The sequence below is a fragment of the Streptomyces sp. NPDC001194 genome (assembly GCF_042896985.1).
Classification (GTDB): domain Bacteria; phylum Actinomycetota; class Actinomycetes; order Streptomycetales; family Streptomycetaceae; genus Streptomyces.
This window is the reverse complement of the sequence record NZ_JBIAXU010000026.1, coordinates 1-54,941: the sequence shown is the minus strand read 5'-3', so window position 1 is coordinate 54,941 and position 54,941 is coordinate 1. Positions and strand designations below refer to the sequence as shown.

Below are 54,941 nucleotides of genomic sequence, written 5' to 3'. Positions count from 1 at the left end.
CACGCTCGCCGCGGAGGGGCTGATCGGCTCCCGCCAGGGTGCCCGCAGGATCGTCCTGCGCCACGAGCGGCGCCACAGCTTCGGCGAACTGAACAGCTTCGCCCAGTGGGCCGAGGGACTCGGCCAGGAGGTCACCAGCCGCTTCCTCTCCCGGGTCCGCCGGCCGGCCACCGCCGAGGAGGCGGAGCGGCTCGCGCTCGCGCCGGACACCGGGGTCCTGGCCGTGGTGAGGCTGCGGCTGCTCGACGGGGAGCCCACCATGGTGGAGCGGACCGCGTACGCCGACTGGGTCGCGGCCGCGGTCGAGGCGCTGCCGGACGACGTCCGCTCGGTGATGGACAGCCTCGCGAACGGCTCCGGGATCGTCGCCCACTACGGCGAGCACCTCATCGACGCCCTCGGGGCGGGCAGCGAGGACGCCCGGCTGCTGGGGATCCGGCGCGGGAGCCCGCTGCTGCGCCAGCGGCATGTCTCGGCCACCGCCACCGGTCGCCCGATCGAGTGGACCGACGACCGCTACCGCGCCGGCAGCGTCACGTTCAGTGTGAGCAACTCGGCGGTAACCACTCCCCTGGAGCGGCGTACGGGCGAGGGATGAGGGGCCGTACGCCGGCGATCGGGGACACGGGATCAGAGGGAGAGTCCTGCCGTTTCGTCGATCGCCTCCGGCAGCCAGTCCGCGACCCGCTGGAAGCGGTAACCGAGGCCTTCCGCACGGCTGTTGTCGAGGGCGTAGTCACGGTCGAAGGAGAACGGCGAGGCGGGGGCGCCCGGTTCGACGGTCCGCAGGCCGGCGGGGCGGCCGACCCGTTCGGCGATCAGCGCGCACAGTTCCAGCACGTCGAGCGACCCGTGCGAGGCGGCGTCGACCGCGCCCGTGAAGGACTGCCCGGCCGTCCACTGCAGGAACCGGGCGATCTCGTGGTGGTGGATGAACGAGGTGGCGTACGGGGCTTCGTGGACCTCCACCGGGGTTCCGGCGGCGATCCGCCCGGTGTAGTGCGCGAGGCGTCCGGTGAACTCCTCGCGGCCGCCGCCGAGTACGTGCGCGGTCCGCACGGCGGCGAAGGCGAAGGGGCCGCCGCCCCGCCCCGGCTCACGCAGGACGGCCTCGGCCCGTCGCTTGCCCTCGGCGTAGGCCCGGGCCTCGGCCGTGGGCGGCGCCGGGTCGTAGACCTCCATCGTCGAGGTCATCACGTAGCGCTCCGTCCGGCCGGCGAAGACCCGGCGGGCGACGGCGGCCTGGAGCGGTGTGTAGCAGACCTGGTCGACGACGGTGTCGAAGGTGCGGTCGCCCAGGGCCTCGCGCAGCAGCCCTTCGTCGTCGCGGTCGGCGACGACGCGGCCGACGCCGGGCGGCGGGGCCGCGGAGCCGCGGTTGAGGACGGTGACCTCGTCGCCCGCGTCGCGCAGGAGGGTGACCAGGTGCTTTCCGAAGTACCGGCTTCCGCCGATGACGAGAATCTTCTGCATGGGCTCGACTGTGCCGCTGTATCGTCCCCAGCGGAACCGATCACCCGCTGTACCGGTATGAAGGAAAACTGATGATCGACGTGCAGCGGTTGCGCATCCTGCGGGCCGTCGCCGAGCACGGCAGCTTCAACCGGGCGGCCGCCGCCCTGCTGCTGACCCCCTCCGCCGTCTCGCAGCACATCGCCTCGCTGGAGCGGAGCCTGGGCCACCCGGTCGCGGTGCGCAGCACGCGCGGGGTCACCCTGACCGAGCCCGGGCGGCTGCTGGTGGAGGCCGCGGAGACGATCTCCGCCGAGCTGGACCAGGTGCGCCACGAGATCGACCGGCTGACGGCGGACCGGCCCCGGCTGACGGTGGCCACCTTCACCAGCGGCGGCCGCAGGCTGCTGCCCGCGGCGCTGGCCCGGTTCGTGGCCGTCCACCCCGATGTGGAGCTGACCGTAAGGGAGGCCGAGCCGGAGGCCTCGGTACCGATGGTGCGGACGGGCTCCGCCGACCTCGCACTGGCCTACCACTTCGACGGACCGCTGCCCCTGCGGGCCGGGCTCGACTGGACGCCGCTGATGGACGATCCGCTGTGGCTGGCCCTGCCGCGCGAGCACCGGCTCGCCGGCCGGGACTCGCTCGGCCTGGCGGAACTGGCCGCCGAGCGCTGGGTGCTGGGCTGCCTCAAGACGGAGGCCTATCTGCGCCGGTACGCGGAGCGCGCGGGCTTCGACCTGCGGGTGGCCGCCTCCACCACCGACTACTTCTTCGCGCAGACCCTGGTCGCGGCGGGCGTCGGAGTCGCGCTGATCCCCCAGGTGTCCCTGGCCCCGGATGCCGCCGTGGCCCTGGTACGGACCGAATCCCCGCGCCCCGCCCGCCACCTCGGAGTGGTCACCCCGCGCCGGCGCCGCCCGCACCCGTACGCGGGGGCACTGGCGTCGGCGCTGGCCGAGGCGGCACAGCGGTGAGCGGGCACCCGCTGCCGGGCCCCGCCGCCGAACCCGCGCTGCCGGTCGGCGTGATGGCGGGCTGACGGGCGGTCCGTGACCGGGAGTCCGCCCGTCAGACGTCCGAGGTGCCCGAAGTGCCGGAGGTGTCGACGATGCGGCCGTCGCGCAGTTCCACCACGCGGTCCGCGAGTTCGATCAGGGCCGGGTCGTGGGTGGCCACCAGGGCGGTCACTCCCTCGCTGCGGACCACCGCGCGCAGCAACTGCATGATCGAGCGGCCCGTCTCGGAGTCGAGCTGGCCGGTGGGCTCGTCGGCGATGATCAGGGCCGGCTCGTTGGCCAGGGCGCGGGCCACGGCGACCCGCTGCTGCTGGCCGCCGGAGAGCTCGCCGGGCCGCTGCTCGGCGTGTTCGGCGAGGCCGACCAGGGCGAGCAGGGTGCGGGCGCGTTCCTCGCGCTGCTTCGCCGGGATCTTCCGCATCCGCATCGGGACGCCGACGTTCTCGACCGCGGTCAGCACGGGGATCAGCCCGAAGGACTGGAACACGAAGCCGATCCGGTCGCGGCGCAGCGCGAGCAGGCCTTCCTCGTCCAGTCCGGCGAGATCGGTGCCGTCGAGCACGACGCTGCCGCCGGTCGGGGAGTCGAGGCCGCCGACCAGGTTGAGCAGGGTCGTCTTGCCGGAGCCGGAGCGACCCTTGAGGGCGGTGAGCCGGCCGCGTTCGACCTCGAACGACACCCCGCGCAGGGCGTGCACCTCGCGCTCGCCGCTGCCGAAACTGCGCTGGACGCCGTGCGCCACGACCATGGGCGGCTGCGCCGTGTCGACCTGGTTCTGCGTCATGGTGTGGACTCCCCCTGGAATCTGCCGACGATCGCCGCGGCTGCCAACGCAACCGCCTCAATCGCCCTCAATCGCTTCGTTTCGAATTTGTTCATCCGCCCCACCCTTCGCGCAAGCCCCTTCCGTCGCGCGTTCGAATCTGACAGCATCGTCCGCTATCCGGTGCCAACGGTCCGGATGGGGGAGGAAAACGGCACATGCTCGGCTTCGTCGTGCGTCGGCTGCGCGGGCGAGTGCCGCTCGCGGCCGCCGTGCTGCTGACCGTACTGATCACCACGACCGTGCTGACCGCACTGTCCGCGTTCACCCGCGGCGTGGGCGAGGCCGGGCTGCGCCAGGCCCTGCAGGGTCCGGACCGGGCCCGGACCACCGTCCTGGTGACCGGCGAGCACGCCACGGCCGACCGCGGCAAGGACGACGAGGCCGTACGGGCCTTCGCCGGCGAGCTGTTCGGCCGGCTGCCCGTCTCCGTCGAGAGCGTGGCGCGCAGCCGTTCGTACGGGCTCCCCGGCGCGCGCACCCCCGGCCGGGACGCCGACCTCACCCTGCTCGCCGCGCTCGACCACAAGAACGTGAAGCTGCTCGACGGCCGGTGGCCGGAGGCCGTCGGCGCCCCGGGCGGCCGGATACCGGTGGCCGTCCCCCGGGCGGCGCTGACCCGGCTCGGGCTGAGCCCGCAGGCGCTGCCCGCCGAGGTACGGCTCGACGACCGGTACGGCGGCGCCCCGCTGACCGTGCTGGTCACCGGCGTCTACCGGGCGGCCGACCCCGAAGCGCCCTACTGGCGGCTCGACCCGCTGGGCGGCCGGGAACTCCAGGTCGGCAGTTTCACCACGTACGGCCCGCTGCTCGTGGACGACACGGCCTTCACCGCGGGCGGGCTGGTGCAGAACAACCGCGGCTCGCTCCTCACCCCGGACCTCGCCGGCACCGGCAGCTCCGAGGCGGAGGCGATCCGCGAGCGCACGGCCGCGGCCTCCGAAGCGCTCAAGCGCACCAAGTCCCTCCAGGCCAAGACCGAACTGCCCGAATTCCTCGGCGAACTGGCTTCCGCCCAGCTGGTCGCCCGCTCCACCCTGCTCATCGGCGCGCTGCAGCTGGCCGTCCTGGCCGGAGCCGCCCTGCTGCTCGTCGCGCACCTCCTGACGGAGCGCCAGGAGGGCGAGCGCGTACTACTCGCCGCCCGCGGCGCCTCCCGCCGCCGCCTCGGCGCGCTCAGCGCGGCCGAGGCGCTGCTGCTCGCCCTGCCCGCCGCCGTCCTCGCACCGCTGCTCACCCCGCCGCTGCTGCGCCTGCTCGGCGGGTTCGGCCCGCTCGCGCGGGTGCCGTTCGACACCTCCGGGAGCTGGCTGCTGTGGCCCGTCGCGGCCGGCTGCGCCCTGGCCTGCGTACTGCTGGCCGCGCTGCCCGCCGTACTGCGCGGGGTGGCGGCAGCGGCCCTGCGCCGCAGCGGACGCCGTCAGGCCCTGGTCGCCGGGGCCGCCCGCTCGGGCGCGGACCTGGCCCTGGTGGCCCTCGCCGCGCTCGCCTACCAGCAGCTGTCGCAGCACAGCGGCGACGGACTCACGGCCGGCCCGGCGGCCGACGGCGGACCGATCGGCGTGGACCCGGTGCTGGTGGCCGCGCCGACGCTGGCCCTGTGCGCGGGCACGCTGCTGGTGCTGCGGCTGCTGCCGTTCGCCGCGCGGCTGGGCGGGCGGATCGCCGCCCGGGGCCGCGGGCTCGGCCCGGCGCTCGTGGGCTGGCAGCTCGCCCGCCGGCCCGGGCGGGCCACGGGGCCCGTCCTGCTGCTCGTCCTCGCCGTCTCCAGCGGGGTCCTGGCCCTCGGCCAGCACACGGCCTGGTCCGCGTCCCAGCGCGACCAGGCCGAGTTCGCCACCGCCGGGGGGCTGCGGGTCTCCGGCAGCGACCTGCCCGCGATGGGCCAGGGCGGCCGGTACGCGGCGCTGCCCGGCGGCGAGGGAGTGATCCCGGTGATCCGGGGGCCCCAGGAGCTGCCGGGCGGGCGGGCCGCGCAGGTGCTCGCGGTGGACGCGGCGGCGATGGCCGAACGGGTGCCGCTGCGCGCCGACTTGCGTGACGGACGCGGGATGCGGGAGCTCTTCGCGCCCCTGTCGGCGGCGGCCGCCTCCGGCGCGGGCGGCATCGCCCTGCCCGGGAAGCCGCAGCGCATCGACCTCGACGTGGAGCTGCGGGTGTCCGGCCGTGGCAGCGGTCGTCCCGGGATCGGGCTGCTGGTGCGCGACCGGTTCGGGCTGACCTACCGGACCTCGATGGTCCAGCTGCCCGGGACCGGCGCCGCCACCGCCTCGGTGGACCTCGGCGCGCTGACCGGCGCCCCGCTCGGTTCCGCCGCGACTCCGCTGACCCTGGCCGGCATCGCGGTGTCGTACGGCTCGGGCGAGGAGGTCTCGGACTTCGGTTCGGGTGAATCCGGTCCCGGATCGGCGGAGTTGACCGTACGCCGGCTGGCCGCGTCCGACAGCTCGGCCGGCCGGGCCGAACCGGTGGCGGCCGCGGCCGGCTGGACGCTGTCCGCACCCGCGCTCACCGACGGCTCCCCCGCCGCGGAGCTGCTGCCGGGCCCGCAGGACGGCTCGGAGCTGATGAAACTGCGCTACCGGGGCGGCCACGAGGCCAAGGGCGGAATCCAGCTGGCGCTGACCCCGCCCGGTACGCGGGGCGCCGCCGAGGTGCCGGGGATCGCCACCCGCGCCTACCTCGCCGGGGTCGGCGCGACCGTCGGCGACCTGGTCCCCGTACCACTGGGCGGCGTCTCGGTGCCGGTGCGGATCACCGCCGCGATCGGCTCGCTGCCCGTGGCCGGGGACACCGCTCTCGCCGTCGATCTGGGCACCGTGGGGCGCCTGCTGGCGGCGGGCGGCGCACGGGAACTGCCCGCGCCCACCGAGTGGTGGCTGCCCGCGAGGTCCGCCGCCGACACCGCACCGGCCCGCGCCGCCGCCGAACTGCGGGCCGGCGCCGGGGTGCAGCAGGTACGGCTGCGCGAGGAGGTGGCCGCCGGGCTGCTGGACGACCCGCTGAGCGCCGGCCCGCAGAGCGCGCTGGCCGCCCTCGCCGCCGCCTGCGCGGTACTGGCGGCGATCGGCTTCGCCGCCTCCGCGGCGGCGGGCGCCCGCGAGCGGGCCCGCGAGTCGGCGGTCCTGCTGGCGCTCGGCTCCCCCGGGCGGACCCTGGCCCGGACCGCGGCCGCCGAGAGCTGCCTGCTGGTCGGGCTCGGCTGCGCCGTCGGGGTCGGGCTGGGCGCCGCGATCGTCCATCTGGTGGTGCCGCTGGTGGTGCTGACTCCCGCCGCGCGCCGACCGGTGCCGCAGGTGATCGTCGACCTGCCGAACGGCACGACGCTGCTGCTGACCGTCGCGATCGCTGCGGTGCCGCTGCTGTCGGCGGTGCTCGGCGGCCGCCGCGACCGCAACGTCTCGAACGCGGCCGCCCGGCTGCGGCACGTGGAGGAGCTGTGACCAGGCCCGCAGACACCCCGGACAGCGCGCGGCACGGCGCACCGGACGGCCCGCCGGGCCACGCTCCGGCGTCCGGTCCCGCCCGAGGGAGCGGTTCAGGGCCCGCGGCCCCGTCCACGGCACGGCCCGCGGCCCCGTCCGCCGTGCGGCCGGCGCCCTGGGTGCGGACCCGGCTGCGGACGGCGCCGTCGAGCGCCCTGCTCGCCGCGGCCCTCGCCTTCGTCGCCGTGCTGCTGGCGGCCTCCCTGCCGCGCGCCGTGGACCGGGGCGCCGATCAGGCCCTGCGCTCCTTCCTCCACGACCGCGGTCCCGTCGCGACGAGCCTGCTCGCCACCTCCACCGCCCGGTACGGGGCCGAGTCCCCCGAGAACCTGGACTCCGTACGGAACGCGCTGCTCGCCCGTACCGGCGCCGGCTTCGCCATCGCCCCCTCGGGGGTCGTCCACGGCACCCAGGCGTCCAAACAGCGCGGCCTCGCCAACCCTGGGCTGCCCAGCCCCGACGGCGTCCCGCCGCGGATGGACCTGCTGTACCTGCGGGAGGCCGCCGCACACACCGAGCTGGTGGAGGGGCGCTGGCCGAGCGGCGGCGTCCCGGGCGGGCCCGTGCCGATCGCACTGTCCCGGCAGGCCGCGCAGACCCTGGGCGTCCGGGTCGGCACGGTGCTGGAGTCCTTCGCCAACAACTCCGAACCGATGAGCGCCGAGATCGTCGGCCTCTACCGGGCCACCGACGAGGACGACGTCTTCTGGGCCGGGCTGCCCTGCCTCACCCGTGCCTGCCAGGCCAACACCCCCTCCGTTCCGCCGCAGCGGTACTGGCAGACCGCCGCCCTCGTCGGGCCCGACGGGCTCGACCGGCTCGCGCTGTGGGGCGAGGGCGCCGAGGACTTCTGGCGGCTCCCGGTGGACACCGGCCGGCTCCGCGCCGACCTGCTGCCCGGCATCGCCCGGGAGATCGCCGCGTACGTCGGCGGCCCGACCGCCTCCGCCCTGCGCAGCAGCACGCAGCGGAGCGACCTGCGGATCACCTCCCGGCTTCCGGAGCTGTTCAAGCAGGCCGAGGCCCGGCAGCAGGCGGTCGCGCCGCTCGCCGCGATCGGCCCGGCGGGGGTCGCCGGGGTGGCGGCCGTGGTGTTCTGCCTCGCCGCCGCGCTGACCGCTGACCGGCGGGAGTCGGAGCTGCGGCTGCTGCTGGCCCGCGGCGGCTCGCCCCGCGGGATCGTCGGCCGGCTGCTCGGCGAGGGCGCGGTGACCGTACTGCCCGCCGCCGCCCTGGCGACCGCCCTCGCGCTGTGGCTGCTGCCGACGGCGCGCGCCACCGCGTCCCTGCTCGCGGCCGCCGCCGTCACCCTGCTGGCGCTGCTGGCCTTCCCCGTACGGGCCGCCGTACTGCTGTCCGCGCGGCGGCGCGGGCCGGCCCCGCGGCGCCGGCTGGTGGCCGAGCTGCTGGTCGCCGCCGCCACCGCGGCGGCCGTGTTCGAGGTCCGCAGCCGCGGGGTCGCGCCCGCCGGCGAGGGCCTGGATCCGCTGCTGGTCGCCGCCCCGCTGCTGCTCGCGCTGTGCGGCGGCCTGGCACTGGCCCGGCTCCAGCCCGTCCTGGTCGGGGTACTGGCCCGGGCGGCCGGGCGGCGGCCCGGGCTGATCGGCTTCCTCGGCCTGGCCCGCGCCGCCCGGGGCACCGGCGGCCGGGCGCGCCCCTCGGTGCTGCCGCTGATCGCCCTGCTGCTGGCCGTCACCACGGGCGGGTTCGGGGCCACGGTGCTCGACGCGGTGGACACCGGCCGGCTTCGCGTGGCCCGCCTCGCCGTCGGCGCAGACGTGCAGGTCTCGGCGCCGTACGGGGGCGCCCTGCCCCCGGCGATGACCGAGGCCGCCGCCGCACTGCCCGGCGTACGGACGTCGGTCGGCGTGTGGACGGACGACAAGGCGTTCGTGTTCGGCACCGTCCAGGGCTCCACGCAGGTCACGGTGGTCGTCGCCGATCCGGTGGCGTACGCGGAAGTGGCCAAGACCATCGGACGCGGCCGGTTCGACCCCGCGCTGCTCGCGAAGGACCCGGGCGCCGGCGCCCCCGTGCCGGCGCTGTTCAGCAGCGAGCTGGCCAAGCTGGCGGAGGCCGGCACCTACCGGCTGTCGTTCGGCGACGGCGGCGAGCTGCAGATCGGCTCCGTCGGCGTGGTCGAGGGGACCCCGGTGCGGCCCGGGGCGGGCGGCGCCGTGGTCGTCCTGCCGGCCGGGCCGACCACCGCGCGCCTGCCCAAGACGGGGCGTGCGGACCGGTGGCTCGCCACCGGAGCCGTCGACGGGGACCGGCTGCGCGAGGCCGTCCGGGCGACCGCCCCGGCGGGGACCGCCGGGCAGTTCACGGTACGTACCAGCGAAGATACGGCCGCCGAGCTGGGCAACGACCCGCTCCAGCGGTCTGCGGGCCGGCTGTTCTGGGCGTCGGTGGCCGGGGCCGCGGGCTTCGCGCTGCTGGCCGTCCTGCTCACGCTGGTACGGGCGGCACCCGAACGCGCCGCGCTGCTGGCGCGGTTGCGCACGATGGGGCTGCGGCCCCGGGACGGCATCCGGCTGATCCTGACGGAGGCGCTGCCGCAGGCGCTGGCCGCCACCCTCGGCGGGGCACTGGTCGCGGCCGCGGCCGTCGCCCTGCTGGGCCCGGCCATGGATCTGTCCGCCCTCGTCGGCTCGACGGTCCCGACGGGGCTGCGCCTGACGGCGCCGCCCGTGCTGACCCAGGCACTGGGGCTGGCCTTCCTGGTCACCGTGGCCGTGCTCGCCGAGGCGGCGATATCCGGGCGGCGCCAGATCACCACCGAGTTGAGAGCGGGAGACCAGCGTTGAACAGCGACCAGCCGACCTACGAGGAGCTGCGCCGGCAGGCCCTTGCCGCCGCCGCGCCGCGCGCCGGGCGGGCCGACACCGCCATCGCCTGCGACCGCCTGGTCCGCATCTTCAGTGCCGACGGGGTCGAAGTGCAGGCGCTGCAGGGCCTGGAGCTGACCGTGCAGCGGGGCGACCTGGTCGCCCTGGTCGGCGCTTCGGGCAGCGGCAAGTCCACCCTGCTGAACATCCTGGCCGGGCTGGACGTCCCCACGGCCGGTTCGGCCACGGTCGAGGGGTTCGACCTGCTCGGAATGTCGGCGAAGGACCGGCTCCGCTACCGGCGCGAGGCGGTGGGCTTCGTCTGGCAGCAGACCGCCCGCAATCTGCTGCCCTTCCTGACGGCGGCTCAGAACATCGCCTTGCCGATGCAGTTGAAGGGACGGCGCGGTCGCGGCGGAGCGTCGGCCCGCCAGGCGGACCGGGTCGCCCGCCTCCTGGAGGCGCTGGAGATCGCCGACCTCGCCGGCCGGCGTCCCTCCGAGCTCTCCGGCGGCCAGCAGCAGCGGGTGGCCATCGCCGTGGCCATGGCCAACGACCCGGCGGTCCTGCTGGCCGACGAGCCCACCGGCGAGCTCGACTCCGAGACGGGAGCGGCGATCTTCGAGGCGTTCCGCACCGTCAACCGGGAGCTCGGCGCCACCGTGGTCATCGTGACGCACGACCCGCTCGTCGCGGGCGAGGTCCGCCGTACGGTGGCGATCCGCGACGGCCGCACCAGCAGCGAGGTGCTGCGCCGCACGGTCACGGACGAGCACGGCGCGGAGTCGGTGAGCGAGCGCGAGTACGTGATGCTGGACCGGACCGGCCGCGTGCAGCTCCCGCACAAGTTCCTGGAGGCCCTCGGCATGGAGCACCGCGTCGCGGTCGACCTGGCCGCGGACCACATCGAGGTCCGCCCCGACACCGCGGAGGACCCTGACGACCTGCGCGCCTGAGCCGCCGTACGGGTCACCGTGGTGACCCCCCGGCCCGGGGAGCCCCGGCCCGCGCGACGCCGCGACCGGTGAACGAACTGGTGGGCGTCACTTCCGTGGGGCGGGTGTCGTTAGGGCCTCGGGGTTGACTCTGGGGGCGAAGGGATGACGGAATGCGGCAGTTTCCTCTGGAGATGCACCGGATGGCACCGGGACGGGTCGTCGAGTGGCGGTTGCGGTCCACGGCCGGGCCGGCGCCGGACACCGGCGGCACGGGCGATGCGCCGCGGGGCGTGCCGGCCGATGCGGCGGGCAGGAGGGCTTCGTTCAACCAGGACAAGCACTTCACCGTCGCCGAGGAGAGCCGCGGCGCCGACGATCCGGTCGCGTCGTGGATCGCGGTCACCTTCGAGGTCAAGGGCGTGCTGGACGAGCGCGCCCTGACCCGCTCCCTGCTGGCCTTCGTGCGCCGGCACGAGGTGCTGCGGTGTGAATTCCGCCGTCTCGCCGGAGAGTTGGCGTGCGAGCCGATCGCCGCCGCCGAACTCGCCCTCGATGTGGTGCCCGTGGCCGACTTCGACTCGTCCGAGGCCCTGCGCGGCTTCCTCGTCGACCGGTTCAAGCGCAGCATCGACACGCTGTCCTGGCCGCTGTTCACCATGGGCGCCGTCCTGCGCGAGGACTCGACGACCGTATACCTGGCCTTCGACCACATCGTCTGCGACGGCCTGTCGATGCCGATCGTCGTGCACGAGGTGCAGAACGGGTACGAGGCGCTGTGCCGCGGCGAGGAGATCGATCTGCCGCCCGCGCCGAGCTACCTGGACTTCGCCGAGGAGCAGCGCCGCCGCTACCTCTCCATCGCCGCCGACGACGAACGCCTCGGCTACTGGAAGTCGTTCATGGCGCGCGGCGGCGGCGAGTTCTTCCCCCGCTTCCCGCTCGAGCTCGGCGTGGAGCCGGACCGGATGTACCCGATCGTCAACGAGGCCTCGCCGCTGCTGGACGCGGCCGAGGCCGAGGTGTTCGAGAAGGCCTGCCGCGTGGTGGACGGCAAGCCGTTCATGGGGGTCCTGGCGGCCGTCGCTGTCTGCCTGCGCGAGGCGGGCGGACCCGGCGTGTACCGCGGCTTCATGCCGGTCAGCGAGCGCGGCCGGGCCGGCTGGGCGAACTCGGTGGGCTGGTTCGTCAACACCATGCCCATCGAGTTCGACGCCTCGCCGGGGCGGGACTTCGCCCAGGTCATGGCGGCGGTGCGGGCCGGCTTCGGCGAGATGATGGAGCACATCGACGTGCCGTTCGTACGGGCCTGGCAGCTGCTGGCGCCCACCGAGTTCGCCGCCCGCTCCTGGCCCTACCCGGTGAACTTCTTCTCGTACATCGACACCCGCAAGTGTCCCGGCGCCGAGCGGCACCAGGACTGGCGGCCGACCTCGCACGTGTGGTCGGCGCGGGCCAACGGCGCCTGTTCCTGGTTCCAGCGGGACGCCGACGGTCTGCACATGAACTCGATCTACGTGGACACCGCCGCCGCGCGCCGCACCATGGACGACTTCCAGGAGGCGCTGCGCGCCACCGTCCGGGAGATCGCCCGGCACGGTTCCTTCCGGCGGCCCGTGGCCCTGACCGCGCCGCGCCGCCCGCTCGGCGCGTCCCGGAACGACGCGGCGCCGTACGCGCCGTCCACCGGCCGCTCCTGACGATGCCGGCCGCCCGTGGTCACGCGCGGGCGGCACGCCCCAGCAGCAGGGCCCGTTCCCGCGCGTTGTGCGTGAGCGAGGCGGCGCGTTCGAACTCCGCCCGGGCCTCCTCCCCGCGGCCCAGCCGCTCCAGCAGGTCGCCCCGTACGCTCGGCAGCAGGTGGTAGGCGCGCAGGGCCGGCTCGCCGGCCAGGGCGTCGACCAGCGGGAGCGCGGCTTCGGGGCCCTGCGCCATGGAGACGGCGACCGCCCGGTTGAGCTCCACGACCGGTGACGGGACCAGCTCGACGAGCCGTCCGTAGAGGGTGGCGATCGTCGCCCAGTCCGTGTCCTCGTAGCGGACCGCCTCCGCGTGGCAGCCGGCGATCGCGGCCTGGACGGAGTAGGGGCCGCTCCCCGCGTCCCGCATGGCCAGGGCGCCACGGCGGATCAGCATCCGGTTCCACTTCGACCGGTTCTGGTCGGCGAGCAGCACCGGCTCGCCGTCGGGGCCCGTGCGGGCGGAGATCCGGGAGGCCTGGAACTCCAGCAGCGCCGCCAGCCCGTGTACCTCGGGCTCCTCGGGCATCAGGCCGGCCAGGACCCGGGCCAGCCGCAGGGCGTCCTCGCACAGGGCGGGGCGGACGAGGTCGTCGCCGGCGGTCGCCGAGTAGCCCTCGTTGAAGATGAGGTAGATGACCTCCAGGACCGAGGCGAGCCGCTGGTCGCGGTCGGCTCCGTACGGGACTTCGAAGGGAACGCCCGCCTTGGCCAGGGCCCGCTTCGCCCGGACGATGCGCTGGGCGACGGTGGGCTCCGGGGCGAGGAAGGCCCGGGCGATCTCCTGGGTGGTCAGCCCGCCCATCAGGCGCAGGGTGAGCGCGATGCGGGCCTCGGTGGCCAGGACGGGATGGCAGGCGGTGAAGATCAGCCGCAGCAGGTCGTCGTCGATGTCGTCCGGGGCCGCCGGCTCGGCGGGCGGCGGTACGTCCTCCAGGGTCCGGCCGACCTCGGCGAGCTTGCGGGCGTACGTCTCCTTGCGGCGCACGAGGTCGATCGCGCGGTGTTTGGCGGTGGCCGTGAGCCAGGCGCCCGGCCTGTCCGGGACGCCCGACTCCGGCCACTGCTCCAGGGCGGCGACCAGCGCGTCCTGGGCGATCTCCTCGGCGATGCCGACGTCGCGCACGATGCGCGCGACGGCGGCGATGATCCGCGCCGACTCGATCCGGAACACCGTCTCGACCGCCTGGGTCGCACTCACTGCCGTCACGGCCACCCATCAGAGCAGCCGTGACGGGGCAGGGCAAACGCGGCACGGACCGCGGCGCCCCCGTGGCGCGGATCGCGGCGTGTTCAGCCCCCGTCGATCTGGCGCAGCTCGGCGCCGACCGTCCACTCCTCGGGGTGGATCTCCAGGAACCGCTTGGTCCACTCCAGCGCCTCGGCCTTGTCCTTGGCCTGGAGGATGGCGTAGCCGCCGACGACCTCCTTGGTCTCGGTGAAGGGCCCGTCGGTGTAGCTCAGCTTGCCTCCGGACCAGGTCACCCGGGTCCCCTCGGAGGTGGGGAGCAGTCCTGCGGTGTCGAGCATGACCCCGGCCTTGGTGATCTCCTCCATCAGCGCGCCCATGCGCTCCCCGAACTCCGGCGGGAACTCGGTGTTGGCGGGCAGGGCCTGCTCGTCGATACGGATCATGGAAAGGAAGCGCGGCATGGTGACTCCTCGGCCGGACGGGCGGGGGCTTTCCCCGCCTCTCACTGGTGCGTCGAACGGGCGGCGCCCGGATCGACGGCTCCCCGGAGATTTCTTCAAAAAAGAATCTTCCCGGCCGAAAAGCGCTACCGGCGAGTAGGATCGCGGGCTCCGGCCCCTCCGAGAGGACCTTCCGATGCCGCGCACTCCTTCTTCCCCCGTACTCCTCGCCGGCCTGCTGGCGACCGCGGGCGTCGCGCACGCGGTCGCGCCGAAGCAGTTCGACGCGATCGTCCCCGGCGCCCTGCCCGGCACCGCCCGGCAGTGGACGTACGCGAGCGGCGCCGCCGAGCTGGTGCTGGCCGCCGGGGTCGCCCATCCGCGGACCCGCCGGGTGGCGGCCCTGGCCGCGGCGGCGTTCTTCGTCGGCGTGTTCCCCGCGAACGTGAAGATGGCCGTCGACGCGACACGGCGCTCCCCCGCCGTGCGGGCGGTGACGCTCGCCCGGCTGCCCCTGCAGGTCCCGCTGGTCCTGTGGGCGCGGAACGTGAGCCGGGGCGCCGCCGGCTGACGGTGCGCACCGGCCCGGATCAGGGGCTGTCGCCCGACCAGTCCCAGTGCCCCGGATCGGCCGCGCGGCGCCGGTAGTGGGTGCGGCCGCCGGCTCCGTAGCGCCCTATCTCGGTGGGGAGGCGGGCCTCTTCGGCGAGTTGGCGCGGACTCCAGCCCGTGATGTCCAGGAGGAGCCCGTCCAGCGGGCCGCCCACGAGTTCACCGTAGAGGCGGCCGGGGCGCGGGCCGGGGTCGGGGTCGTCGTGGTCGGCGCCGTAGACCCGGCGCCTGAGCATCCTGTCGTCCATGGGCCCAGCTTCACAGCCACCACTGACAACGGGCCCGGGGCGCCGGTCGCGGGTGGTCCGCAAAGCCGCGGGGCCGGCGGGGCTTTGCGCACCTCCTCTTCAGCCTTCGAGCAGCCCCTGCCCCACGTACTCCCCCGGCGCGGTGCCGCCCGCCACGGCGAAGAGGGCGGAGGCCTCGTGCTCCGTGTACCGCGCGAGGGCGTCGCCCCGGGAGAGCCGCTGCTGGACGGGGACGAAGCCCGTACGGGGATCCGCCTGCCAGGCGACGAAGAGCAGCCCCGCGTCCGGAGTGCCGTCGGGGCGCAGGCCGTCGTAGTACGACCAGCCTCGCCTCAGCATCGTCGCGCCGGCGTTGCCGCTTGCCGCCCGGCGCGGCCAGCCGGATGTGGGCGTTGGTCGCGATGACCGGGATCCCGTCCGCCCGGGCGGCGTCCAGGTCCGCCGGGGTGCGCTCGGTGCCGCCGGTCAGCGGGGCCCCGTCGGCCACGCGCCGCCCCACGGCCTCCTCGCGGTGGTGGACGGGCAGCCCCTCCCAGGTGTCGAGGAGCATCCGGATCCGGCGCACGACCACGTACGAGCCCCCGGCCAGCCAGGGTGGCGCGTCCAGGCCGGTGACCAGGATCCGGGCCCGCTGGGCGGGGTCCTCGGCCGGGGCCGGGTTGGCGGTGCCGTCGAGCTGGCCCATCAGGTTCCGGTGGGTGCCGGACGCGGCCGCGGCGGAAGCCGGGGCTCCGGGCGGCCGGGTGAAGCCGGACATCACCCAGCGGGTCCGCGCCGCGCCCCGGGCCAGGCGCTGCAGGACGCGCAGCGCGTGCACCGCGACGAAGGGGTCGTCGGCGCCGATCTGTACGAACAGGTCCCCGCCGGAGCGGGCCGGATCGAGCCGGTCGTCCGTGAAGGCGGGCAGCGGGGCGAGGGCCGGCGGCCGGACCGCGGCGAGTCCGAGCCGGTCGAAGAGGCCCGCCCCGAAGCCGAAGGTGACGGTGAGCGAGGCGGGCCCGGCGTCGAGGGCGACGCCGGTGTCACCGTCGGCCGCGGACACCGCACCGGCACCCGCACTCGCGCTCTCCCCGACCCCGGCAGCCGCATCCGCGCCGGTCGCGGCCGGCGGTTCGCCTCGGCTCGTCCGGGCCGCCGCCTCGGTCCAGGCGCGCAGCAGGGCGGCCGCCCGGGCCCGGTCGGTGCCGGGCACGAGGTCCAGTGCGGCGAGGTGCGCGTACGGCTGGCGCCTGGTCAGGATCCCGGCCTGGTGCGGGCCGTGGAAGGGGATCACGGCGGGCGGCCGCCGCTCCCCGGTCCGGGCGCCGGCCCCGGACGTGGCCGGTACGGCGCCGCCCGCGGCCAGGGCGGCCAGGCCCCCGGCCCCGAGCAGGGCCCGGCGGGCGACCAGGGACCGGCCGCCGGACGGACCGCTCCCGCCCGGCTCATCGGCCGCCACCGTCACTTCGCCCCGTCGACCACCGGGTCGACGACCCCGACCCACAACTGGTTCAGCTCGGACACGTACCGGCCGCCCTTGGTGTCCTGCGGGACGACAAGCCGCGGTCCGGCCGCGTCGTCGAACGGCACGCCGTCCTCGGAGACCGCGAGCAGGATCCGGCTCTTGGCGAACTCGGGGTCGAGTTCGGCCCAGGCGAAGACGGCGCGGTAGTCGCCGCCCCCGGTCGCCGCGACCATCCCGCGCAGTCGGCCGTTCTTCTTGCTCCGGTCGAAGCGCGGCTCCGCCGTCTTCAGCACCTCGTACAGGGGAACGCCCGCGTACGTGTGCTCCTGGTCGCCCTTGGCGCTGGTGAACTTCACCGGCGCCGAGCTCTGGGGCAGCTTGCGCAGGTCGGCGAGGGTGAGGGTGTAGGGCTTGCCGACCTCGCCGCCGACCCGCACCTCGCCGGGCTTCAGCGGTGCGGCGGAGGCCTGCGCGGAGGCGCCGGCCGGAGCCGTGGCGGAAGTGGGAGCGGAGGCCGCCGCTCCCGTCCTCGCGTCCTTGTCGTCCTTGCCGTCGGCCGACGTCCCGCAGCCCGTGAGCACCAGCGCGCCCGCCGCGAGCGCGAGGCCCGCTCTGCGGAGATTCCCGTGACGTTCCATGGACGACCCCTCCCGACACGCCGATCAGCCACCTCGCAGATGCAAGGCGATCATCCCTCTTGCGGCGAAAATGCCGTGCGCAACATCCATGAAGTCCCGCATCTGCCCCACCCCGTGAAAACCGCCCTGGAGCATCGGCCGAAAGCCCCGTGCGCAATCCCCGGCAAACAGCCCGGCCCCTTGATGCAAACACCCGATCCGGACGGGAATTCGGGCGCGGCGGACGCGGCGGCGATGATGGGGGCCCGCCCACGCATCACCCGTCACACGGAGCAGGAGCACCGCCCATGGCACGCCGGGTACACCAGCCGCTGGAGAACCAGGAGTTCGACTTCATCCTCGGCATGACCGAGGGGCCGGTTCTCGCCTACTTCATCGGGACCTGGCCCAAGGCCCTCGAGGCCTGCCGGGCGATGGACGCGCTCGTGTCCGAAGTGGCCGAGGAGTACGGCGCGCGCCTGACGGCCGTCCGCGCCGACATGACCCGCTGCCCCGATCCGACCAGGCGTTTCGCCGTGACCGGCGCCCCCACGGTCGTCCTCCTCAAGGGCGGGGAGGCCGTGGCGAGCCACGGCGGGGCGATGAGCCGCGCCGAGCTCCGGGCCTTCCTGGACGCCCACCTCTGAGCGTTCCGGCGGCCGCGGGGCCGGACGGGCCAAAGTGGGCTATCTGGCCGAAAGTGGCATAGGTCAGATAGGTGCCTTGGGCATGTAATGGATTCCGGCGAGACGGACCCACGGAACCATGCCTACGAGGTGCTGCATGTCAGAGACCGTTGCCTTTCCCCAGGACCGAACCTGCCCCTACCACCCGCCGGCCGCATACGACCCCCTGCGCCAGAGCCGGCCGCTCTCGCGCGTCACCCTCTTCGACGGCCGCTCGGTCTGGGTGGTCACCGGGCACGCCGAGGCGCGCGCCCTGCTCTCCGACGGGCGGCTCTCCGCCGACCGGAACAATGCGGCCTTCCCCTCTCCCACGAAGCGGTTCAAGGGGCTCACGAACCGCCGTACGGCCCTGCTCGGCGTCGACGACCCCGAGCACAACGTCCAGCGCCGCATGCTCATCCCGAGCTTCACCCTGAAACGGACCGCGGCCCTGCGGCCCGCCATCCAGGAGACGGTGGACCGGCTGATCGACGAGATGGTCGCCAGGGGCCCGTCGGCCGAACTCGTCAGCGACTTCGCCCTGCCGGTCCCCTCGATGGTCATCTGCGCCCTGCTCGGAGTCCCCTACGAGGACCACGAGTTCTTCGAGGGGGCGTCCCGACGTCTCCTGCGCGGCCCCGAACTCGCCGATGTGGAGGCCGCGCGGGACCAGATCAACGGCTACCTCGCCGATCTGATCGAGCGCAAGCGGACCGAGCCGGGCGACGGGCTGCTCGACGAGCTCGTCGCGACCCGCCTGGAGACCGGCGAGACCGATGTCGAGGAGCTGGTCTCCCTGGCGGCGATCCTGCTGATCGCGGGCCACGAGACCACGGCGAACATGATCTCGCTCGGTACGTTCACCCTGCTGAACCACCCCGAGCAGCTGGCCGAGCTGCGCGAGGACCCGGCACTCGTCTCGGTGGCCGTCGAGGAGCTGATGCGCTTCCTGTCCATCGCCGACGGAATGCTGCGGGTGGCCGTCGAGGACATCGAGATCGGCGGGGTGACGATCCGTCCGGACGACGGGGTGATCTTCTCCACCTCGGTCATCAACCGGGACGCGGCCGTGTTCGAGCAGCCGGACGCGCTGGACTGGCACCGCTCGGCCCGGCACCACGTCGCGTTCGGCTTCGGCGTCCACCAGTGCCTCGGGCAGAACCTGGCGCGCGCCGAGATGGAGATCGCCCTGGGGACGCTGTTCGCGCGGCTGCCCGGGCTCCGGCTGGCGGCCGAGCCGGACCGGATCCCGTTCCGACCCGGCGACACCATTCAGGGCATGGTCGAACTCCCCGTGGCATGGTGAGGAACATGTCGCCACAGCGCATCGACATCAAGACGGACATCTGCATCGGCGCCGGACAGTGCGCCCTGACCGCGCCGGACGTGTTCACCCAGGACGACGACGGCTTCAGCCAGGTGCTCCCGGGCCGGGAGGACGGCAACGGCAGCCCGCTGCTCCGCGAGGCCGCCCGCGCCTGCCCGGTCGCCGCCATCAGCATCAGGGAGGAGTGAGCGCGCCACCGGGAGCAGCGGGTCGACGGGAGCCCGTACGGCTCAGAGCAGGGCCACGGCCCGGCGCTCCAGCTCCAGCGAGCGGTCCACGAGTTCGGCGCACGCGTCGAACAGGGCCCGCCGCGCGGCGGCGTCGGAGTCCGGCTCGGCCGTACGGGCCAGGTCCGCCAGCCGCGACCAGTGCCCGGCGGAATCCCGCAGGAGCGCGGCCGCCTCCGGCCGTCCGGCGAGGTCGAGGAAGTCGGCGTACAGCGGCCGGGTGGCGCCGGGAGCGGTCCACTCCTCCTCGAGGCAGGCGTACAGCCGCCCGGTGCCCGCCCGGAAGGCCTCCGGGCCGGCGAACCGCCGCTCCCAGCCCGTCTTCGTGGTCCGGTCGCGCAGCTGCGCGGCCAGCTTCTCCATGCCGGAGAAGCCGAAGTTGACGTCGAACTGGTTGCCGAGCACCGGCCCGGTGAGGCGCGTGACGGTCGCGGCGACGGCCCCCTCGACGTCCGGCTCGCCCTCGGCCGGCCCGGTGGGCACGATGAGCTGGTGGCGGCCCTTGCGGTGCGCGGTCCAGGCCGCGCCGAACTCCTCGCGGTCGATCCGGTAGGGGGTCTCGGCCCCGTCCTCGATCAGCAGGTCGTCGCCGTCGTATCCGGCGATGACGACGGTGTACGGGTCGGCGCCGATCATCTCGGCGTCGGGGTCGGCCTCGTGCCAGGGCAGCGACGACCGGTCGACGACGCAGAAGGCGGGCTGGCCGCCGTCGAGCGCGGCGCGCACCCGGCCCCAGCGGGGTTTGGTGGAGCGCGTGGCGTCGTAGGGGATGTGCAGGCGCCGCAGCGCGACCTGCACCCAGGGCTCGGGGTGGGCCTGCGCGACGATCGTCGCGATGGGCGGCCGGCCGGCGTACTCGAACACGAAGTACATGAAGCCGATCCCGCCGGCCAGGCCCGCGATCAGCTCCTCGTCGTGGGCGCTGCCCAGGGCGTGGCGGATCAGGGAGGCCTCGCGATGGCGTCCGGTTCCGAAGTCTTCGTACACGAGCACAGTCATGCGGTCAGCCTAGCCGCGCGCCACCTGTGGACCGGACGGCTACTTCCTGTACAGTTGTCCAGGAAGTAGCCCCCTCGACGCTGCCCCGGCAGCCCGCGAAACGGAGGTGGCCGTGCACACGGTCGCTCAGATCCTCATAGGCGTCGTCGCCGCGCTGCACGCGTACTTCCTGGTCCTGGAGATGTTCCTGTGGCAGCGGACGCCCGGCCGGGCCCTGTCGGGCTTCGACGAGGACCTCGCCCGCCGCACCGCGCCGCTCGCCGCCAACCAGGGCCTCTACAACGGCTTCCTGGCCGCCGGCCTGATCTGGTCGCTGGTCATCGACTCGCTCGCCACGCAGGTCTTCTTCCTCGTCTGCGTGATCGTCGCCGGACTGTACGGGGGCGTGACCGCCAACCGCCGCATCCTCGCCGCCCAGGCCCTGCCCGGCGCCCTCGCCCTGGGCGCGGCGCTGCTGGCCGCGTGAGCCGGGCGCCCGCGGGTCCGGGACCCGGCGGGCCCGCGGACCGCGCGGGTCCGGGCGCGAGGACCGCATAAGCTCAGGGGCCGATGAGCCTGGAGAACGCATGAGCCCCGAGGACCCGCGCACCGCCCGCACCAAGGCCCGGCTGCGCGAGGGCCTCCTCGCCGAGTGCGCGGACCGGCCGCTCGGGGAGGTCAGCGTCTCGGCGGTGGTCCGCCGGGCAGGGGTGGGCCGCGCCACGTTCTACCTGCACTACGAGGACCTCCCGGCGCTGGCCGTCGACGCCTGCGCCGACGTGGTGCACGCGGCGGTCGACGCCCTGCACGCCTGGCAGACGGAGCCCGGGGCGCGGGCCCCGGCCCGGCCCCCGGCCGCGCTGGCCGGCTTCCTCACCGACGCCGCCGCGCACGGGGCCCTGTACCGCACCCTGCTCCTGCCGGGCGGCGGCGGCCCGCTCGGCGAGCGGCTCCACCGCGAGCTGCGCGCCCGGGCCCGCGACGAGCGCACGGCGGCCGGCGCCCCGCACGCCGACCTGGTCGCCTCGGCGGTGGCCGCCACCTTCACCGGGATCCTCGCCGACTGGCTGCACGACAGCGTCCCGGGCTCCCCGGCCGAGCTGGCGGACCACCTCTGGCCGCTGCTGCTGGCCCTGCACCGCGCGGGCTCCCCGCCTCCCGCCCCCGCGTCCGCCCCGTGACGGCCATGAGCCCCGCCGGACCGACCGGCGGGGCTCATGTCACGGGCTGGGCTCGTGAAGTGGCGTCACAGCGGCTTCACCGAAGAGGGACCACGTTTTCCGCCTGCGGACCCTTGGGCCCCTGAGTGACGTCGAACTCGACCGACGCGCCTTCCGCCAGCTCCTTGAAGCCGGTGGTCTGGATGGCGGAGAAGTGCACGAACACGTCGGGGCCGCCGTCGTCCTGCTGGATGAAGCCGAACCCCTTCTCCGAGTTGAACCACTTCACGGTGCCTGTTGCCATCAGTACTGATCCTTCTCAACGTTCCACGCGGGCCGCACGTGTGGTGCAGCCGGTTCCATCCTGCCCACACGTCACACCGAGCACACCTCAGGCGCGGCCGATCGGGGCGGCTTCGAACTCCTGACCGGCCAATTCGGCGGGCCGGGGCCGGCGCGCCGCCGCGGCCCGGCGCGGCCCGCCGGCCCGGCAGCCCAGGCAGTTCGCGTGCCCGGTCCGCGCGGCGGTGTCCCGGGTGCGCCAGTCCCACTCGGCGCGGGGGCGGGGGCCGCCGGGCTTGCCCCAGCCGGCGAGGTGCAGGGCCCAGGTGACGACTCCGGCCACCACGACGAGGCCGAGGCCGAGCCAGATGCCCGGGGTCCAGGCGGCGCACAGGGCCGCTCCGGCTCCGGTACAGCCCAGCAGGGCCAAGACGGTGCCGGTCCAGCCGGCGACCGTGTGACCCATGTCGACGTCTCCGTGCGCGCTCATGATTCTCCCCAGACGGACGGGCGGCAGTAGGCTCGAAAGGCGAGATGCCTTAGTGAACAAGATAAGCATCTCACGAGCTAAGTTACTTAGACACTAAGGAGTATCTGCGTGCAGGGCAAGTCCCGCCCCGCGGCCACGGCCCAGGAGGCGCTGTCGCGCATGGACCGGTACGTCGCGCTGGGCCTCATCGGCCAGCAGGAAATCGCGCAGCTGCTGGGGCTGAACGTCACCGACCTGACCTGCCTGGGCCACATCCTGGGCGCCGGGGACTCCCCGCTGGGCGCCGGGGACCTCGCGGAGCTCACGAACCTGACCACCGGGGCCGTGACCGGGGTGCTCAACCGCCTCGAGCGGGCCGGATACGCCCGCCGGCAGCCGGATCCCGCGGACCGGCGCCGGGTGCGCGTGGTGGCCGACCCGGCGGCCGCCGCGCGCGTCTTCGCCGTGTACGAGCCCTTCTACGCCCGGCTCGGCGCGGTGTTCGCGCAGTACTCCCCCGACGAGACCGCCGTCATCGCCGACTGGTTCGCGCGGGCGACGGTCGAGATGACCGCCCATCTCGCCGAGGTACGGAGCGGACGGCTCGGCCCGGCGGCGCCGTAGCGCCCCCGGCGCTGCGGGGCCCCGGCACCGCAAGGCCCGTGGCACCGCAGCGGCCCCGTGGCGCCGCCGCCCCGATGGTAAAATTCGACTTTTCACGTCTCACGGAAGGTTCTGCATGAAGAACCCGTCGGTTCACGGGCGCTTCGGCATCAAGGCCGGAGCCAAGGCAGGCCCCAAGGGCGGTGCGAAGTCGGGCGGCAAGACCCCCCGGACGGCCCCGCTGCGGGGCGAGTTCGCGATGCCGAAGACGGTCGAGCCGGCACTGCCGCCGGTGGAGGCCTTCTCCGAGCTCGACCTGCCCCGTGAGCTGGTGAAGACGATGACCGACCTGGGGGTGACGCAGCCGTTCCCGATCCAGGCGGCGACGCTCCCCAACTCCCTGGCCGGCCGGGACATCCTCGGCCGCGGCCGGACGGGCTCCGGCAAGACCCTGGCCTTCGGCCTGGCCCTGCTGGCGCGCACCGCCGGCCTCAAGGCCGACCCCAAGCGCCCGCTCGCCCTGGTCCTCGTACCGACGCGCGAGCTGGCGCAGCAGGTGACCGAGGCGCTGACGCCGTACGCCCAGGCCCTGGACCTGCGGATGGCCACCGTGGTCGGCGGGCTGTCGATCGGCAGGCAGGTGAGCTCGCTGCGCACCGGCGCCGAGGTCGTCGTGGCCACTCCCGGGCGCCTGAGCGACCTGATCGGGCGGCGCGACGTCCACCTGGAGCGGGTGAAGATCACCGTCCTCGACGAGGCCGACCAGATGTGCGACATGGGCTTCATGCCGCAGGTCACCGAGATCCTGGACCAGGTGCACCACGCCGGTCAGCGGATGCTGTTCTCGGCCACCCTGGACCGCAATGTGGACCAGCTCGTGCGCAGCTACCTGAAGGACCCGGTCTCCCACACCGTGGACCCGTCGGCGGCCTCGGTGAGCACGATGGACCACCACGTGCTGCACATCCACGCGGCGGACAAGTACTCGGCCGCCACCGAGATCGCGGCGCGCGAGGGCCGGGTGCTGATGTTCCTGGACACCAAGCACGGCGTGGACCAGTTCGTGAAGCACCTGCGGGCCATGGGCGTACGGGCGGAAGGGCTGCACAGCGGCAAGTCGCAGCCGCAGCGCACGCGCACGCTCGCACAGTTCAAGACGGGGGCCGTGGCGGTCCTCGTCGCGACGAACGTCGCCGCGCGCGGCATCCACATCGACGACCTGGACCTCGTCGTGAACGTGGACCCGCCGGCCGACCACAAGGACTACCTGCACCGGGGCGGCCGCACCGCCCGCGCGGGCGAGTCCGGCAAGGTCGTCACCCTGGTCACCCCGAACCAGCGCCGGGACATGGTCCGGCTGATGGCCGAGGCCAAGATCCGGCCGACCATCACCCAGGTCCGCTCCGGCGAGGCCGCGCTGAGCCGGATCACCGGCGCCAAGGCCCCGTCCGGGGTGCCGCTGGCGGGCGCCGAGCCGACGGACGCGAAGGGCCGCCCCTCGGGCACGGACCTCGGCTTCCGCGGGATCGGCACGCGTCCGGGCCGCCCGGGGGCGGGCAAGGAGTCCCGCAAGACCTCGGAGGCGCGCAAGCTGGCCGAGGCGCGGCGCGCGGCCCGGGTGCGCAAGGGCGGCTGACGCTCGCGGTCCGATGCCGCCCCGACGTGAACGGTGCCGGCCCCCGATGCGGGGACCGGCACCGTACGCGTGTCCGCGGGCGGGCCGCGTCGCGGTCAGCCGCGGCGGCGGCGCCGCCAGGCCACGATCGCGCGGGTGAGCACGGGCGGGAGCAGGTCCTTGGCCAGCCTGCGCCAGGTGGTGCCGGCCCGCGGGCGGGGTCCGGGCTGGTGCCCCGGCGGCGGCACGGGCGCCGCGACGGGCTCGGGCGCCGGACGCAGCGGCTTCGGCGGCGCCGGCGGGACGGCCCCCTCGTCACCGATGCGGACCAGGGACTGGCCCGACACCAGGTCGACCCCGTGCCACAGGTCCGCGCGGCCCTCCAGCCAGGTGAGCAGATCCGCCTGGTAGGGCGCCGCGTCGTCCCAGGTCGCGTACAGCTTCGAGCCGGAGACGCAGATGAGGTGCAGCTCGCCGGTGGCGACCGCCGCCCAGACCGCGGCGGCGACGCCGGGGCAGTGCTCGGAGCGGTAGTCGTCGAAGACGACGACCGCCCCCGGGGCCGCCACGACGCGCGAGGAGGCTATGTCCTGGACGACGTGCTCGTAGAGGTGCGAGGCGTCGATGTGGATGAACCGGCAGCTGGCCGGGCGCACCCGGTCGGCGACGACGAAGGTCGGCGCCTGGATGATCGTGGGGAGCTCCTCGCGGAAGGCCAGGTAGTTCGTCTCGAAGCCGCGGCGGGTGAGCGTGGGGTACGAGTCCTGCATCTCGGCGAGATTGGAGTCGTCCGGCGCGGGCGAGTCGAACAGGTCACAGACCGTGAACTCCTCGCCCTCCCCCAGGTATCCCCCGAGGAAGATCGCGCTCTTCCCCATGAACGCACCGAGCTCGAGAAGATCGCCCGGCTTCTCCTCCGCGCCGCTGCGGCGGGTCAGGAACCAGTCGAAGAGCACCTGGTCATAGCCCGAGAACCAACCGTTGACCTGCTCGTACGCGGTGGGTGCGGGCGGGGCCGGCTCGCCGTCGGGGGTGGTGACGGGAGCTTGGGAAACGTGCGACACGGAGAGCAGCCTCCAGTGGAACGGCATCGGAATCAACGCTGATACCCGGCCAGGTAGGCCGACTTTAAACCCCCGAACGGCCGTGTGACGAGACTCTGTGCGAAGCGGATAGAACCGCGGTCGCCGATCTTCCGTCTTACTGGGGATTGACCCTTTGTTCCCGGCGGGCTTCCTGCCGGGAAGCCCGCCGTGGCCCCTCGGCGCTTACGCCGCGCTCACATCCGGACTCAGCCCGTGGCGTTCCGCCGGCGCAGGCGCGCGGCGGCGGCGCTGCGCACGCGGTGGGTGCGGGCCGTGGCGGCGAGCTGGTCGAGAGCCTCGTCGGAGCTCAGCGACTGGGCGGCGGTGCGCTGGCACCAGTCGGAGGCGGCGGTGAGCTCGGCCGCGGACCACGGCTCCCCGTCGGCGATGGCCTTGAGCAGGGTCCATTCGCGCAGCCTGCGGGCCGGGAAGGCGCGGGCGCCGATCGCGGTGCCCATGGCGCGGGCCCAGCCGGGGAAGGCTGCGTCGGCCAGCAGTTGGGCGGCGCGGCGGTCGAGGTGGGTGACCACCGCGCTCTCGGCCATCACCGGGTCGCGATCGCGCAGTACGGCGGCCACGGCCTCCGCCTCGCCCGCCCCGAGGGCCGCGGCGGCAAGGGCCTCGAGGTGGCGGGCGTAGCGCCAGTGCTCGGGCGCGGTGGCCGTGGCCTCGGCCCGTATGTGGTTCTCGCTTCTCCCCATGTACCCATTCCACACGACCCCGGTGAACCCCCGGCGCCCAGGGGTGCCTCAGCCCGGGGGCGCCAGCAGCAGGGCCTCCGAGCCGACCGGGCGGAACCCGGCGGCCTGGAACGCCCGGATGCTGCGGGCGTTGCCCGCGGCCTGCTGGGACCAGACCGGCTCCCCGTCGGGGACGAGGTGGCGGGCGGCTCGGGCCAGATCCCGGCCCAGACCCCGGTGGCGGACCCCCTCTTCCACCTCGATCGCCGTCTCCCAGCGGCCCGCGACACCGCGGCCGAGTACGAGCACTCCGCCGTCGGCGGCCCAGACCCGTACGCCGTCCCGGCGGCGCAGGGCCCGGCGCACCCGGGGGTGGCCGGGGTCGTCGACCTCGCGCAGCTCCAGCGGCGGGTCGCCGGGCAGCGGGCCGGCGACGGTGAGCAGGTCGACGGTGTCGGTGGTGCGGCCGGTGCGGTCCAGCAGGGCGGCGAGGAACCGGGGGTGCATGGTCGCGGCCAGCGCGTCGCATGCGAGGCCGGCGAGGACGGAGCGCACCCACCGCGGGTCCTCGTCGGTGAAGACGACCGAGTGCGCGGTGAAGGCGATGACGCCCGCATCCCGCGGACCCGGCTGGGGCACCACCGTCGTCCCGCCGTCGGCCGGCGGATACCGCCCGGCGGCCGCCGCGGCCAGGATCTCCCCGAGTGCGTCGGGCGTGCGTCCCATGCCCGTCAGACCTGCTCGAAGTGGAAGGACTTGATGAAGCAGTCCCGGGGCTGGCCGACGGCGAAGAAGATGCACTCCACCAGCGACTGTGCGGTCAGCGGGTCCTTCGCCGTGCGCGGGGCGCCCTCCCATTCCGGGGACAGCGGGTCGTGGTTGTCGAAGTCCGGCGGGTACAGGGAGATGACGCGGACACCGTGTTCGCGCAGCCGGCGCGAGAGGATCCCGGTGAATCCGGCCTGGGCGGATTTGGCGGCGTAGAAGGCGTCGTGCGCATCGGAGCGGTGGTTGCCGCTCTCGCCGCAGCCGGAGACCATCGTCACGATGTCGGGCTTGTCGGAGTTCAGGAGCAGCGGGAGGAAGGCCTTGGTGACGAGGACGGTACCGGTGGCGCCGGAGGCCAGGGTGTCGGCCACGTCCTCGTCGGAGGCGGAGAGCAGGTCCGGGCCGTGCTGGTAGCGGGAGCCGTTGTTGAGGAGCACGTCGACGCGGTCGGTGCGGGCCGCCACCGCGGCCGCGAACTCCCTTACGGAGGCGGGGTCCGCGAGGTCGCACGCGTACGCGTGGACCCGGTCGGCCCCGTGGCCCTGCGCGAGGATCTCGTCGCGGACGCGTGCGGCCGCTTCGAGGGTCCGCGCGCAGAGGTGGACCTCCGCGCCCCGGGCGGCGAAGCGAAGGGCGAGGGTCCGCCCGAAGTCCCGCCCGCCGGCGGTGATGACGACGCGGTGATGTTCAAGCCCCATGGCTACGCTCCGGATTCCGTGGTCGGCACACGCACATGATCGCAGCCGAGCCGTACCTCCGTTCGGCGGGGCGGCGTGCCCGACACGGGCACGGCCCGGCCGCGGCGCGGTCAGCCGCCGGGGCCCGCCTCGGGGAGCTCGGTGAGGGGCGTGCGCGGCGGGGGCGGGATGCGCAGGCGGGTGCGGGCCTCGTGGACCGCGGCGAGTTCGCAGTGGCCGGCCGGGCCCCAGTCCGCGAGCTCGCGGACCTGCTCCGGGGTGGCCAGCAGGCGCGCGTACGCCGGGTCCGCGGCCGGGGCCGGTGCGGTCAGGCGGGCCGCCGTCCGGGGATGGGCCGCCCCGTCGGCGTGGCGGTAGCCGAGCGGGGCGGAGTCCGCCGTCGGGGGCGGCAGGCGTACGGCGCCGGTGGCGCGGCAGGCCAGGAGCAGGACCCGGCCGTCGGGTGCGAACAGCCAGGCCGCGGGGTCCCGTACGGGCAGGCCCGCCGGTACCGGGCCGGGGTGCCAGGTGCCGTGGAGCGGGGTGCGGCGGGCGCGCAGGACTCCGAGCCGGTCCAGGGCGGTCGGCAGGGTGGGGTGGCCGTCCTCCAGCAGGGCCGGGCCGCCGCCGTTGATGCGGGCGCACAGCGCCGACAGGGCGCGACGGGCGTCGCCGGGGTCCATCAGGGCGGGCAGGTCGGCCGGTTCGGCGAAGTGGATGCCGGTGATCTCCTGCGCCGGGAGGCGGATCCCGGCGATCCGGTCCGGGGTCCACGTGCCGCCGTCGTACACGTGCAGGATCTCCCCCGGAAAGCCCATCTCGGGCGGGATGCCGGGGGTGTCGGCCGGGATCCAGTCCACCGCGAGTCCGCGCGGGTAGCGGCCGTCCACGCCGAGTTCCTCCCGCACTTCCCGGGCCGCGGCGGCGGCCGGGGCCTCGCCCGCGTCCACGGCGCCGCCGGGCAGCAGCCGGTCGGGGCGGTAGTCGACGCTCTGCACCAGGACCCGGCCCTCGGTGTCGGTGACCAGGACGACGGCCCCGGTCCAGAGCGCGGCCCGCGAAGCCCCGTACTCCTGCGGGGTCATCCACGTCCCCGGCCCGTCGCCCTCGTCTTCGGTCAAGGCCTCGTCGGTCAGCTGCGGCATCGGCACTCCGTTCACCGTGGGGGACGCTCGGCCTGTGCAACAGCCCTGACGGTCCGGGGGTTACGCCGTCGCGGCACTCCGACCACTGACCGCCGCTTTGCCATCCCTATACCTCCTTATTACCTTGTTACTTCCTCGTTGATACGTTCGCCTCGCGGACTGGCGGCATGAAAACCGCCGGTCCGACCACGTCACCGGGCATGCCCCGGACCTCCCCCGGACCCACCCCAAACCCTGCCGGACCATCGAGGAGAGACAGAGGGATGCGACGAGCCCCCCGTACGGACGCGGGCGCCGGCGGGTCCGACTTGGCCGCCCCCCGCGACAGCGTCACGTGCGGATGACGGGGGCGCCCGCTGCGGGAACGGGCACCGGGGCGGGCGGCGGTGGGCGGCTCGCCGCCGTCGACGCCGTCCGCGGGCTGGCGGTCCTCGGCATGTTCGCCGTGCACGTCGGCCCGGGCCCGCGACCCGAGGGCGCCGGGTTCCTGATCGTCGCGGCCGACGGACGGGCACCGGCGCTGTTCACCCTCCTCGCCGGGTTCTCGCTGGCCCTCGCGCAGCGCGGGCGCTCCCCCGACCAGCAGCCGGCCGGCTGGGCACGGCGCTACCGCCCGCTGGTGATCCGCTGCGCGATCCTGGCGGGGCTGGGCCTGGTGCTGGCCTCCCTCTGGCCGGGGATCCTGGTCATCCTGGCCTTCTTCGCCGTCTACTTCCTCGCCGCCGAGCCCTTCACCCGGCTGTCCGCGCCGGTGCTCACCGCCGTCGCCGGGGGCTCCGTGGCGGCGGGCCCGCTGCTCTCCTTCCTGCTCGGCCCGGTGTTCGGATACGAGGACTCCGGGCGCGGCGCGGTCCCCGAACTCGGCGCCCTGGCAGGCTGGGAGGGGCTGAGCCGGACGCTCTGCGAGCTGCTGCTCACCGGCGCGTATCCGCTGGCCACCTACTTCCCGTACGTCTTGGTCGGTTTGGCCCTCGGCCGGCTGTGCGACCTGCGCGAAGGCCGGGTGGCCCGGCGGATGGCGGCCTGGGGCGCGGCCGCGGCCGCCTCGGGGTACGGCGCCGCCTGGGCGGCCACCCATGTGCTCGGCGGCCGGGAACGGCTGCTCGACGTGATCGCGGCCCGCCATCCGGAGGCCCTGGGGGCGGCCGATCCCGTACGGGAGGTCCTGCGGGGGCAGTTCGGCGCCGTGCCGAGCACCTCGTGGGACTGGCTGCTGGTGGCGGACCCGTACAGCCAGACACCGCTGGAGACGGTCGGCAACGCGGGGGTGGGCTGCGCCCTCATCGGGCTCTTCGCGCTCGCCGCGCGCGAGCGGGCCGGGGCGCGGTTGCTGCGGCCGCTGACCGCGCTCGGGGCGATGGCCCTCAGCGCGTACGTCCTGCACGCCCTGGTCCTGGCCGGACCGGCCCACGGCGCAGCGTCCTGGGGTGCGCTGGCCGGCTTCGCGGGTGTGGCGCCGGCGGCGGCCTGGGCCTGGCAGCGCCACTGGGCGGACAGCCCGCTGCACCGTGGCCCCTTGGAACACCTCCTCCGCCTGGCCACCCGGGGCCGCCGGGCCGCGTAGCCCTCGTGCGTGACGGGCCGTCACCCGTGTGTGTGACGGTGCGTAGCCGGAAGCGGCCGGCGTACGGCAGGGTGGGCGGATGCAGTTGCGCCGGGTGGTTCTGCCCCTGCCCCTGATCCTCGCCGCGGTGGCGCTGACCTCCGGGTGCGTGACCGTACGGCCGGACCGGCCCGCGGCGGCGGCCCGTACGACTCCGGCCGCGGACCGGACCGCCAGCCCGGAAGCGGTGGCCGAAGCCCTGCCGTTGGGGCGGCTGCCGGCGTCGGAGACCCCGTCGGCCCCTGCGCCGGAGCCGCCCGCGCAGGCCGCGGCACAGCCCGCGCAGGACCGGCCGCCGCTGCCCCGGGCCGGCGATCGCGCGCCGGCCCGGCCGCTGCGGCCCGTACGCCCCGCCCCGGCGCCCAAACCCCGCAAGCGCCCGCCCGCACCGTCGAAACCCCGGCCCGGGCCGGGGCGCACGTACGACATGACCGCCCTGTGCGAGGCGGCCAAAGGGACGGTCTCCCCGTCCATCGTCGCCCTGTGCCGCTAGGTCGTGTCGATCGGGACGGATCAGGCGGATCATCCGTGTGGACTCGGCCCGGCTGCCGGGTGGTGGGGGGCCGGTTCGCTTGGATGGGGCGCGGGTCCGACCTGAGACCCGTACCTCCTCCACCCCCCAGGGAGTCGCCATGGCGAAGATCGCCCTGTTCGGCGCGACCGGCACCATCGGAGCCCGCGTGCTGCGCGAAGCGCTCGACCGCGGCCACCAGGTCACCGCGGTGGTCCGCGACCCCGCGAAGCTCGAGGATTCCGGCGCCGAGGTGGTGCGCGGCGACGTCCTCGACCCGCATTCCGTCGCCGAGGCGGCCGCCGGCCGGGACGTGGTCGTCAGCGCCGTCGGCCCGGGCTCCGGGGACCCTGGCGTCCTCGTGACCGCCGCCAAGTCCCTGATCGGCGGCGTCTGTACGCTCGGCCCGGACGAGCCCCGCCCCCGGGTGATCGTCGTGGGCGGGGCGGGCTCGCTGCGCACCCCCGACGGGCCGCTGGTCTGGGACGGTGCGGGCGTCCCCGAGCCGGTCCGCGCGCTCATGCACGCCCACGGGGAGGCGCTGGACTTCCTGCGCACCGTACCCGTCGAGGAGGTGCGCTGGAGCTGCCTGAGCCCCGCCGCGCAGATCGCGCCGGGCGAGCGCACGGGCACGTACCGGCTGGCCCTCGACGACCTGGTCGTCGACGAGGCCGACGGCGGCAGCCACATCTCGGCCGAGGACTACGCCGTGGCCCTCGTCGACGAGATCGAGCGCGACGCGCACGCGGGCAGGCGGTTCACCATCGGCTACTGAGCGGGCGGCGCGTCCGGTGCATCCGGTACGTCCGGTGCGTGCGGTGCGTGCGGTGTGCCCGCCGACTCCCCCGTCTCCCCCGCTTCCCCCGCGTAGGTCGCCGTGAGTTCGGCGCCGAGCCGGGCCAGCCACTGCCGTACCTCCGGCGGCTCCAGGACCTCGACCCCCGCCCCCAGCCCGGCCAGGTGGCCGGCCAGGGCCTTGGCGGCCGGGCCGTCGACCCACACCTCGGTCCAGCCGTCGGGCAGCGGCCCGCCGACGCGGACCCGGCCGGCGAGAAAGCGCTGGAGCAGGGCCAGCGTGCCGGGGTGGACGCGGGCCCGCGCGGTCACCGCGTACATGCCGTCCTGGAAGGCTCCGGCCAGGGTCCGCCAGGCCGCGGCGAGGTCGAAGCCGGGCGGCCGGACGACGGGTTCGCCGGTCGGCTCGACGGAGGTGACCCGGCTCAGCCGGAAGGTGCGCAGGCCCTTGTCGGTACCGGCGACCAGGTAGTCCACTCCCGCTTTGGCGACGAGTCCGAGCGGGTCGACCGTACGCTCGCCGGCCGGTTTGCCGACGCCCGCGTACCCGAGGCGCACCCGGATCCCGTCGACGACGGCGCCCTGGAGCGCCGAGCGGTGGGCGGCATCGGCCGTGACGGCGTTGCGGGACCAGTCGGTGGCGTCGACGACTTTGGCCCGGGTGGCGGCCTCGGCCTCCGCACGCAGGGTGGGCGGCAGGGCGCGGACCAGCTTGCGCAGGGTGGTGCGCAGTTCGGGGGTGGCCGCCAGCGGCCCGGTGACGAGGAAGAGCGCCCGGATCTCGTCGGCGGTCAGGCCGGTGAGGTTCGTACGGGCCCCGCCGACGAGGGACCAGCCCCCGCCGCGGCCGCGCTGCGAGTAGACGGGGATGCCGGACGCGGCCAGGGCCTCCAGATCACGGCGCGCGGTGCGCTCGGACACCTCCAGTTCGGCGGCCACTTCGGGGACGGTGACGCGGCCCCGCTCCTGGAGGAACAGCAGGGTCGCCACCAGCCGGTCGGCTCTCATGTGCCTCTTTCCTGCCGCGTCGCCGTCGGCGCCTTCGTCTTCGTCGCCGTTCCGTTTCATTCTCCTCGGAAAACTGGCCACAAGGTGGCCACTTTTCCTTCCAGGATGAACACATGAACGAGACCAAGCAGCTCATCGAGACCGGCTCCACCGACACCACCGACACCACCGACGCCCCCTTCGACCCGCGGCTCGACCTCGCCGCGGCCGTCGACCTGGCGGGCCGTACGCTCGCCGCCGTCCGGCCCGAGCAGTACGACGCCCCCACGCCCTGCGAGGAGTTCGACGTACGGCGGCTGTCCAGCCACCTCGTCGGCGTCGTCCGCCGGATCTCGGTGATCGGGCAGGGCGAGGACCCGTTCAGCGTCCCGTCCTTCGCCGACGAGCTCGCCGACGGTGCCTGGGCGGCGGCCTGGGAGCCGGGGGCGCGCGAGCTCGCGCATGTGTGGGCGGACCCGGGCGTCCTCGGCCGGCGGCTGCGCCTTCCGATGGGCGAAATGCCGGGTGCGGCCGCCGCGGCGGTCTACACCCACGAACTCACCGTGCACACCTGGGACCTGGCGCGGGCGACCGGCCAGCACCCGGACTGGGACCCGGCCATGATCGAGCGGGTGATCGGCGTCGTACGCCGTGCGCTTCCGGCCGAGACCCGCGGCGGGCGGATCCCGTTCGCCGAGGTCGTGACCGTGGACCCCGACGCCCCGGCCATCGACCGGCTGGTGGCCTGGGCCGGCCGTCGGCCCTGACTCCCGAGGGCCCGCTTATTGATTGGATGACCCGGCTGCGGATACCTAGAGTGACGACGAACCCCGTCGTCATCGCAGGAGCCGGTCATGCGCACGCACTACCCCCGCACCCCGCACCTGCCCTGGTCCCCCGGGGCCGCGGCGGACGATGTGCGCGCCGCCGGGTTCGGAGGGCCGGCCGGGTGCGAGGTCGTGGTCACCGAGAAGCTCGACGGGGAGAACACCACCCTGTACGCGGACGGCCTCCACGCCCGCTCGCTCGACTCCGGCCACCACCCCTCGCGCGCCTGGGTCAAGGGCCTCCAGAGCAGGATCGGCGCCGGCATACCGGCGGGGTGGCGGGTGTGCGGGGAGAACCTGTACGCGCGCCACTCGCTCCTGTACGAGGACCTCGACAGCTGGTTCTACGGGTTCTCGGTCTGGGACGGCGAGCAGTGCCTGGACTGGGACCGCACGGTGGGCTTCCTGCACGGCCTCGGGGTGCCCACCCCGCGCGTGCTCTGGCGGGGCGTCTTCGACGAGCGCGCGCTGCGCAGGCTGCGGATCGACACCACGCGGCAGGAGGGGTACGTCGTACGGCCGGTGGCCTCCTTCGCGCGGGCGGACTTCGGGCGGTACGTAGCCAAGTGGGTGCGCGGCGGCCACGTACAGACCGACACGCACTGGATGTACGCGCAGGTCGTGCCGAACGGGCTCGGTCCGCGGGCCCCCCTGTGGGCGGTGCGCTCGGGTTCCGAGCCCGATGCGGCGCAGCTGGCGGCCGCGCTCGGACCGCAACCCGCGCCGGGCGCCGGAGCCGGGACGGTCGTCACGGGGGACGGCCCGACATTCGCGGGGGGCGAGGCCCGGCTGGCCGGCGTACTGGCCGCCCTGCTGCACCGCGCACCGCGGTCCCTGATCGGGGCGCGGCTGGCGGCGGGGCCGGTCGGGATGCCGCTCGCGCGGCGGGTGGCCGATCTGGTCGGGCTCCACCCGTACCTGCAGCGGCCGTTCCCGGACGAGGGGCGGCGGGCCGGTCTGGTCCGGATGGCCCTCGCCGCCGATCTCGGGGTGCTGCACGCGCTGGCGGGGGCGACGGCCGCGGTCGATCCGGAGGCGCGCGAGTGCGTCGAGTGGTCCGCGCTCTACGCGGAGGAGGCGGGGCTCCTCGGCCCCGATCCACTGGGTCCGCTGCGCACCGGGCTGCGCGAGGCCCTCGGGGAGCTCGGCGCCGATGCGGCGGACCGCTGCTGGGCACAGGCCCGGGAGGCGTTCGGCCGGGGCGGGGTCTCCACCGCCGAGGAGGCGGTGGCCGCGACCTGGCGGTGGCGGGACGGGCGCTTCCCCCGGCTGGTGCAGCTGTGCGGCCCCTCGGGCAGCGGGAAGAGCACGTACGCCCGGAGCCTGCCGGGCGTGGCCGCGTACATCGGTCTGGACGATCTGCGCGCCGCCCGGGGTTCCCGCGCGGACCAGCGGGCCAACGCGGACGTGCTGCGCGAGGGCCTGGACCGGCTGGACGCCGCGCTGGCCGCCGCCACGGACACCGGGGGCACGGTGGTGTGGGACGCGACCTCCCTCACCGAGCAGCAACGCGGCCTGGCCGGTGCGGTCGCGCGGCGCCGCGACGCGCTCGTCACCCAGGCCGTGGTGCTGGTCGAGGAGGCGGAGCTGGTCCGGCGCAATGCCGTACGGCCCCATCCCGTACCGGCGGATGTACTGGCCACCCAGCTGCACCGGTTCAGCCCGCCGTACCCGGGGGCGGGGACCGCCCACCGCATCCGGTACATCGGGGCGGGCGGGACGGTGGAGGACACGGCGGGGAGCATCCGGTCGGCGACACGGACGGCGCCGGCGGGTGCGGCAGTGGCCGTGGAAGTGGCAGTGGCAGCGGGCGAGGACGGCTGATGCGTACGAGTGAGGAGCTGTACCACCAGGTCCGCTGGGACCCCCGCTTCGATCCCGCGCGCTTCGTGTTCGGGCTGCACCAGCGCGGGGCCCCGCCGAAGCGGGTCCCGCTGCCGTCCTTCGTGCCGGGCGGCGACATTCCCTGGCACCGGGTGCTGTTCGTCGAGGCCGACGGCGAGCTCGTCTGGGACCGGGCGGGCGGCGTCGACCGGATCGACGCCACCGAGGCCGGCCGGATCAGTGAACCGCGGCTGCTGCGCGCCCCGTTCTTCACCGCCCGGACCCCGCACGCGTGGGATCCGGCGGACGGCGGCGCCTGGCGTCCGGCCGGGACCGGACCCGTGACACCGGGCCGCGGCCCCGGGTCAGGGCCGGGGCCGGGCCGCGTACGACTGCTGACCTGGAACACCCTGTGGGACCGGTACGACGCCCCGCGCATCGAGACCGCACGGCGCAGGCCGATGCTGCTGGCCGACCTGGCGGCCGCCGACGCCGACGTGATCGCCCTCCAAGAGGTCGAACCGGCCCTGCTCGAGATGCTGTTGGCGCAGCCTTGGGTGCGCGCCGCGTACACGGTGGGCACCGATCCGCGCGGCAAGGACATCGCCGCGAGCGGACTGCTGGTGCTGAGCCGGCTGCCCGTGCGGGAGGCGGGGCTGCACCTGCTGGGGCCGCACAAGGCGGTCGCGGCCGTGACGGTGGACACCGCGAGCGGCCCGCTCGTCGTGGCCTCGGTCCACCTGACGAGCGATCACACGGAGCACGGCGCCGACCGTCGCAGTGTCGAACTGGCCCGCATCGCCGAGGGGTTGAGCGGCATCGAGGCGGACGCCGCGCTGCTCGGCGACTTCAACGACGGCCGCTCCGGGCCGCAGGGTCCGGCTGCGGCGCTGGGCATGCGGGACGCCTGGAGCGAAGTGCACGGGACGCGGGACACCACGCCCACCTTCGATCCGGTGGCCAATCCGCTGGCCGCGGTCGGTTCCCTCTCGGGGCGGGCCGGCCGGCTGGACCGGGTCCTGCTGCGCTCGGCGGGGGCGCGGGTCCGGGAGGCCGGTCTGCGCGGGGACACCCCCGGTCCGGAGGGGTTGTTCATCTCCGACCACTTCGGGGTGGAGGCGGTGCTGGACTTCGACGATCGGAGTGACGGGCCCGCGACCCTGGACGTACGGGCGACCGCGCGGACGGCGGTGGCCTGGCTGCCTCCGCACGACCCGGCGGTCGAAGAGCTGCGCCGCGCCCACGACCCGGCGGCCCGCCGCTGGCCGGCGCACGTGAACCTGCTGTTCGGCTTCGTGCCGGAGTCCTCGTTCGAGGCGGCCCTGCCACTGCTGGCCGACGTGGCGGCGCAGGCGGCGCCGTTCACGGCCCGGCTGGCCGGGGTGCACAGCTTCGGGCACCGGGAGGACGCCACGCTGTGGCTGGACCCGGCCGCCGCCGGTGAAGAGCCGTGGCAGCGGCTGCGGCGGGGGCTCGCGGAGCGGTTCCCGGGATGCCGGGGGCGCGAGGGCTTCACCCCGCACCTGACGCTGGGCCGCAGCCGGGACCCGCAGCGGGCGCGGGCGGAGTTCGCCGCGCGACTCGACAGGGCCGGGACCGGGGCAGGGGCAGGCGCCGGGACCTCGGCCCGGGTCGGGCAGCTCGCCGTGCTGTCCCGGCGGGGGGACGGGCCGATGCGGGTCCGGGCGACGGTGGACCTCGGCACGGGCACCTGGCGCTGGGCACCGGAGCCGGAGCCGGATGCGGAGCCGGAGGCCCGGCCGGCGGCGCCGACGCGGGAGGCCGAGGCCCTCACCGCCCGGATCGGGCGGGCGCTGGGCGACGGCGCGGTGCACCTCGCCGGGTCCCGCCGCATGGGCTGCGCCCTGCCCGGGGCGGACCTCGACCTGGTCGCGGCCCTGCCGGGCACGGCCGCGATCGCGGAGGTACGGGCCCGGGTCGCGGCGGCGCTTCCGGAGGCCGAGCGGCTGCGGGAGGTCGTCGGCGCGCGCGTGCCGGGGCTGCGGCTGCGCACGGCTTCCGGAGCGGACGTGGACCTGGTGGTGGTCGCCACGGGCACCATCGATCCCGCGCGGGCGGTGGAGCGCCGGGCGGAGCTCGGCGAGGCCGCCGCGATCGCGCTGAGCGCGGTGAGCGACGCCGCCGCGGTACGGGACTTCGTCGGCGCCGAGCGGCATGCGCGGTTCGCGCGGCTGGCCCGGGAGGTCAAGGCGTGGGCCCGCGCCCGGGGACTGGACTCGGCCCCGTTCGGCGGACTGCCGGGGCTGGCCTGGACGGTGCTGGCGGCACGCACGGTCCGCGAGGCCGTGGACCCGTCCCCCGCGGCCCTGCTCCGGGAGTTCTTCGGGACCTGGGCCGCCTGGGACTGGCGTGACCCGATCGCCCTGCACGGCCCGTCTGCGTCTCCGTCCCCGCGCCCCGGTCCGAGCCCGCGCCCGGATCCGTACGACCCGGTCACGGTCCTGACCCCCTCCGAGCCGGTGCGCAGCTGTACGCCGCAGGTCGGCCCCGCACTGCGCGACCTGCTCGGGCGGGAGCTGTACGAGGCGTGGGAGTCCCCGCAGGCCGGCCCGCCGCCGCTGCACCGCCGGCACGCGGCGTGGGCGGTGGTCACCGTACGGGGCGCCACTCCCCCGGAGTTCGAGGAGGCCCTGGGCCGGATGCGCGGACGGATGCGCGCCCTGCTCGGCGCCCTGGAGGCCGGAGGCGTCGGGGGCGCGCACGCCTGGCCCCGCCCGTTCGAGCGCGGCGGCACGGTGGCCCGGTACGCGATCGGTCTCGGCGCCGTGCCGCCCGACGCGGCCCGGCTCGCCGCGCTGTGCGCCCCGTGGGCGGCGGCCCTCCCGGGCGCAGAGGTCACCTGGGCGGAGTGCGGGGCGGTCCCGTCCCTCTCCTGAACCGGCGCTCCCGGTCGACAAGTACCGAACGCACGGCAGCACGCGCCCTCGCGGACGAGGTCATTCCCCGAACGTCGCCGTACGTCCCCGACCGCTCCGTCCCGCCCGGCGGCCCCGGTGGGCGCGGCGGGACGGAGCGGTCAGGAGCCTCAGTAGAGCCCTGCCACTTTTTTTCGTCAACACTTTTCACAAGGATTGAAGAAACCCCAAGTTCACAGCACTGAAAGCCAGTTGACACACCCCGCGGCCTTCACTTCATGAACGCTGAACCCCTTGACGGTCCTCGCGGCGGCGCAGTTCACTCACGCTTCGATCCCCCGGATCCAAGACGTCAGGAGTGCCCCCCATGCCCCGCCTCTCCGACCACCCACCACGCCTCACCGCGACCGTGCTCACCACCGCCCTGATCGCGGCCCTCCTCGCGCTGCTCCCCGGCGGCGCCGCCCAGGCCGCACCCGTCCTCCTCTCCCAGGGCAGGCCCGTCACCGCCTCCAGCCAGGAGAACGCCGGCACACCCGCCTCGGCCGCCGTGGACGGCGACAACGCCACCCGATGGTCCAGCCAGTTCGCCGACCCGCAGTGGATCCAGGTCGACCTGGGCGCCCCCGCCCAGCTCAGCCAGGTCGTACTGCGCTGGGAGACCGCGTACGCGAGGGCCTACCGGATCGAGCTGTCCACCGACGGCGCCGCCTGGAGCACCGCCTACTCCACGACCACGGCCACCGGCGCCGTCGCCACCCACGACGTCACCGGCACCGCCCGCTACGTCCGCGTGTACGGCACCCAGCGCGCCACCCAGTGGGGCTACTCGCTGTACGAGTTCCAGGTCTTCGGCACTTCCGGGAGCGGCCCCACCCTCCCCGGCGGCGGCGATCTCGGCCCCAACGTGATCGTCTTCGACCCCTCGACGCCGAACGTCCAGGGCAGGCTGGACGAGGTGTTCCGGCAGCAGGAGTCGGCCCAGTTCGGCGCCGGCCGCTACCAGTTCCTGTTCAAGCCGGGCACGTACAACGGCCTCAACGCCCAGATCGGCTTCTACACCGCCGTCTCGGGTCTGGGCCTCAGCCCCGACGACACCACCATCAACGGAGACGTCACCGTCGACGCGGGCTGGTTCGGCGGCAACGCCACCCAGAACTTCTGGCGTTCGGCCGAGAACCTCGCGCTCAACCCCGTCAACGGCACCGACCGGTGGGCCGTGTCCCAGGCCGCTCCCTTCCGACGGATGCACATCAAGGGCGGTCTCAACCTCGCTCCGGACGGCTTCGGTTGGGCATCCGGCGGCTACATCGCCGACTCGAAGATCGACGGACAGGTCGGCAACTACTCGCAGCAGCAGTGGTACACGCGCGACAGCTCGATCGGCAGCTGGGGCAACGGAGTCTGGAACCAGGTCTTCTCCGGGGTCCAGGGCGCACCCGCCCAGTCCTTCCCCAACCCGCCGTACACCACGCTCGACACCACGCCCGTCTCCCGGGAGAAGCCCTTCCTCCACCTCGACGGATCCGAGTACAAGGTCTTCGTCCCGGCCAAGCGCGAGAACGCGCGCGGCACCTCCTGGGGCAACGGCGCGCCGCAGGGCACCTCGCTCCCGCTCAGCCGCTTCTACGTGGTGAAGCCGGGCACGACCGCCGCGACGATGAACCAGGCGCTGGCCCAGGGCCTGCACCTGCTCTTCACCCCCGGCGTCTACCACCTCGACCAGACCCTCCGGGTGAACCGCGCGGACACGGTCGTGCTGGGCCTCGGCCTGGCCACGCTCGTCCCCGACAACGGGGTGACCGCGATGAAGGTCGCCGATGTGGACGGGGTGCGGCTCGCCGGTTTCCTGATCGACGCGGGGCCGGTCGCCTCGCCCAGCCTGCTGGAGGTCGGCCCGGCCGGCGCGGCCACGGACCACGCCGCCAACCCGACGACCGTGCAAGACGTGTTCATCCGGGTCGGCGGCGCCGGCCCCGGCAGGGCGGACGTCGGCATGGTGGTCAACAGCCACGACACGATCGTCGACCACACCTGGATCTGGCGGGCCGACCACGGAGACGGGGTGGGCTGGGAGACCAACCGCGCCGACTACGGGTTCCGCGTGAACGGTGACGACGTACTGGCCACCGGGCTGTTCGTCGAACACTTCAACAAGTACGACGTCCAGTGGAACGGCGAGCGCGGCCGCACGGTCTTCTACCAGAACGAGAAGGCGTACGACGCACCCGACCAGGCGGCGGTCCAGAACGGTTCCACCAAGGGCTACGCGGCCTACAAGGTGGCCGACTCGGTGACCGTCCACGAGGGCTGGGGCCTGGGCAGCTACTGCTACTACAACGTGGACCCGACCATCCGTCAGGACCACGGATTCCAGGCACCCGTGAAGCCGGGCGTGAAGTTCCACGACCTGCTCGTCGTCTCGCTCGGCGGCAAGGGCCAGTACGAGCACGTCATCAACACCACCGGCGCCCCGACCTCGGGAACCTCGACGACCCCGTCCACGGTCGTCTCCTTCCCCTGACCGCGCCGCCATCGGCTCCGGGAGGCCCGGTCTCCCGGAGCCGATGGCCGACGGAGGGTCGAAGGGGCGTCAGACCTCCACGACGATCTTTCCGGCGGTGCGGCCCGTCTGGCTGAGTTCGAAGGCCTCCGCGAGCTGCGCGAGCGGGAAGGTCTTGGCGACCGTGACCTTGAGCCGGCCGCCGTCGGCGAGCCGGGCCAGCTCGGCCAGGCCCTCGGCGTCCGGCCGGACCCACATCCACTGGCCGCCCGCGCCGAGCACCGTGGGGTCGGCGATGGAGGCGTGCCGGCCGCCCTTCGCGAGGACCGCCTGGGTGACGTCGAGGACACCGCCGACGAAGTCCGCGACGACGGTGACCCCGTCGGGGGCGAGCGCGCGCACCCGGTCGACCAGGCCCTCGCCGTACTCCACGGGCTCGCAGCCCAGTTCGCGCAGCCGGTCGTGGTTGCGCGGGGAGGCGGTGCCGATGACCCGGGCGCCGAGCGCGCGGGCGATTTGCACGCCGAAGGAGCCAACGCCGCCCGCGGCCCCGTGGATGAGGACGACGTCGTCCTTGCCGGTGGCGAGCCGGGTGAGCAGCTGGTACGCGGTGAGTCCGGCCAGCGGCAGGCCGGCCGCCTCCTGCCAGGACAGCGAGGCGGGCTTGGCGGCGGCGGCCCGTACGGGCACGCTCACGTACTCGGCGAAGGTCCCGCCGTGCACGTAGTCCTTGCGGGCGTACGCCATGACCTCGTCGCCGACCGCGAACTCGGGTGTGTCGATGCCGACCCGCTCGACCGTGCCGGCGACGTCCCATCCGGGGACGACCGGGTACACGACGTCCATCAGGGGGTCGAGCCCGCCCGCCATGATCTTCCAGTCGACGGGGTTGACCGAGGCGCACTTGACCCGGACGAGGAGCTCGCCGGGGGCCAGCTTGGGCATCGGCAGCTCGGTCTCGGTGAGCACCTCCGTTCCGCCGTACGTCTCGTACGCCATCGCCCGCATGGTGTCCTGGGACATCTACCCGACCTCTCCGTGTGCCATGAGCCGTGAGCTGGTGGAAGCAGCGATGTCCCATCCCATCACGAAAGGCCGTGCCCGCCCCGAGAAGCGGGGCGGGCACGGCGCGGCGCGGCGCGGGCAGTCGTCGGGAGTCGCGGGGAGACGCGCCCTCACAGGGCCCGGTGCGCGGCGATCACCTCGGCGTAGCGGCGGCCGCTGGTCTTGATCGTGCGGCGCTGGGTGGCGTAGTCGACGCGGACGAGGCCGAAGCGCTTGTCGTAGCCGTAGGCCCACTCGAAGTTGTCCAGGAGGGACCAGGCGTAGTACCCGGCCAGCGGTGCGCCGCGTCGGGCGGCGCGGGCGCAGGCCGCGAGGTGCCCGGTCAGGTAGCGGGCGCGCTCGGGGTCGTGGACGCCGCCGTCGGGGGCGACGGTGTCCTCGTACGAGGAGCCGTTCTCGGTGACGTGGATGCTCCGGGCCCCGTACTCCTCGGTCAGGCGCATGAGCAGGGTCTCCAGGCCGTTCGCGTCGACCTCCCAGTCCATGCCGGTGCGCGGGACGCCGGGCCGGTCGATCTGGCGGGCGTACGGGGCGGGGCCGGCCGGGTCGGCGGTGACGGTCTGCGGGAAGTAGTAGTTCAGGCCGGTCCAGTCGAGCGGGGCGCCGATGGCGGCCGGGTCGCCGGGGCGTTCGGGGAGGTCGACGCCGTAGACCTCGCGCATGTCGGCGGGGAAGCCGCGGCCGTGGACGGGGTCGAGCCACCAGCGGTTGACGTGGCCGTCCATGCGCAGGGCCGCCGCGCGGTCGGCTTCGCCGTCGGTGGCGGGCTCGATGGTGGAGAGGTTGTTGACGATGCCGATCCGCGCGCCGGGGGCGGCGGCCCGTACGGCCTGGGTGGCGAGCCCGTGGCCGAGCAGCAGGTGGTAGGAGGAGCGGACGGCGGCGGTCAGGTCGGTCCAGCCCGGGGCCATCCTGCCCTCCAGGTGACCGATCCACGCCGAGCACAGGGGCTCGTTCAGGGTGGCCCACTGGGTGACCCGGTCGCCGAGGCGGGCGGCGACGATCCCGGCGTACGCGGCGAAGTGCTCGGCGGTCGCCCGCTCGGGCCAGCCCCCGCGGTCCTGGAGGGCCTGGGGCAGGTCCCAGTGGTAGAGGGTGACGGAGGGGGTGATCCCGGCGTCGAGGAGTCCGTCGACGAGCCGGTCGTAGAAGGCCAGGCCCTTGGCGTTGGCGGGGCCGTCCCCGCCGGGGACCACGCGCGGCCAGGCGACGGACATCCGGTAGGCGTTGGTGCCGAGCTCCCGCATCAGGGCGATGTCCTCGCGCCAGCGGTGGTAGTGGTCGCAGGCGGTGTCGCCGGTGTGGCCGCCGTCCACGGCGCCGGGGGTGTGGGAGAAGGTGTCCCAGATGGAGGGGGCCCGGCCGTCCTCGGCGACGGCGCCCTCGATCTGGTAGGCGGAGGTGGCCGTGCCCCAGGCGAACTCGGGGGGCAGGGCGGCGAGATCGATGGCGCGGAGTTCGCCGCCGGTGTCGGGACGGGTTTCGGAAAGGGTCATGCGACGGCTCCTGCCGAAGGGTTCATTTGACGGCTCCCGCCGTGAGGCCGGCCACCAAGTACTTCTGGAGCAGCAGGAATCCGGCGACGACGGGGATGCTGACGACGAGCGAGGCGGCCATGATCTGGTTCCAGTAGACGTCGGTCTGCGTGGAGTAGCCCTGCAGTCCGACGGCGAGGGTGCGGGTGGTGTCGTTCGTCATGACGGAGGCGAAGAGCACCTCGCCCCAGGCGGTCATGAAGGCGTACACGGCGACGGCGACGATGCCCGGGACGGCCGCCGGGACCACGACGCGCAGCAGCGCGCCGAGCGGTCCGCAGCCGTCGACGGTGGCCGCTTCGTCGAGATCGCGGGGCACCGAGTCGAAGTAGCCGATGAGCATCCAGATGGAGAAGGGGAGGGAGAAGGTCAGGTACGTGAGGATCAGCGCGCCGCGGGAGCCGTAGAGGGCGATGCCGGTGGCGTTGCCGATGTTCACGAAGATCAGGAACAGCGGGAGGAGGAAGAGGATCCCGGGGAACATCTGCGTGGAGAGCACGGTGACGGTGAACAGGCGCTTGCCGCGGAAGCGGTGGCGGCTGACCGCGTAGGCGGCGAAGACGGCGATGACGACGGAGGCCGCGGTGGCGGCGCCCGCCACGATCAGGGAGTTCACGAAGTACCGGCCGAGCGGGACGGTGTGCCAGATGTCGATGTAGGGGCGGACGGTGAGACCGCCGGGGATCCAGCGGAAGCGGCCCGCGACGTCCTGGAGCGGTTTGAGGGAGCTGGTGACCATGACGTACACGGGCAGCAGCACGAAGCCGCAGAGCAGGGTGAGGAACACCGCGCGGATCACGCGGAAGGTGAGGGGCGGGGCCTGCGGGGACGAGGGGCGGCCGCGGTGGTCAGCCATGTCCGTTCCTCCGTCCGCGCGTCGTGACGAGCAGGTATCCGGCGGTGACCAGCAGCAGGAAGAGCAGCAGCAGGACGGACATGGCCGATCCGGTTCCGAAGTTCCAGGTGACGAAGCTCGATTGGTAGATGTGGAGGGAGATCAGGTCGGCGGCCTCGGGGGCCGACTTGCCGAAGAGCACGAACGGCGTGTTGAAGTCGTTGAAGGTCCACAGGAACAGCACCAGGACCAGGACCTGGTTGACCGCGCCGACCGCGGGAAGGGTGATGCGGCGGATCTGCTGCCAGATGCCGGCGCCGTCCAGCGCGGCGGCTTCGTACAGCTCGCCGGGGATGTTCTGGAGGGCGGCGGTCACGATGAGGAAGGCGAACGGCCAGCCCTTCCAGACGGAGACGGTCAGCAGGGCCCAGAAGCTGTTGTCGCCCAGCAGCCAGAAGGTGTGCTCGGCGCCGCCCAGGCCCAGTTGGTCGTGGAGGACGTGGTTCACCAGGCCGTTGTCCCGCTGGAACATGAACGCCCAGGTGATGACGGCCGCGTACACGGGCAGGGCGTACGGGACGAGGAACAGGGCCCGCAGGAGGCCGCGGCCGCGGAAACCCTCCTGCGTGAACACCGCCGCCGCGGTGCCCAGCAGCCAGCACAGGCCGACGGAGAGCAGGGTGAAGAGGCAGGTGGTGAGGAAGGATCGCAAGAGGGCTTCGCCGACGGGCCGGTTGACGTCGAGGACGAGCTCGTAGTTGGCCCAGCCCGTCCAGGGGGCACGGGACCAGTCGCGGATGAAGAACTGGGTCAGCCCGCGGAAGCTCATCAGCATGCCCATCACCATCGGGACGAGGTGGATGAGCAGTTCGAGGAGCAGGGCGGGAAGGAGGAGCAGGTAGGGGACGGAACTGCGGGGCAGTCGTGCGGACTTGAGCCCGGTACGGCTCCTCGTCCGGCTCTCGGGGTTCGTGGCGCTCATCGGGTCGGGCTCAGCTCGCCATCTGCTGCCGGGCCTTGGTCAGTTTGGCCTTGACCGACTCGGTGGTGACGGGGCGGCCCGCCGCGGCGTCTGCGAAGAGCTCCTTGACGGCGGTGCCGACGGCGGTCTCGAACTGGGACTCCTGCGGGACCTGCGGGAGCGGGGCGGCGCTGGTGCCCAGAGTGGTGCGGAGCACGGTGAGGTCGTCGGTGGCGAAGGCGGGATCGCTCTGGGCCGCCTTGACGGGCGGGATGGAGCCGTACGTCTTGTTGAGGATCTTCTGCTCCTCGTCGCCGGTCATGAACTTCACGAACTTCAGAGCGCCGTCGATGTTGTCGGTGTTCTTGAAGACGGCGAGGTTGATGCCGGCGACCATGGAGTTGGTGTCGGCGCCGGAGCCGGGTGCGCCGCCCGCGGGCACCGGGACCGGGGCGACGCCCCAGTCGCCCTCCTTCATGCCGTGGCTCTTGAAGGAGGAGGCGGCGCTCTGCCACAGGACCATGGCGGTCTTGCCGTTGGCGAAGTCCTGCAACGACTGGTTCTGGGCGTACTCGGCGTTGCCCGGCGCGATGATCTTGTCCTTGGCCATCAGGTCGACGTACTGCTTGACGGCGTCGACCGCGCCCGGGGAGTCGAAGGTGGGCTTGCCGGCCGCGTCGAAGAAGTCCGCTCCGTGCTGTTTGGCGAGGACGAAGACCTGGTGGATGTTGTTGGAGAGGTTGGCCCCCTCGGCGCCGAGCGCCCACTTGCCGTCCTTGGACAGCTGTCGGCCGGTGGTGACCATCTCGTCCCAGGTCGCCGGGGGCTTCGCCACGCCGGCCTCCTGGAACATCTTCTTGTTGTAGTAGAGCGCGTACGCCATGGAGTAGAGGGGCACGGCGGCCGGGTCCTGGCCGGTGGCGCCGGCCGAGCCGATGGCCGACTCCACGAAGCGGTCCTTGCCGCCGATCGCCGCGAAGTTCTCGGCGTTCCAGGGGAGCAGGGCGCCGGTGGCCTGGAGGGAGGAGGACCAGGTGTTGCCGATGTTGAGGACGTCGGGACCCTGGCCGGAGGCGGTCGCGGCGAGGATCCGGTTGAGCAGGTCCGACCAGGGGACGACTTCGAGCTTGACCTTGATGCCGGTCTGCTCCTCGAACTTCTTCAGCTCGGGGGCGAGGGCCGCCTGGTCCGCCGCGAGGTCGGGGCCCTGGTTGGAGGCCCAGTAGGTGAGCTCCTTGGGGGCGGTGTTGGAGCCGCCGCCGGTGTCCGCGGTGCCGCCGCCGCAGGCGGTGGCAGCGGCGGCGAGCAGGGAGGCGGTGACGGCGGCAGCGGCGGCTCGGGTTCTGCGCATGGCGGATCGGCCCCTTTCGGCAGGGTCGGGGGAAGGCCGGCGGGTGTTCTCGGCTCGGGCGGCGGTGCTTCGGCGGCCGTGCTTCGGCGGGACGCTTCGGCGGGACGCTTCGGCGGCACCCTCCTAGTGGGAGCCGAGCGCCTCAAGGCCTTAATTCAGGACGTGAGTTAAGCCTTGCGAAAGGGTCGCGTCAAGAGGTCTCGCAGGGGTATGTTGCGAGCGACGACAGGGCGGACGGCAGGACGGAAGGAGCCAGATGACCACAGGGCGTGGCGGCCGTACGGTGCGGGACCTGCGGCGCGGCAACCGCAGCGCCGTACTCCAGCGGCTGTACTTCGGCGGGCCGATGAGCCGGCAGGAGCTCGGGCCGGCCACCGGGCTGAGCTCCGGCTCCGTCAGCAACGTGGTCGGTGAACTCGTCGCGGACGGACTCCTGGAGGAGGCCGGCGTCGTCGACTCGGACGGCGGCCGACCGCGCACCCTGCTGCGCGTGGCCCCCGGCAGCGCCCACATGATCGGGGTGGACGTCGGTGAAACCCGGGTCCGGGTCGAGCTGTTCGACCTGGCCCTGACCGAACTCGCGCGCACCGAGCTGCCGTTGCTGCCGCGCGGCTGCTACGACGTCGGCCCGATCGTGGACCACGTCCGGACCGGCATCACCACCGTCCTCGCCCAGGCCCGGGTCGGGACCGACCGGCTGCTGGGAGTGGGCGTCGGCGTCCCCGGCATAGTGGACCGCGAGGCGCCGGGCGGGGCCGTCGTCCACGGCCAGACCATCGGCTGGGACGCGGTCCCGCTGGAGGCCCTGCTGCGCGCGGCCGCAGCCGTGCCCCCGGAGGTCCCGTACATCATCGACAACGGCGCGCGCACGCTCGGCCAGGCCGAGATGTGGTTCGGGGCGGGGCGCGGCGCGCGCGAGGCCGTCGTCGTCCTCTTCGGCTCGGGCGTCGGCGCCAGCCTGATCACGGACGGCTCGCCCGACGGGGAGACGACGGAGGGCACCGCGCTGGAGTGGGGCCACCTGACGGTTTCGGTGCGGGGACGGCGCTGCCGGTGCGGGGCACTGGGCTGCCTGGAGGCGTACACCGGGGCGGAGTCCCTGCTGGCGCGCTGGGCGGAACGGGGCGGCGGCGCCGCGGAGGCGGCGGACGAGGAGGAGGCCCTGTCGGCGCTGCTGGCGGCGGCGGTCGCGGCGGATCCGGTGGCCCTGGAGGTCCTGGAGGAGACCGCGGAGTACCTCGGCGCGGGCCTGTCGGACGTGATCAACCTGTTCCGGCCGGAGCGCATCCTGATCGGCGGCTGGGCCGGTCTGCTGCTGGGGCCGCACATCCTGCCCTCCGTACGGGAGCACGCGGCCCGGTACTCCCTGCGCCATCCCGGCGACCGCGTCACCATCGGCCTGGGCTCCCTCGGCCCGGACGCGGTCACGGTCGGCGCGGCGACGCTCCCGCTGTCGGCGTTCTTCGCCACGGGCGGCCGCCCCGCGCCCCGGCCCCCGCAGCCGGAGGCTCCGGGCTGGCGCACGTCCCTCGAGGTCCGCGCGGGATCCGCGGCCCCGCGGCCCTGAGTTCAGGCACGACCGTCGGCCGCGTGCCGGGCGAGGGTCTCCAGGAAGGCCGTGGTGAGCGGGTCGGGGTGCGGGCGCGTGTAGGCGGCCAGCATCCGGCGCACCGGCGGCTCGGGGCGCAGCACCCGGCCCGCGAAGCCGGAGGGGACGACGCTCTCGGGGACCAGGGCCGGGCCGAGGCCGGTGGCGGCCAACAACGGCGCGGCCGCGGTCTGTTCCGTTCGTACGGCGGCGCGCGGCCGGAAGCCGGCGGCCGCGCAGGCCTGGTCCACCACCTCGGCCAGGCCGTTGCCGGGGGCGTAGTGCACCCATGAACGGTCCGCCAGGTCCGCGAGGCGCACCCGGTCCGGGGCCGGGTCCCCGGCGGGGACGGCCAGTACGAACTCCTCCTCCCCCAACTCCGTCACGGGGCCGTCCCATTCGCCGGGCCGGGGGCCCACGGCGAGGTCGGCGCGGCCCGCGGCCATCGCGGCGATCAGTGCGTCGGTGTGCGGGAACTCCATCAGCCGGACGCGTACCTGCGGGTGCCGCTCGTGCCAGGTGCGCAGCACCGGGAGCAGGATCCCGAGCGTGACCGAGTAGACGGCGGCGACCTGGACCTCGCCGCCGTCCAGGCCGACGGCGCGGCGGGCTGCGGTCCGGGCCCGTTCGGCGTCGGCGAGCGCGGCGCGGGCGTGCGGGAGCATCGCGCGGCCCATCGGGGTCAGCCGGACCGCGCGCGGCAGCCGCTCCAGGAGCGGGCCGCCGGCATCCCGCTCCAGCGCGCGGACCTGGTGGGACAGGGCCGGCTGGGAGACGTGCAGGAGCTCGGCGGCCCGGGTGAACGAACCCGTGTCGACGATGGTGACGAGGTATTCGAGCTGCCGCAGGGTGGTCATGAGCAGATTTTATGGCAGCGGTAGAAACGATGTCTTGGACGTATGGGACCCGCCTGACGGAGAGTCGTGGAGTCGTGGAGGTACACGACGCAGGACCTCAGACCTCAGAACTCAGAACTCCCTTTGACCTCAGGACATCCCATGCCCACTGCTGCTCTCTTCCAGGACTCGCTCGACGGCAAGCGGCTCGTCGTCGTCGGCGCCGGCTCGCGCATCGGGCGGGCGCTGGCCCGCTCGGCGTCGGCCGCCGGTGCCGAGCTCGTCCTCGCCGGGCCCGACGCGGACCGGCTGTCGGCGACGGCGGCCGCCCTGCCCGGACCGGCCCTCATCCAGCGGACCGACCTCACCGACGAGGGGTCGATCGCCGCTCTCGCCGAAGCCGCGGGCCGTGTCGACCACGTCGTCTCGACGGCCGCCGTCCCCGCCAACGGGCCGGTGTCGGGTCTCGTGCTCGCCGACGTCCAGCGGGCCTTCGCCGCCAAGGTGTTCGGGCCGCTGCTGCTCGCCAAGCACCTGGCCGGGCGGATGGACGAGGGCGGCTCCCTCACCTTCTTCTCCGGCTTCGCGGCCTGGCGGCCGGCCCCGGAGCGGGTGGTCATGGCCACCACCAACGGAGCCCTGTCCTTCCTCGTGGAAGCGCTGGCCGTCGAGCTGGCACCGCTGCGGGTCAACGCCGTCTCCCCCGGCATCATCGACTCCGGGGCGTGGGACCGGCTCGGCAAGGACAAGGATGCGTTCCTGCGCGGGGTCGCGGACCGCAACCCGGCCAGGAGGACCGGCACCCCGCAGGACGTGGTGCGGTCGGTGCTGTACGCGATGACCAACCCGTTCGTCACCGGCACCGTGCTCCACGTGGACGGCGGCGCGCGCCTTGTCTGAGATCACCGGCTCCGGCTTCGAGGGGTGGTCGCCCGCGCTGCGGGCGGAGTTCGAGTCCTGCGCGTTCAACGGCCACGTCGGGCAGCGGCTGCTCGGCGAGACGGGCCGGGTCCGGGTCTGGGAGATCCGGCTCGCACCCGGCGAGCGGCTGCCCGCGCACCGGCACGTGCTCGACTACTTCTGGACGGCCGTGACTCCCGGCCGCGCCCGCCAGCACACGGCCGACGGCGCCACCCGGGAGGTCGCCTACGCACAGGGCGAGACCCGTCACCTCACCTTCGGCCCGGGCGAGTTCCTCCTGCACGACCTGGAGAACACCGGCCCGGACCCGCTCGTCTTCACGACGGTGGAGTTCATGGAGGGCCCCAACGCCCCCCTCCCCCTCAATCCCTCCGCGGAACCGCCGGCGTGAACGGCCGGCCCCGCCAGACCGGGGGTCGGCATGGGTCGCGGCGAACCGGGCCCGCTCCTCGGTGAAACCGCGAGCGAGGAGCAGCGCCCTCCCGGCGGCCTCGTGCGCGCAGCCGGGTCCGCTGAGCTCGCCGGTGTGGACGGCCTTGCCCACGTCGTGCGTGGCCGCGCCGAAGAGCACGGCTTCGCGGTCGAAGGGCAGGCCGGGGCAGTACGCGGCCAGCCAGTCGGCGAGCCCGGCGGCCACGTCGTGCACGAGCCGCAGGTGCGCCGCGAGGCGGGGCGGCGCGGGCAGGTCGCGCAGCAGCTCCCGCACGGCGGGCGGCAGTGCGCGCAGTGCGGGGTCCGCGGGGGCGTCGAGGGCCCGGGGCAGTGCGTCGGAGTGGGCCATCGCGCCAGGCTGCCCGGGGCCGGCCCGGGGGCCGGGGTCACTCGTATTCCGTGCCTCCCTTGCGGGTGAGGTAGGCCGGGCTGACGGCCTTGGCTATGGCGCGGCCCCCGACCACCGGGCTGTGGCGCTCCGTCACCGGGCGGATCACCACGCCTTCGCGCAGGTGCACGGACCGCCCGGACACCGTCTCCGGGCCGCTCGCCAGCTCCAGCACCGTGTCGAGTGCGTACGGACCCTCGAAGAGCCTTGGCACGAGGGGCAGTTCACCGTCCTGGAACAGCTCCCGCGGGTCCAGCCACCGCACTTGTCCGTCGATCTCCGCCGATACGTCGAAGACGGCGTAGCCCGGCCCGGTGGCGGCCGTACGGGCGTCCGTTCCGTACGCCAGGTCCTGGACGCCCGCGCCGTACACCTCGCCGAACACTCCGATCCGGGTGGCGCCCAGCCGCTCGGCCAGCTTCGCGGCGACCTCCGGTACGCCGTGCCCGCGCACCGCCCGCCAGTACAGGTTGCGCTCGTCCTCACGCAGGGCCAGCCCCTTCGAGCCGAAGCCCTTGGAGGAGACGAAGACCCGGCCGCCGTCGACGACGTACGTCGACAGGCAGGCCGTGCCGTGCAGCTTCTCGGTGAGGACGACCGGCTCGCCGGGCTCGAACAGGTCCGGGTAGCGCTGGAGGTTCTCGATGTCCACCCACGGCAGCAGCTCCGGCGCCGCCTCCACCTCGCCGCTCATCGTCGTCGGGACGGGCGGCGCCCATTTCGTGATCCCGAGCAGCTCGGCGAAGTCCACGCCCTCCTCGGCCGCCCGCGCCAGGTCCACGTCGGCCAGCGCACGCGGCCGGCACACCAGCCCCTGCGACAGCTCGCCGCGCAGCCGGACCGCCTTGACCCGGTCGGCGGAACCTCCGGCGAGGCGGCCCGTCAGACCGAGCTCCGCGATCAGCTCGGCGGGCAGCACGGCCTGTTCGGGTATGTACAGCGCGAACTCGCCTGTGCGGTAAGCCCCCTTGGCGACGACGGCCCGGTAGAGGCCCACCTGCGCCAGCTCCAGCGCGTCGGCGTTCGGATGCTCGTGGACGGTCAGCTCTTCGGCGGTGACCCGCAAGGTGGACATGTGCGCAACTCCTCGGATGTGACGGTGTCGTGTACGACGGCGTCCACTGTGCCGCCGGGCATTTGCGCTGGTCCAGCGGAAATCCCGGTGTTAGCCTGACGCGCCGCGCCCCCGCCCCCGCACCCAGGAGGTCCCCGTGCCACGTCGTCCGGTCACCGTCGTCACCGGAGGCAGCAGGGGCATCGGCGCCGCGACCTGCCTGCGCCTGGCCGCGGACGGCCACGACGTGGTGCTCGGCTACCTCCGCGACGAAGCGGCCGCCGAGGACGTCGCGCGCCGCGTACGGATGAGCGGTGCGCACTGCCTGACCGTGCGCGCGGACACCGCCGACGAGTGCGGGGTGGAGCGGCTCTTCGACATCGCCGGGGCGGAGTTCGGCGCGGTGACCGGGCTCGTGAACAACGCCGGCGTGACCGGCCCGCTCGGCCGGCTCGCGGACACCGCGACCGAGGACCTGCGGCGCGTGGTCGAGGTCAATCTGCTCGGGTACCTGCTGTGCTGCCGCCGCGCCGCCCGGGACATGGCGGGGGCGGGCGGCGGGGCCATCGTGAACGTGTCCTCGGCGGCCGCCACCCTCGGCAGCCCCGGCGACTACGTCCACTACGCGGCGACGAAGGCCGCCACCGACGCCCTGACGGTGGGGCTGTCCAAGGAGCTCGGCCCGGACGGGATCAGGGTCAACGCGGTGGCGCCCGGCATCATCGAGACCGACATGCACGCCGCGATGGGCGACCCCGGGCGGCCGGCCCGGGCGGCGGCCGGGATCCCGCTCGGGCGGGCCGGACAGCCGCAGGAGGTCGCCGGGGCCGTGGCCTGGCTGCTGTCCCCGGACGCCTCGTACACGACGGGCGCCGTCCTGCGGGTCTCGGGCGGCCGCTGACCTCGGGGGTGCGGTCCGCTCCGGCCTCAGCCCCCGAAGGCCGCCCGGGTCGCCGGGCCGTAGACCCCGGGCTGGTCGCCCTTGATGTCCCGGTCACGCTGCAGCTGCGCGACCCCGCGCTTGGTCTGGCTGTCGTACTCGCCGGTGACCGACACGTACGTGAACCCCTGCCCGTGGAGCCGCTCCTGGAGGGCGCGCACCTCGGGCCCGCTGTCACCCATGCGCAGCGTCCCCGAACCTCCCGGGGACGCCGCCCCGGACGGGCCGCTCGGCGCCGCCGGCCTGGGGGTCTGCCCCGCGGACGGTCCCGCCGGGCCCGGGCTCGATGCCGTTCCCGGCCCCGACGGCGCCGCCGGGGGCGCGGAGGCCCGTGCGGACCGCTCGGGCGAGGCTCCGGCGTCGTCGGCCCCGGCTCCGGGGCTGCGCGCCGGGAGCACCGGCAGGGACAACTCCGGCGGCCTCACGGCCCGCCGGGGCTCCGGGCCGGGCCCGGTGAGCCAGAACGCCAGTCCGCCGGCCGCGGCGAGGGCGAACAGGGCCAGGGCCACCAGCGGCACCCGGCTGCCGCGCTCCGGCGCGGCAGGCACGCCGGCCGTCTCCACGGCGGCGCCCCCACCCCCGGTTTCGGGCGCGTGGAAGGACACGGGGACGGGCCCGGTGTGCGGCCAGGCGGGCGTGGTCGACCGGGGCGGCCGCGTGGAGGGGGCCACGTACGGGCGCACGAACGGGCGGTCGTCGGGCGCGCCTGCGCTCTCGTCGGATTGGTGGGACACGGTTGTCTCCCGGCGGGGTGGGGACCGGCGCGGCGGTGCGGTGTCGGCCCCCACCCTCCCGGTCAGGCCCTGCGCCGCCGCGCGACCAGGACCGTGCCCGTGGCGGCGCCCGGCTGACGGGCGCCTCGGGTCGTCATGGGGTCAAGCCGATCGCGGACCGGTGCGAACATATGAGATATCTCCGAAGTGCAGCTCATGCGGTGGTTCTTGAGTGCTTGATCGGCGCACTCTTTCCTCCCGGGATGGCCCCGGTCAAGCCGGGTGTCCGATCTGCACCATCCGTCCGTTCCGCTTCTCGACCCCGGTAGCCCTCGGCACCCGGACCGTGACGGTGAGGCCTCCCGGGCCGGCTCCGGGGCCGACTCCGCCGCCGCTTCACCCGGACGCGTGAGCGCGGGCCTGCGAGCGGCCCGTGGTGCGGCATGGTGGTCGGATGCAGTTACGCCGGGCCCTGCCCCTGTCCCTCGCCGCGCTGCTCGCGAGCACCGGCTGCGTCTCCGTGGTCCCGGAGGCGGTTCCGGCTCCGTCGCGCGGCTCCTCGGCGGCCGCGGACGCGCAGGACACGGCCGATGCGTCGGCCGTCCGCGACCGGCCGCCGGCTCCCCCCGAGCCCTTGCCCCTGCCGCTGGGCCGGCTCCCCGAGCCGCCGGCCCCTCCGCCGGTCCGGGCCGCCCCCGAACGGCCACCCGCCGTACGCGGCGCGAAACCGCCCGCGGCGCCCCGCCGGGCGCGCCCGCCCAAGCCCGCGCCGCCGCGCACCCCGCGACAGGCGGTCCCGCCGCGGCTGCCCCGGCCCGACGAGCTGTGCGCGGCCGCCGAGGGCGCCGTACCGCCCTCCATCGTGGATCTGTGCATCCGGCAGTATGGCCGCTGACCAGGAGATATCGCTCAGGACTTGACCCTCCCCCCGTGTCAGGGCCTGCACTGGAGGACGTCATGTTCACCATCGGAGACTTCGCCAAGCACGGCCGGGTATCGGTCCGCATGCTGCGCCACTACGACGCCATCGGACTGCTGCGCCCGGCCCGTGTCGACCCCGCCAGCGGGTACCGCTACTACGAGGCCGGGCAGCTCGCCCGCCTCAACCGTGTCATCGCGCTCAAAGAGCTCGGCTTCAGCCTGGAAGAGGTGGGCTCGATCCTCGACGAGCGGCTGGGCGCGGAGGAGTTGCGCGGCATGCTGCGGCTGCGCAGGGCCGAACTGGAGTCGGCCATGGCCGCCGCGGCGGCCCGGCTGACCCAGGTCGAGACGAGGCTCCGGACCATCGAGAGCGAGGGATCCATGTCCAGTGTCGACGTCGTCGTCAAGAGCCTCCCACCCGTCCGGCTCGTCGAGCTGACCGGGGTGGCCGGGAGCTACGAGCCGCAGGACATCGGGCCGGTCATCGGCCCGCTCTACGAAGAGCTCTGCCGCCGGATCGAAGCCGCCGGGGTGGTCCCGGCCGGCCCGGGGGTCGCCTATTACGAGGACGCGCCGGGCGCGGAGGCCGGGGCCGTCCTCGTCCACGCCGGGCTGCCGGTGGGGCCCTCGGTCCGCGCCGAGGCACTCGGGGGCGCGGTACGGGTGGTCGAGCTGCCCGGGGTGGAGCGGGCCGCGACGGTGGTGCACCGGGGCTCGATGGACGGCATCCTGCCCACCGCCCAGGCACTCGCGCACTGGATCGACGCGAACGGCCACCGCTCGGCGGGCTACGCACGCGAACTGAGCCTGGCCTGCCCGGAGGACCGGACCCAGTGGGTCACGGAACTCCAGGAGCCCCTGGCCCCCTAGGGGGTGTCGTCGAAGTAGCTTCGTCCGCCCGCGAGGGCGGGGCCGGCGGGGTCTGGTGCGTGTGATCGCAAGGCGGAGGAGAGAGGCGAC

The 54,941-nt window shown here is 74.6% G+C and carries 50 protein-coding genes and 1 pseudogene (1 of these 51 running past the window's edge); 27 read left to right on the top strand and 24 right to left on the bottom strand.

Annotation, left to right across the window (positions count from 1 at the left end; translation table 11 throughout):
- On the top strand, nucleotides 1-598 hold the 3' portion of the coding sequence (locus ACFY1T_RS33380) for a GntR family transcriptional regulator (RefSeq protein WP_384705719.1). It extends 149 nt beyond the left edge of the window; only the last 598 of its 747 coding nucleotides appear in the window; its start codon lies off the left edge, out of view; its stop codon occupies nucleotides 596-598.
- A gap of 32 nt (nucleotides 599-630) precedes the next feature.
- Here the strand turns inward: ACFY1T_RS33380 and ACFY1T_RS33375 are convergent, their stop codons facing one another.
- Nucleotides 631-1,473 carry an NAD-dependent epimerase/dehydratase family protein gene (locus ACFY1T_RS33375; RefSeq protein WP_390791508.1) on the bottom strand — a complete coding sequence of 281 codons (843 nt, stop codon included), beginning with the start codon at nucleotides 1,471-1,473 and terminating at the stop codon, nucleotides 631-633.
- A 71-nt stretch (nucleotides 1,474-1,544) separates the two neighbouring features.
- Between ACFY1T_RS33375 and ACFY1T_RS33370 the strand changes: the two genes are divergently transcribed.
- A complete protein-coding gene (locus tag ACFY1T_RS33370; RefSeq protein WP_390791507.1) occupies nucleotides 1,545-2,429 on the top strand; it encodes a LysR family transcriptional regulator in 885 nt (294 codons plus the stop codon).
- 94 nt (nucleotides 2,430-2,523) lie between these two features.
- Here ACFY1T_RS33370 and ACFY1T_RS33365 read toward each other — a convergent pair whose 3' ends face one another.
- Complete coding sequence (locus ACFY1T_RS33365) at nucleotides 2,524-3,255, bottom strand: ABC transporter ATP-binding protein (protein ID WP_384705713.1); 732 nt, start codon at nucleotides 3,253-3,255, stop codon at nucleotides 2,524-2,526.
- Between the two features lie 197 nt (nucleotides 3,256-3,452).
- On the opposite strand from ACFY1T_RS33365, the gene ACFY1T_RS33360 reads away from it, so the two are divergent.
- The 4 genes from ACFY1T_RS33360 (at nucleotide 3,453) to ACFY1T_RS33345 (ending at nucleotide 12,242) form a co-directional block, all read left to right on the top strand.
- Nucleotides 3,453-6,737 (top strand): FtsX-like permease family protein, encoded by a 3,285-nt coding sequence (locus ACFY1T_RS33360; RefSeq protein WP_390791506.1) that lies wholly within the window; start codon nucleotides 3,453-3,455, stop codon nucleotides 6,735-6,737.
- A complete protein-coding gene (locus ACFY1T_RS33355; RefSeq protein ID WP_390791505.1) occupies nucleotides 6,734-9,586 on the top strand; it encodes an FtsX-like permease family protein in 2,853 nt (950 codons plus the stop codon). The genes ACFY1T_RS33360 and ACFY1T_RS33355 overlap by 4 nt, the downstream gene beginning before the upstream one ends.
- Nucleotides 9,583-10,563 carry an ABC transporter ATP-binding protein gene (locus ACFY1T_RS33350; protein WP_390791504.1) on the top strand — a complete coding sequence of 327 codons (981 nt, stop codon included), beginning with the start codon at nucleotides 9,583-9,585 and terminating at the stop codon, nucleotides 10,561-10,563. The genes ACFY1T_RS33355 and ACFY1T_RS33350 overlap by 4 nt, the downstream gene beginning before the upstream one ends.
- A 152-nt stretch (nucleotides 10,564-10,715) precedes the next feature.
- Nucleotides 10,716-12,242, top strand: a complete 1,527-nt coding sequence (locus ACFY1T_RS33345) for a condensation domain-containing protein (protein WP_390791503.1) — start codon at nucleotides 10,716-10,718, stop codon at nucleotides 12,240-12,242.
- Between the two features lie 19 nt (nucleotides 12,243-12,261).
- Here ACFY1T_RS33345 and ACFY1T_RS33340 read toward each other — a convergent pair whose 3' ends face one another.
- Nucleotides 12,262-13,482, bottom strand: coding sequence for an RNA polymerase sigma factor (locus ACFY1T_RS33340; RefSeq protein ID WP_390791502.1), 1,221 nt, complete (start codon nucleotides 13,480-13,482; stop codon nucleotides 12,262-12,264).
- A 92-nt stretch (nucleotides 13,483-13,574) separates the two neighbouring features.
- Nucleotides 13,575-13,934 (bottom strand): YciI family protein, encoded by a 360-nt coding sequence (locus ACFY1T_RS33335; protein WP_030864852.1) that lies wholly within the window; start codon nucleotides 13,932-13,934, stop codon nucleotides 13,575-13,577.
- A 175-nt stretch (nucleotides 13,935-14,109) separates the two neighbouring features.
- On the opposite strand from ACFY1T_RS33335, the gene ACFY1T_RS33330 reads away from it, so the two are divergent.
- Nucleotides 14,110-14,484, top strand: coding sequence for a hypothetical protein (locus tag ACFY1T_RS33330; protein ID WP_384705703.1), 375 nt, complete (start codon nucleotides 14,110-14,112; stop codon nucleotides 14,482-14,484).
- A gap of 19 nt (nucleotides 14,485-14,503) precedes the next feature.
- Here the strand turns inward: ACFY1T_RS33330 and ACFY1T_RS33325 are convergent, their stop codons facing one another.
- From ACFY1T_RS33325 to ACFY1T_RS33315, 3 genes and pseudogenes are all read right to left on the bottom strand, one after another.
- Nucleotides 14,504-14,773 (bottom strand): hypothetical protein, encoded by a 270-nt coding sequence (locus tag ACFY1T_RS33325; RefSeq protein ID WP_327130884.1) that lies wholly within the window; start codon nucleotides 14,771-14,773, stop codon nucleotides 14,504-14,506.
- Nucleotides 14,774-14,872: 99 nt separating this feature from the next.
- A pseudogene (locus ACFY1T_RS33320) lies at nucleotides 14,873-16,217 on the bottom strand (Dyp-type peroxidase).
- Entirely contained in the window at nucleotides 16,214-16,855 is a 642-nt protein-coding gene (locus tag ACFY1T_RS33315) for a molybdopterin-dependent oxidoreductase (protein ID WP_390791501.1), read from the bottom strand. The pseudogene ACFY1T_RS33320 and the gene ACFY1T_RS33315 overlap by 4 nt, the downstream one beginning before the upstream one ends.
- A gap of 287 nt (nucleotides 16,856-17,142) precedes the next feature.
- Here ACFY1T_RS33315 and ACFY1T_RS33310 point away from each other — a divergent pair, with 287 nt between their 5' ends.
- The 3 genes from ACFY1T_RS33310 (at nucleotide 17,143) to ACFY1T_RS33300 (ending at nucleotide 19,014) form a co-directional block, all read left to right on the top strand.
- The gene (locus ACFY1T_RS33310) at nucleotides 17,143-17,481 is read left to right on the top strand and encodes a thioredoxin family protein (protein ID WP_384705698.1); all 339 of its coding nucleotides are present in this window, start codon (nucleotides 17,143-17,145) and stop codon (nucleotides 17,479-17,481) included.
- A 136-nt stretch (nucleotides 17,482-17,617) separates the two neighbouring features.
- Complete coding sequence (locus tag ACFY1T_RS33305; protein WP_390791500.1) at nucleotides 17,618-18,805, top strand: cytochrome P450; 1,188 nt, start codon at nucleotides 17,618-17,620, stop codon at nucleotides 18,803-18,805.
- 5 nt (nucleotides 18,806-18,810) lie between these two features.
- Complete coding sequence (locus tag ACFY1T_RS33300) at nucleotides 18,811-19,014, top strand: ferredoxin (RefSeq protein WP_099894249.1); 204 nt, start codon at nucleotides 18,811-18,813, stop codon at nucleotides 19,012-19,014.
- A 42-nt stretch (nucleotides 19,015-19,056) separates the two neighbouring features.
- Here ACFY1T_RS33300 and ACFY1T_RS33295 read toward each other — a convergent pair whose 3' ends face one another.
- On the bottom strand, nucleotides 19,057-20,052 hold the full coding sequence (locus ACFY1T_RS33295) for a BtrH N-terminal domain-containing protein (protein ID WP_390791499.1): 996 nt from the start codon (nucleotides 20,050-20,052) through the stop codon (nucleotides 19,057-19,059).
- Nucleotides 20,053-20,164: 112 nt separating this feature from the next.
- Between ACFY1T_RS33295 and ACFY1T_RS33290 the strand changes: the two genes are divergently transcribed.
- The gene (locus tag ACFY1T_RS33290) at nucleotides 20,165-20,518 is read left to right on the top strand and encodes a DUF1304 domain-containing protein (protein ID WP_390791498.1); all 354 of its coding nucleotides are present in this window, start codon (nucleotides 20,165-20,167) and stop codon (nucleotides 20,516-20,518) included.
- A 100-nt stretch (nucleotides 20,519-20,618) separates the two neighbouring features.
- Entirely contained in the window at nucleotides 20,619-21,212 is a 594-nt protein-coding gene (locus tag ACFY1T_RS33285; RefSeq protein WP_390791497.1) for a TetR/AcrR family transcriptional regulator, read from the top strand.
- 76 nt (nucleotides 21,213-21,288) lie between these two features.
- Here the strand turns inward: ACFY1T_RS33285 and ACFY1T_RS33280 are convergent, their stop codons facing one another.
- On the bottom strand, nucleotides 21,289-21,495 hold the full coding sequence (locus ACFY1T_RS33280; RefSeq protein WP_030864884.1) for a cold-shock protein: 207 nt from the start codon (nucleotides 21,493-21,495) through the stop codon (nucleotides 21,289-21,291).
- Nucleotides 21,496-21,582: 87 nt separating this feature from the next.
- A complete protein-coding gene (locus ACFY1T_RS33275) occupies nucleotides 21,583-21,963 on the bottom strand; it encodes an HGxxPAAW family protein (RefSeq protein WP_390791496.1) in 381 nt (126 codons plus the stop codon).
- Between the two features lie 108 nt (nucleotides 21,964-22,071).
- On the opposite strand from ACFY1T_RS33275, the gene ACFY1T_RS33270 reads away from it, so the two are divergent.
- Nucleotides 22,072-22,566, top strand: coding sequence for a MarR family transcriptional regulator (locus ACFY1T_RS33270; protein ID WP_390791495.1), 495 nt, complete (start codon nucleotides 22,072-22,074; stop codon nucleotides 22,564-22,566).
- A 115-nt stretch (nucleotides 22,567-22,681) separates the two neighbouring features.
- Nucleotides 22,682-24,181, top strand: coding sequence for a DEAD/DEAH box helicase (locus ACFY1T_RS33265; protein WP_390791494.1), 1,500 nt, complete (start codon nucleotides 22,682-22,684; stop codon nucleotides 24,179-24,181).
- A gap of 95 nt (nucleotides 24,182-24,276) precedes the next feature.
- On the opposite strand, the gene ACFY1T_RS33260 is transcribed toward ACFY1T_RS33265, so the two are convergent.
- The 5 genes from ACFY1T_RS33260 to ACFY1T_RS33240 all read right to left on the bottom strand — a co-directional run bounded on the left by ACFY1T_RS33260 (nucleotide 24,277) and on the right by ACFY1T_RS33240 (nucleotide 28,515).
- On the bottom strand, nucleotides 24,277-25,224 hold the full coding sequence (locus ACFY1T_RS33260) for a class I SAM-dependent methyltransferase (RefSeq protein ID WP_030864896.1): 948 nt from the start codon (nucleotides 25,222-25,224) through the stop codon (nucleotides 24,277-24,279).
- A gap of 227 nt (nucleotides 25,225-25,451) precedes the next feature.
- Nucleotides 25,452-25,946, bottom strand: a complete 495-nt coding sequence (locus tag ACFY1T_RS33255; RefSeq protein WP_390791493.1) for a hypothetical protein — start codon at nucleotides 25,944-25,946, stop codon at nucleotides 25,452-25,454.
- Between the two features lie 48 nt (nucleotides 25,947-25,994).
- Complete coding sequence (locus ACFY1T_RS33250) at nucleotides 25,995-26,651, bottom strand: GNAT family N-acetyltransferase (RefSeq protein WP_390791492.1); 657 nt, start codon at nucleotides 26,649-26,651, stop codon at nucleotides 25,995-25,997.
- A 5-nt stretch (nucleotides 26,652-26,656) separates the two neighbouring features.
- A complete protein-coding gene (locus ACFY1T_RS33245) occupies nucleotides 26,657-27,391 on the bottom strand; it encodes an SDR family oxidoreductase (protein WP_390791491.1) in 735 nt (244 codons plus the stop codon).
- Between the two features lie 110 nt (nucleotides 27,392-27,501).
- Nucleotides 27,502-28,515, bottom strand: a complete 1,014-nt coding sequence (locus tag ACFY1T_RS33240; protein WP_390791490.1) for an NUDIX domain-containing protein — start codon at nucleotides 28,513-28,515, stop codon at nucleotides 27,502-27,504.
- Nucleotides 28,516-28,855: 340 nt separating this feature from the next.
- Here ACFY1T_RS33240 and ACFY1T_RS33235 point away from each other — a divergent pair, with 340 nt between their 5' ends.
- The 3 genes from ACFY1T_RS33235 to ACFY1T_RS33225 all read left to right on the top strand — a co-directional run bounded on the left by ACFY1T_RS33235 (nucleotide 28,856) and on the right by ACFY1T_RS33225 (nucleotide 31,404).
- Complete coding sequence (locus ACFY1T_RS33235) at nucleotides 28,856-30,079, top strand: DUF418 domain-containing protein (protein WP_390791489.1); 1,224 nt, start codon at nucleotides 28,856-28,858, stop codon at nucleotides 30,077-30,079.
- A gap of 79 nt (nucleotides 30,080-30,158) precedes the next feature.
- Complete coding sequence (locus ACFY1T_RS33230; protein WP_390791488.1) at nucleotides 30,159-30,611, top strand: hypothetical protein; 453 nt, start codon at nucleotides 30,159-30,161, stop codon at nucleotides 30,609-30,611.
- A 139-nt stretch (nucleotides 30,612-30,750) separates the two neighbouring features.
- Nucleotides 30,751-31,404, top strand: a complete 654-nt coding sequence (locus ACFY1T_RS33225) for an NAD(P)-dependent oxidoreductase (protein ID WP_390791487.1) — start codon at nucleotides 30,751-30,753, stop codon at nucleotides 31,402-31,404.
- Here ACFY1T_RS33225 and ACFY1T_RS33220 read toward each other — a convergent pair.
- On the bottom strand, nucleotides 31,398-32,432 hold the full coding sequence (locus tag ACFY1T_RS33220; protein ID WP_390791486.1) for a helix-turn-helix transcriptional regulator: 1,035 nt from the start codon (nucleotides 32,430-32,432) through the stop codon (nucleotides 31,398-31,400). The two genes, ACFY1T_RS33225 and ACFY1T_RS33220, sit on opposite strands and share 7 nt — an antisense overlap.
- A gap of 113 nt (nucleotides 32,433-32,545) precedes the next feature.
- Here ACFY1T_RS33220 and ACFY1T_RS33215 point away from each other — a divergent pair, with 113 nt between their 5' ends.
- The 4 genes from ACFY1T_RS33215 to ACFY1T_RS33200 all read left to right on the top strand — a co-directional run bounded on the left by ACFY1T_RS33215 (nucleotide 32,546) and on the right by ACFY1T_RS33200 (nucleotide 40,462).
- Nucleotides 32,546-33,178, top strand: coding sequence for a TIGR03086 family metal-binding protein (locus ACFY1T_RS33215; protein ID WP_390791485.1), 633 nt, complete (start codon nucleotides 32,546-32,548; stop codon nucleotides 33,176-33,178).
- A gap of 87 nt (nucleotides 33,179-33,265) precedes the next feature.
- Nucleotides 33,266-35,062, top strand: coding sequence for an RNA ligase family protein (locus ACFY1T_RS33210; RefSeq protein ID WP_390791484.1), 1,797 nt, complete (start codon nucleotides 33,266-33,268; stop codon nucleotides 35,060-35,062).
- Nucleotides 35,062-37,959, top strand: a complete 2,898-nt coding sequence (locus ACFY1T_RS33205; RefSeq protein WP_390791483.1) for a poly(A) polymerase — start codon at nucleotides 35,062-35,064, stop codon at nucleotides 37,957-37,959. The genes ACFY1T_RS33210 and ACFY1T_RS33205 overlap by 1 nt, the downstream gene beginning before the upstream one ends.
- A gap of 346 nt (nucleotides 37,960-38,305) precedes the next feature.
- Entirely contained in the window at nucleotides 38,306-40,462 is a 2,157-nt protein-coding gene (locus ACFY1T_RS33200; RefSeq protein ID WP_390791482.1) for a discoidin domain-containing protein, read from the top strand.
- A 69-nt stretch (nucleotides 40,463-40,531) separates the two neighbouring features.
- Here the strand turns inward: ACFY1T_RS33200 and ACFY1T_RS33195 are convergent, their stop codons facing one another.
- The 5 genes from ACFY1T_RS33195 to ACFY1T_RS33175 form a co-directional block, all read right to left on the bottom strand.
- Nucleotides 40,532-41,449, bottom strand: coding sequence for an NADP-dependent oxidoreductase (locus ACFY1T_RS33195; RefSeq protein WP_390791531.1), 918 nt, complete (start codon nucleotides 41,447-41,449; stop codon nucleotides 40,532-40,534).
- A 167-nt stretch (nucleotides 41,450-41,616) separates the two neighbouring features.
- On the bottom strand, nucleotides 41,617-43,002 hold the full coding sequence (locus ACFY1T_RS33190; RefSeq protein WP_390791481.1) for a GH1 family beta-glucosidase: 1,386 nt from the start codon (nucleotides 43,000-43,002) through the stop codon (nucleotides 41,617-41,619).
- A gap of 22 nt (nucleotides 43,003-43,024) precedes the next feature.
- Nucleotides 43,025-43,897 (bottom strand): carbohydrate ABC transporter permease, encoded by an 873-nt coding sequence (locus ACFY1T_RS33185; protein ID WP_384705658.1) that lies wholly within the window; start codon nucleotides 43,895-43,897, stop codon nucleotides 43,025-43,027.
- Complete coding sequence (locus ACFY1T_RS33180) at nucleotides 43,890-44,858, bottom strand: carbohydrate ABC transporter permease (protein WP_390791480.1); 969 nt, start codon at nucleotides 44,856-44,858, stop codon at nucleotides 43,890-43,892. The genes ACFY1T_RS33185 and ACFY1T_RS33180 overlap by 8 nt, the downstream gene beginning before the upstream one ends.
- Before the next feature lie 10 nt (nucleotides 44,859-44,868).
- On the bottom strand, nucleotides 44,869-46,188 hold the full coding sequence (locus ACFY1T_RS33175; protein WP_390791479.1) for an ABC transporter substrate-binding protein: 1,320 nt from the start codon (nucleotides 46,186-46,188) through the stop codon (nucleotides 44,869-44,871).
- A gap of 256 nt (nucleotides 46,189-46,444) precedes the next feature.
- On the opposite strand from ACFY1T_RS33175, the gene ACFY1T_RS33170 reads away from it, so the two are divergent.
- The gene (locus ACFY1T_RS33170) at nucleotides 46,445-47,755 is read left to right on the top strand and encodes an ROK family protein (protein WP_390791478.1); all 1,311 of its coding nucleotides are present in this window, start codon (nucleotides 46,445-46,447) and stop codon (nucleotides 47,753-47,755) included.
- A 2-nt stretch (nucleotides 47,756-47,757) separates the two neighbouring features.
- Here the strand turns inward: ACFY1T_RS33170 and ACFY1T_RS33165 are convergent, their stop codons facing one another.
- Nucleotides 47,758-48,633, bottom strand: coding sequence for a LysR family transcriptional regulator (locus tag ACFY1T_RS33165; protein ID WP_384705650.1), 876 nt, complete (start codon nucleotides 48,631-48,633; stop codon nucleotides 47,758-47,760).
- 141 nt (nucleotides 48,634-48,774) lie between these two features.
- Between ACFY1T_RS33165 and ACFY1T_RS33160 the strand changes: the two genes are divergently transcribed.
- Nucleotides 48,775-49,512 carry an SDR family oxidoreductase gene (locus ACFY1T_RS33160; RefSeq protein WP_390791477.1) on the top strand — a complete coding sequence of 246 codons (738 nt, stop codon included), beginning with the start codon at nucleotides 48,775-48,777 and terminating at the stop codon, nucleotides 49,510-49,512.
- Nucleotides 49,505-49,924, top strand: a complete 420-nt coding sequence (locus ACFY1T_RS33155) for a hypothetical protein (protein ID WP_390791476.1) — start codon at nucleotides 49,505-49,507, stop codon at nucleotides 49,922-49,924. The genes ACFY1T_RS33160 and ACFY1T_RS33155 overlap by 8 nt, the downstream gene beginning before the upstream one ends.
- Nucleotides 49,925-50,351: 427 nt before the next feature.
- Here the strand turns inward: ACFY1T_RS33155 and ACFY1T_RS33150 are convergent, their stop codons facing one another.
- Nucleotides 50,352-51,428 carry an RNA ligase (ATP) gene (locus ACFY1T_RS33150; RefSeq protein WP_390791475.1) on the bottom strand — a complete coding sequence of 359 codons (1,077 nt, stop codon included), beginning with the start codon at nucleotides 51,426-51,428 and terminating at the stop codon, nucleotides 50,352-50,354.
- Between the two features lie 136 nt (nucleotides 51,429-51,564).
- Between ACFY1T_RS33150 and ACFY1T_RS33145 the strand changes: the two genes are divergently transcribed.
- Nucleotides 51,565-52,308: an SDR family NAD(P)-dependent oxidoreductase gene (locus ACFY1T_RS33145; protein ID WP_390791474.1), complete on the top strand. Its 744-nt coding sequence runs from the start codon at nucleotides 51,565-51,567 to the stop codon at nucleotides 52,306-52,308.
- A 26-nt stretch (nucleotides 52,309-52,334) separates the two neighbouring features.
- Here ACFY1T_RS33145 and ACFY1T_RS33140 read toward each other — a convergent pair whose 3' ends face one another.
- Complete coding sequence (locus ACFY1T_RS33140) at nucleotides 52,335-53,081, bottom strand: peptidoglycan-binding protein (RefSeq protein ID WP_390791473.1); 747 nt, start codon at nucleotides 53,079-53,081, stop codon at nucleotides 52,335-52,337.
- Between the two features lie 433 nt (nucleotides 53,082-53,514).
- Here ACFY1T_RS33140 and ACFY1T_RS33135 point away from each other — a divergent pair, with 433 nt between their 5' ends.
- A complete protein-coding gene (locus ACFY1T_RS33135) occupies nucleotides 53,515-53,955 on the top strand; it encodes a hypothetical protein (RefSeq protein ID WP_390791472.1) in 441 nt (146 codons plus the stop codon).
- A 62-nt stretch (nucleotides 53,956-54,017) separates the two neighbouring features.
- Entirely contained in the window at nucleotides 54,018-54,851 is an 834-nt protein-coding gene (locus tag ACFY1T_RS33130) for a MerR family transcriptional regulator (RefSeq protein WP_390791530.1), read from the top strand.
- The last annotated feature ends 90 nt before the right edge of the window (nucleotides 54,852-54,941 follow it).

Coding starts and splice junctions, on each gene's coding strand:
- ACFY1T_RS33375 (WP_390791508.1), bottom strand. CDS start 1,473: ATGCAGAAGATTCTCGTCATCGGCGGAAGCCGGTACTTCGGAAAGCAC.
- ACFY1T_RS33370 (WP_390791507.1), top strand. CDS start 1,545: ATGATCGACGTGCAGCGGTTGCGCATCCTGCGGGCCGTCGCCGAGCAC.
- ACFY1T_RS33365 (WP_384705713.1), bottom strand. CDS start 3,255: ATGACGCAGAACCAGGTCGACACGGCGCAGCCGCCCATGGTCGTGGCG.
- ACFY1T_RS33360 (WP_390791506.1), top strand. CDS start 3,453: ATGCTCGGCTTCGTCGTGCGTCGGCTGCGCGGGCGAGTGCCGCTCGCG.
- ACFY1T_RS33345 (WP_390791503.1), top strand. CDS start 10,716: ATGCGGCAGTTTCCTCTGGAGATGCACCGGATGGCACCGGGACGGGTC.
- ACFY1T_RS33335 (WP_030864852.1), bottom strand. CDS start 13,934: ATGCCGCGCTTCCTTTCCATGATCCGTATCGACGAGCAGGCCCTGCCC.
- ACFY1T_RS33330 (WP_384705703.1), top strand. CDS start 14,110: ATGCCGCGCACTCCTTCTTCCCCCGTACTCCTCGCCGGCCTGCTGGCG.
- ACFY1T_RS33325 (WP_327130884.1), bottom strand. CDS start 14,773: ATGGACGACAGGATGCTCAGGCGCCGGGTCTACGGCGCCGACCACGAC.
- ACFY1T_RS33315 (WP_390791501.1), bottom strand. CDS start 16,855: ATGGAACGTCACGGGAATCTCCGCAGAGCGGGCCTCGCGCTCGCGGCG.
- ACFY1T_RS33310 (WP_384705698.1), top strand. CDS start 17,143: ATGGCACGCCGGGTACACCAGCCGCTGGAGAACCAGGAGTTCGACTTC.
- ACFY1T_RS33305 (WP_390791500.1), top strand. CDS start 17,618: ATGTCAGAGACCGTTGCCTTTCCCCAGGACCGAACCTGCCCCTACCAC.
- ACFY1T_RS33300 (WP_099894249.1), top strand. CDS start 18,811: ATGTCGCCACAGCGCATCGACATCAAGACGGACATCTGCATCGGCGCC.
- ACFY1T_RS33295 (WP_390791499.1), bottom strand. CDS start 20,052: ATGACTGTGCTCGTGTACGAAGACTTCGGAACCGGACGCCATCGCGAG.
- ACFY1T_RS33285 (WP_390791497.1), top strand. CDS start 20,619: ATGAGCCCCGAGGACCCGCGCACCGCCCGCACCAAGGCCCGGCTGCGC.
- ACFY1T_RS33280 (WP_030864884.1), bottom strand. CDS start 21,495: ATGGCAACAGGCACCGTGAAGTGGTTCAACTCGGAGAAGGGGTTCGGC.
- ACFY1T_RS33275 (WP_390791496.1), bottom strand. CDS start 21,963: ATGAGCGCGCACGGAGACGTCGACATGGGTCACACGGTCGCCGGCTGG.
- ACFY1T_RS33265 (WP_390791494.1), top strand. CDS start 22,682: ATGAAGAACCCGTCGGTTCACGGGCGCTTCGGCATCAAGGCCGGAGCC.
- ACFY1T_RS33255 (WP_390791493.1), bottom strand. CDS start 25,946: ATGGGGAGAAGCGAGAACCACATACGGGCCGAGGCCACGGCCACCGCG.
- ACFY1T_RS33250 (WP_390791492.1), bottom strand. CDS start 26,651: ATGGGACGCACGCCCGACGCACTCGGGGAGATCCTGGCCGCGGCGGCC.
- ACFY1T_RS33245 (WP_390791491.1), bottom strand. CDS start 27,391: ATGGGGCTTGAACATCACCGCGTCGTCATCACCGCCGGCGGGCGGGAC.
- ACFY1T_RS33240 (WP_390791490.1), bottom strand. CDS start 28,515: ATGCCGCAGCTGACCGACGAGGCCTTGACCGAAGACGAGGGCGACGGG.
- ACFY1T_RS33235 (WP_390791489.1), top strand. CDS start 28,856: ATGACGGGGGCGCCCGCTGCGGGAACGGGCACCGGGGCGGGCGGCGGT.
- ACFY1T_RS33230 (WP_390791488.1), top strand. CDS start 30,159: ATGCAGTTGCGCCGGGTGGTTCTGCCCCTGCCCCTGATCCTCGCCGCG.
- ACFY1T_RS33225 (WP_390791487.1), top strand. CDS start 30,751: ATGGCGAAGATCGCCCTGTTCGGCGCGACCGGCACCATCGGAGCCCGC.
- ACFY1T_RS33220 (WP_390791486.1), bottom strand. CDS start 32,432: ATGAGAGCCGACCGGCTGGTGGCGACCCTGCTGTTCCTCCAGGAGCGG.
- ACFY1T_RS33215 (WP_390791485.1), top strand. CDS start 32,546: ATGAACGAGACCAAGCAGCTCATCGAGACCGGCTCCACCGACACCACC.
- ACFY1T_RS33210 (WP_390791484.1), top strand. CDS start 33,266: ATGCGCACGCACTACCCCCGCACCCCGCACCTGCCCTGGTCCCCCGGG.
- ACFY1T_RS33205 (WP_390791483.1), top strand. CDS start 35,062: ATGCGTACGAGTGAGGAGCTGTACCACCAGGTCCGCTGGGACCCCCGC.
- ACFY1T_RS33200 (WP_390791482.1), top strand. CDS start 38,306: ATGCCCCGCCTCTCCGACCACCCACCACGCCTCACCGCGACCGTGCTC.
- ACFY1T_RS33195 (WP_390791531.1), bottom strand. CDS start 41,449: ATGCGGGCGATGGCGTACGAGACGTACGGCGGAACGGAGGTGCTCACC.
- ACFY1T_RS33190 (WP_390791481.1), bottom strand. CDS start 43,002: ATGACCCTTTCCGAAACCCGTCCCGACACCGGCGGCGAACTCCGCGCC.
- ACFY1T_RS33185 (WP_384705658.1), bottom strand. CDS start 43,897: ATGGCTGACCACCGCGGCCGCCCCTCGTCCCCGCAGGCCCCGCCCCTC.
- ACFY1T_RS33180 (WP_390791480.1), bottom strand. CDS start 44,858: ATGAGCGCCACGAACCCCGAGAGCCGGACGAGGAGCCGTACCGGGCTC.
- ACFY1T_RS33175 (WP_390791479.1), bottom strand. CDS start 46,188: ATGCGCAGAACCCGAGCCGCCGCTGCCGCCGTCACCGCCTCCCTGCTC.
- ACFY1T_RS33170 (WP_390791478.1), top strand. CDS start 46,445: ATGACCACAGGGCGTGGCGGCCGTACGGTGCGGGACCTGCGGCGCGGC.
- ACFY1T_RS33165 (WP_384705650.1), bottom strand. CDS start 48,633: ATGACCACCCTGCGGCAGCTCGAATACCTCGTCACCATCGTCGACACG.
- ACFY1T_RS33160 (WP_390791477.1), top strand. CDS start 48,775: ATGCCCACTGCTGCTCTCTTCCAGGACTCGCTCGACGGCAAGCGGCTC.
- ACFY1T_RS33150 (WP_390791475.1), bottom strand. CDS start 51,428: ATGTCCACCTTGCGGGTCACCGCCGAAGAGCTGACCGTCCACGAGCAT.
- ACFY1T_RS33135 (WP_390791472.1), top strand. CDS start 53,515: ATGCAGTTACGCCGGGCCCTGCCCCTGTCCCTCGCCGCGCTGCTCGCG.
- ACFY1T_RS33130 (WP_390791530.1), top strand. CDS start 54,018: ATGTTCACCATCGGAGACTTCGCCAAGCACGGCCGGGTATCGGTCCGC.